Origin of the sequence: Bradyrhizobium vignae (genome assembly GCF_004114425.1) — a bacterium.
Taxonomy (GTDB): domain Bacteria; phylum Pseudomonadota; class Alphaproteobacteria; order Rhizobiales; family Xanthobacteraceae; genus Bradyrhizobium; species Bradyrhizobium vignae.
Window position 1 is genome coordinate 1 of record NZ_RDQF01000027.1, and the last position, 56,926, is coordinate 56,926.

At 62.5% G+C, this 56,926-nt stretch carries 53 protein-coding genes and 1 pseudogene (1 of these 54 cut by a window edge); 16 read left to right on the forward strand and 38 right to left on the reverse strand.

Annotated elements, in window-relative coordinates:
* Positions 1-594, forward strand: a 594-nt coding sequence (locus tag EAV90_RS22195; RefSeq protein WP_129144661.1) for an MFS transporter, incomplete at its 5' end; no start/stop codon positions are given.
* Positions 595-670: 76 nt separating this feature from the next.
* Here the strand turns inward: EAV90_RS22195 and EAV90_RS22200 are convergent.
* The 10 genes from EAV90_RS22200 to EAV90_RS22250 all read right to left on the reverse strand — a co-directional run bounded on the left by EAV90_RS22200 (position 671) and on the right by EAV90_RS22250 (position 13,297).
* Positions 671-1,993: an NAD(P)/FAD-dependent oxidoreductase gene (locus EAV90_RS22200; RefSeq protein ID WP_129144662.1), complete on the reverse strand. Its 1,323-nt coding sequence runs from the start codon at positions 1,991-1,993 to the stop codon at positions 671-673.
* A gap of 338 nt (positions 1,994-2,331) precedes the next feature.
* Complete coding sequence (locus tag EAV90_RS22210; RefSeq protein ID WP_129144663.1) at positions 2,332-3,795, reverse strand: aldehyde dehydrogenase family protein; 1,464 nt, start codon at positions 3,793-3,795, stop codon at positions 2,332-2,334.
* Positions 3,796-3,817: 22 nt separating this feature from the next.
* Complete coding sequence (locus EAV90_RS22215; RefSeq protein WP_129144698.1) at positions 3,818-4,987, reverse strand: alanine racemase; 1,170 nt, start codon at positions 4,985-4,987, stop codon at positions 3,818-3,820.
* 26 nt (positions 4,988-5,013) lie between these two features.
* Positions 5,014-5,883, reverse strand: a complete 870-nt coding sequence (locus tag EAV90_RS22220) for a GNAT family N-acetyltransferase (protein WP_129144664.1) — start codon at positions 5,881-5,883, stop codon at positions 5,014-5,016.
* 308 nt (positions 5,884-6,191) lie between these two features.
* On the reverse strand, positions 6,192-7,640 hold the full coding sequence (gene thrC, locus EAV90_RS22225; RefSeq protein WP_129144665.1) for a threonine synthase: 1,449 nt from the start codon (positions 7,638-7,640) through the stop codon (positions 6,192-6,194).
* A gap of 58 nt (positions 7,641-7,698) precedes the next feature.
* A complete protein-coding gene (locus EAV90_RS22230; RefSeq protein ID WP_430644740.1) occupies positions 7,699-7,869 on the reverse strand; it encodes a hypothetical protein in 171 nt (56 codons plus the stop codon).
* 123 nt (positions 7,870-7,992) lie between these two features.
* The gene (locus tag EAV90_RS22235; protein ID WP_122401753.1) at positions 7,993-8,871 is read right to left on the reverse strand and encodes an ABC transporter permease; all 879 of its coding nucleotides are present in this window, start codon (positions 8,869-8,871) and stop codon (positions 7,993-7,995) included.
* Between the two features lie 34 nt (positions 8,872-8,905).
* Positions 8,906-9,856: an ABC transporter permease gene (locus tag EAV90_RS22240; protein ID WP_122401752.1), complete on the reverse strand. Its 951-nt coding sequence runs from the start codon at positions 9,854-9,856 to the stop codon at positions 8,906-8,908.
* A 78-nt stretch (positions 9,857-9,934) separates the two neighbouring features.
* A complete protein-coding gene (locus EAV90_RS22245; protein ID WP_129144666.1) occupies positions 9,935-11,599 on the reverse strand; it encodes a peptide ABC transporter substrate-binding protein in 1,665 nt (554 codons plus the stop codon).
* Between the two features lie 9 nt (positions 11,600-11,608).
* Entirely contained in the window at positions 11,609-13,297 is a 1,689-nt protein-coding gene (locus EAV90_RS22250; protein WP_129144667.1) for an ABC transporter ATP-binding protein, read from the reverse strand.
* 673 nt (positions 13,298-13,970) lie between these two features.
* Here EAV90_RS22250 and EAV90_RS22255 point away from each other — a divergent pair.
* A complete protein-coding gene (locus tag EAV90_RS22255; protein ID WP_122401749.1) occupies positions 13,971-15,296 on the forward strand; it encodes an NAD(P)/FAD-dependent oxidoreductase in 1,326 nt (441 codons plus the stop codon).
* A gap of 115 nt (positions 15,297-15,411) precedes the next feature.
* Positions 15,412-15,888, forward strand: coding sequence for an Lrp/AsnC family transcriptional regulator (locus EAV90_RS22260; protein WP_122401748.1), 477 nt, complete (start codon positions 15,412-15,414; stop codon positions 15,886-15,888).
* 17 nt (positions 15,889-15,905) lie between these two features.
* On the opposite strand, the gene EAV90_RS22265 is transcribed toward EAV90_RS22260, so the two are convergent.
* On the reverse strand, positions 15,906-17,282 hold the full coding sequence (locus EAV90_RS22265; protein WP_129144668.1) for an aspartate aminotransferase family protein: 1,377 nt from the start codon (positions 17,280-17,282) through the stop codon (positions 15,906-15,908).
* A 342-nt stretch (positions 17,283-17,624) separates the two neighbouring features.
* Here EAV90_RS22265 and EAV90_RS22270 point away from each other — a divergent pair, with 342 nt between their 5' ends.
* Positions 17,625-18,314: a haloacid dehalogenase type II gene (locus tag EAV90_RS22270; RefSeq protein ID WP_122401746.1), complete on the forward strand. Its 690-nt coding sequence runs from the start codon at positions 17,625-17,627 to the stop codon at positions 18,312-18,314.
* Positions 18,315-18,655: 341 nt separating this feature from the next.
* On the opposite strand, the gene EAV90_RS22275 is transcribed toward EAV90_RS22270, so the two are convergent.
* Positions 18,656-19,012 (reverse strand): cupin domain-containing protein, encoded by a 357-nt coding sequence (locus EAV90_RS22275; RefSeq protein WP_122401745.1) that lies wholly within the window; start codon positions 19,010-19,012, stop codon positions 18,656-18,658.
* Positions 19,013-19,025: 13 nt separating this feature from the next.
* Complete coding sequence (locus EAV90_RS22280; RefSeq protein ID WP_122401744.1) at positions 19,026-19,949, reverse strand: 2-hydroxyacid dehydrogenase; 924 nt, start codon at positions 19,947-19,949, stop codon at positions 19,026-19,028.
* A gap of 321 nt (positions 19,950-20,270) precedes the next feature.
* Here EAV90_RS22280 and EAV90_RS22285 point away from each other — a divergent pair, with 321 nt between their 5' ends.
* From EAV90_RS22285 to EAV90_RS22300, 4 genes are all read left to right on the forward strand, one after another.
* On the forward strand, positions 20,271-21,149 hold the full coding sequence (locus EAV90_RS22285) for a GNAT family N-acetyltransferase (protein WP_122401743.1): 879 nt from the start codon (positions 20,271-20,273) through the stop codon (positions 21,147-21,149).
* Positions 21,150-21,668: 519 nt separating this feature from the next.
* Positions 21,669-22,316, forward strand: a complete 648-nt coding sequence (locus tag EAV90_RS22290; protein WP_122401742.1) for a CoA transferase subunit A — start codon at positions 21,669-21,671, stop codon at positions 22,314-22,316.
* Between the two features lie 3 nt (positions 22,317-22,319).
* Positions 22,320-22,970: a 3-oxoacid CoA-transferase subunit B gene (locus tag EAV90_RS22295; RefSeq protein ID WP_129144669.1), complete on the forward strand. Its 651-nt coding sequence runs from the start codon at positions 22,320-22,322 to the stop codon at positions 22,968-22,970.
* A 4-nt stretch (positions 22,971-22,974) separates the two neighbouring features.
* Complete coding sequence (locus EAV90_RS22300; RefSeq protein ID WP_129144670.1) at positions 22,975-23,433, forward strand: MaoC family dehydratase; 459 nt, start codon at positions 22,975-22,977, stop codon at positions 23,431-23,433.
* Between the two features lie 222 nt (positions 23,434-23,655).
* Here EAV90_RS22300 and EAV90_RS22305 read toward each other — a convergent pair whose 3' ends face one another.
* Together EAV90_RS22305 and EAV90_RS22310 are read right to left on the reverse strand one after the other, a co-directional pair.
* The gene (locus tag EAV90_RS22305) at positions 23,656-24,540 is read right to left on the reverse strand and encodes an alpha/beta fold hydrolase (protein WP_122401739.1); all 885 of its coding nucleotides are present in this window, start codon (positions 24,538-24,540) and stop codon (positions 23,656-23,658) included.
* Positions 24,541-24,548: 8 nt separating this feature from the next.
* A complete protein-coding gene (locus EAV90_RS22310; protein WP_129144671.1) occupies positions 24,549-27,056 on the reverse strand; it encodes an alpha/beta hydrolase in 2,508 nt (835 codons plus the stop codon).
* A gap of 130 nt (positions 27,057-27,186) precedes the next feature.
* Here EAV90_RS22310 and EAV90_RS22315 point away from each other — a divergent pair, with 130 nt between their 5' ends.
* Positions 27,187-28,113, forward strand: coding sequence for an alpha/beta fold hydrolase (locus EAV90_RS22315; protein ID WP_129144672.1), 927 nt, complete (start codon positions 27,187-27,189; stop codon positions 28,111-28,113).
* Positions 28,110-28,709 carry a hypothetical protein gene (locus EAV90_RS22320; protein ID WP_122401736.1) on the forward strand — a complete coding sequence of 200 codons (600 nt, stop codon included), beginning with the start codon at positions 28,110-28,112 and terminating at the stop codon, positions 28,707-28,709. Before EAV90_RS22315 ends, EAV90_RS22320 begins: the two co-directional genes overlap by 4 nt.
* 18 nt (positions 28,710-28,727) lie before the next feature.
* On the opposite strand, the gene fabI is transcribed toward EAV90_RS22320, so the two are convergent.
* From fabI to EAV90_RS22340, 4 genes are read right to left on the reverse strand one after another with little or no spacing between them, the layout of a single operon-like run.
* Complete coding sequence (gene fabI / locus EAV90_RS22325; RefSeq protein WP_122401735.1) at positions 28,728-29,516, reverse strand: enoyl-ACP reductase FabI; 789 nt, start codon at positions 29,514-29,516, stop codon at positions 28,728-28,730.
* Positions 29,513-30,727, reverse strand: coding sequence for an acetate/propionate family kinase (locus EAV90_RS22330; protein ID WP_122401734.1), 1,215 nt, complete (start codon positions 30,725-30,727; stop codon positions 29,513-29,515). Before EAV90_RS22330 ends, fabI begins: the two co-directional genes overlap by 4 nt.
* Before the next feature lie 5 nt (positions 30,728-30,732).
* The gene (locus EAV90_RS22335; protein WP_122401733.1) at positions 30,733-31,695 is read right to left on the reverse strand and encodes a phosphate acetyltransferase; all 963 of its coding nucleotides are present in this window, start codon (positions 31,693-31,695) and stop codon (positions 30,733-30,735) included.
* Between the two features lie 29 nt (positions 31,696-31,724).
* The gene (locus EAV90_RS22340; RefSeq protein WP_129144673.1) at positions 31,725-33,953 is read right to left on the reverse strand and encodes a DUF3141 domain-containing protein; all 2,229 of its coding nucleotides are present in this window, start codon (positions 33,951-33,953) and stop codon (positions 31,725-31,727) included.
* 162 nt (positions 33,954-34,115) lie between these two features.
* Between EAV90_RS22340 and EAV90_RS22345 the strand changes: the two genes are divergently transcribed.
* On the forward strand, positions 34,116-34,652 hold the full coding sequence (locus EAV90_RS22345; RefSeq protein WP_122401731.1) for a GNAT family N-acetyltransferase: 537 nt from the start codon (positions 34,116-34,118) through the stop codon (positions 34,650-34,652).
* Positions 34,653-34,655: 3 nt separating this feature from the next.
* Here EAV90_RS22345 and EAV90_RS40700 read toward each other — a convergent pair whose 3' ends face one another.
* The 9 genes and pseudogenes from EAV90_RS40700 to EAV90_RS22385 form a co-directional block, all read right to left on the reverse strand.
* Complete coding sequence (locus EAV90_RS40700) at positions 34,656-34,871, reverse strand: hypothetical protein (RefSeq protein WP_245509579.1); 216 nt, start codon at positions 34,869-34,871, stop codon at positions 34,656-34,658.
* Positions 34,822-35,115: a hypothetical protein gene (locus EAV90_RS40705; protein WP_245509580.1), complete on the reverse strand. Its 294-nt coding sequence runs from the start codon at positions 35,113-35,115 to the stop codon at positions 34,822-34,824. Before EAV90_RS40705 ends, EAV90_RS40700 begins: the two co-directional genes overlap by 50 nt.
* Positions 35,099-36,016, reverse strand: coding sequence for a DUF2950 domain-containing protein (locus tag EAV90_RS22355; RefSeq protein ID WP_129144674.1), 918 nt, complete (start codon positions 36,014-36,016; stop codon positions 35,099-35,101). The genes EAV90_RS40705 and EAV90_RS22355 overlap by 17 nt, the downstream gene beginning before the upstream one ends.
* Positions 36,013-37,680 carry a DUF3300 domain-containing protein gene (locus tag EAV90_RS22360; protein ID WP_129144675.1) on the reverse strand — a complete coding sequence of 556 codons (1,668 nt, stop codon included), beginning with the start codon at positions 37,678-37,680 and terminating at the stop codon, positions 36,013-36,015. The genes EAV90_RS22355 and EAV90_RS22360 overlap by 4 nt, the downstream gene beginning before the upstream one ends.
* Positions 37,681-37,838: 158 nt before the next feature.
* Entirely contained in the window at positions 37,839-39,719 is a 1,881-nt protein-coding gene (locus tag EAV90_RS22365; protein WP_129144699.1) for a sensor histidine kinase, read from the reverse strand.
* A 95-nt stretch (positions 39,720-39,814) separates the two neighbouring features.
* Positions 39,815-40,099 (reverse strand): hypothetical protein, encoded by a 285-nt coding sequence (locus tag EAV90_RS22370; RefSeq protein ID WP_122401727.1) that lies wholly within the window; start codon positions 40,097-40,099, stop codon positions 39,815-39,817.
* Positions 40,096-40,907 (reverse strand): annotated as a pseudogene (locus EAV90_RS22375) (DUF2092 domain-containing protein). The gene EAV90_RS22370 and the pseudogene EAV90_RS22375 overlap by 4 nt, the downstream one beginning before the upstream one ends.
* A 151-nt stretch (positions 40,908-41,058) precedes the next feature.
* On the reverse strand, positions 41,059-42,294 hold the full coding sequence (locus tag EAV90_RS22380) for an HlyD family secretion protein (protein WP_122401726.1): 1,236 nt from the start codon (positions 42,292-42,294) through the stop codon (positions 41,059-41,061).
* Positions 42,287-42,712, reverse strand: coding sequence for a hypothetical protein (locus EAV90_RS22385; RefSeq protein WP_122406479.1), 426 nt, complete (start codon positions 42,710-42,712; stop codon positions 42,287-42,289). The genes EAV90_RS22380 and EAV90_RS22385 overlap by 8 nt, the downstream gene beginning before the upstream one ends.
* A gap of 163 nt (positions 42,713-42,875) precedes the next feature.
* On the opposite strand from EAV90_RS22385, the gene EAV90_RS22390 reads away from it, so the two are divergent.
* Together EAV90_RS22390 and ppk2 are read left to right on the forward strand one after the other, a co-directional pair.
* Positions 42,876-43,328 (forward strand): hypothetical protein, encoded by a 453-nt coding sequence (locus tag EAV90_RS22390; protein WP_025035470.1) that lies wholly within the window; start codon positions 42,876-42,878, stop codon positions 43,326-43,328.
* 16 nt (positions 43,329-43,344) lie between these two features.
* Positions 43,345-44,145: a polyphosphate kinase 2 gene (ppk2, locus tag EAV90_RS22395; RefSeq protein WP_122401725.1), complete on the forward strand. Its 801-nt coding sequence runs from the start codon at positions 43,345-43,347 to the stop codon at positions 44,143-44,145.
* A 42-nt stretch (positions 44,146-44,187) separates the two neighbouring features.
* On the opposite strand, the gene EAV90_RS22400 is transcribed toward ppk2, so the two are convergent.
* The 6 genes from EAV90_RS22400 to EAV90_RS22425 form a co-directional block, all read right to left on the reverse strand.
* A complete protein-coding gene (locus EAV90_RS22400; RefSeq protein WP_122401724.1) occupies positions 44,188-44,637 on the reverse strand; it encodes a hypothetical protein in 450 nt (149 codons plus the stop codon).
* A 189-nt stretch (positions 44,638-44,826) separates the two neighbouring features.
* Positions 44,827-45,267 (reverse strand): hypothetical protein, encoded by a 441-nt coding sequence (locus tag EAV90_RS22405; RefSeq protein ID WP_122401723.1) that lies wholly within the window; start codon positions 45,265-45,267, stop codon positions 44,827-44,829.
* A gap of 17 nt (positions 45,268-45,284) precedes the next feature.
* Positions 45,285-46,985: an aspartate:alanine exchanger family transporter gene (locus EAV90_RS22410; RefSeq protein ID WP_122401722.1), complete on the reverse strand. Its 1,701-nt coding sequence runs from the start codon at positions 46,983-46,985 to the stop codon at positions 45,285-45,287.
* A 17-nt stretch (positions 46,986-47,002) separates the two neighbouring features.
* The gene (locus EAV90_RS22415) at positions 47,003-49,753 is read right to left on the reverse strand and encodes a decarboxylase (protein WP_129144676.1); all 2,751 of its coding nucleotides are present in this window, start codon (positions 49,751-49,753) and stop codon (positions 47,003-47,005) included.
* 133 nt (positions 49,754-49,886) lie between these two features.
* Positions 49,887-51,590, reverse strand: coding sequence for a SulP family inorganic anion transporter (locus tag EAV90_RS22420; RefSeq protein ID WP_129144677.1), 1,704 nt, complete (start codon positions 51,588-51,590; stop codon positions 49,887-49,889).
* A complete protein-coding gene (locus tag EAV90_RS22425; RefSeq protein WP_430644741.1) occupies positions 51,587-52,354 on the reverse strand; it encodes a YoaK family protein in 768 nt (255 codons plus the stop codon). The genes EAV90_RS22420 and EAV90_RS22425 overlap by 4 nt, the downstream gene beginning before the upstream one ends.
* 225 nt (positions 52,355-52,579) lie before the next feature.
* Between EAV90_RS22425 and EAV90_RS22430 the strand changes: the two genes are divergently transcribed.
* A complete protein-coding gene (locus tag EAV90_RS22430; RefSeq protein ID WP_129144678.1) occupies positions 52,580-53,464 on the forward strand; it encodes an alpha/beta hydrolase family protein in 885 nt (294 codons plus the stop codon).
* Between the two features lie 24 nt (positions 53,465-53,488).
* Complete coding sequence (locus EAV90_RS22435) at positions 53,489-54,070, forward strand: invasion associated locus B family protein (RefSeq protein ID WP_122401718.1); 582 nt, start codon at positions 53,489-53,491, stop codon at positions 54,068-54,070.
* Positions 54,071-54,156: 86 nt separating this feature from the next.
* Here the strand turns inward: EAV90_RS22435 and EAV90_RS22440 are convergent, their stop codons facing one another.
* Positions 54,157-54,522 (reverse strand): response regulator, encoded by a 366-nt coding sequence (locus EAV90_RS22440; protein ID WP_347338812.1) that lies wholly within the window; start codon positions 54,520-54,522, stop codon positions 54,157-54,159.
* A 74-nt stretch (positions 54,523-54,596) separates the two neighbouring features.
* Entirely contained in the window at positions 54,597-55,220 is a 624-nt protein-coding gene (locus tag EAV90_RS22445) for a response regulator transcription factor (protein WP_129144679.1), read from the reverse strand.
* A gap of 306 nt (positions 55,221-55,526) precedes the next feature.
* Between EAV90_RS22445 and EAV90_RS22450 the strand changes: the two genes are divergently transcribed.
* Positions 55,527-56,210: a helix-turn-helix domain-containing protein gene (locus EAV90_RS22450; protein WP_122406478.1), complete on the forward strand. Its 684-nt coding sequence runs from the start codon at positions 55,527-55,529 to the stop codon at positions 56,208-56,210.
* A gap of 58 nt (positions 56,211-56,268) precedes the next feature.
* Here EAV90_RS22450 and EAV90_RS22455 read toward each other — a convergent pair whose 3' ends face one another.
* The gene (locus EAV90_RS22455; RefSeq protein ID WP_312016196.1) at positions 56,269-56,589 is read right to left on the reverse strand and encodes a potassium channel family protein; all 321 of its coding nucleotides are present in this window, start codon (positions 56,587-56,589) and stop codon (positions 56,269-56,271) included.
* Positions 56,590-56,831: 242 nt separating this feature from the next.
* Positions 56,832-56,926 carry the 3' end of an AI-2E family transporter gene (locus tag EAV90_RS22460; protein WP_122401715.1) on the reverse strand. It continues 1,030 nt past the right edge of the window, so only the last 95 of its 1,125 coding nucleotides appear in the window; its start codon lies beyond the right edge, outside the window — the gene reads right to left on this strand; its stop codon occupies positions 56,832-56,834.

The window sequence follows — 56,926 nt, forward strand, 5'->3', positions numbered from 1 at the left end:
CTGGGCGAAGCCTTGTCCTCGCCGAAGGTGATCGCGCTCAGCCTGATCTATTTCGGCTTTGTCGGTGCGCTCTATGGCATGCAGTTCTGGCTGCCGCAGATCGTCAAGGCGTTCGGCCTCACCAACGCGCAGACCGGCTTCGTCACCGCGATTCCCTATCTGTTCGGCACCATCGCCATGATCCTGTGGGCGCGGCATTCGGATGCGAGCCGCGAGCGCGTCATGCATGTCGGCGCCCCGCTGCTGCTCACCGCCGTCGCGCTCGGCGTCTCCTCCTATCTCACCGATCCCACCCTCACGACGGTGGTGCTGACGGTGGCCGCGGTCGGCGTGTTCTGCTGCTTCGGCGTGTTCTGGACCCTGCCGACCTCCTGGCTCTCCGGCACGGCGGCGGCCGGCGCCATCGCCCTGATCAACTCGATCGGCAATCTCGCCGGCTTCGGCGGTCCCTATCTGATCGGCTGGGTCAAGGAGGCCACCGGCCAGACCTCGACCGGCCTCCTGGTGCTCGCGGTGCTGCCGTTGATCGCCGGGATCCTCGCCTTCGTCGGCGGCCACGACAGCAAGTACGAGTTCAGCGAACAGAAGCGGTGAGGTCTTTCCGGCCTCGCCCGGGCGCATGCTGAGATTCTGTAGTTGCAGTGATCGAGCGACGGATCCGGCTCGATCTTCAGATGGCGGCGATGTCCAGCTTGGAGCCATCGACCAGACAAGACAGCCGGAACGGTGTGGGATCAACGCAAGGCGTGTCGTTGACGACAAGCTCTGCGGCCAGATAGCCGAGTCCCGGACCCAAACCGAAGCCGTGACCCGAGCAGCCCGCCGCGAGAACCAGGCCTTTCACCCGGTCCACCTGCGATACCACGGGCACGGCGTCCGGCGTGCAATCGACGAAGCCGCCCCAGGCGCTATCGATCTTCATCTCGCCGAGCTGGGGGAATGTTTTCCGGACACTCTCCACCACTTGGCTCACCAGCCATTTCAAGGGTGGAGGATCCAGCACGCGATTCTGTTCGAAGATCCGATCGTCGTTGGTCAGCAGCGCCGGCATCGAATCCGGCCCCGAAACGAACGATCGGCCGACGCCGAGCCTGACGTTCTTCAGGCGCCGCAAGAACTGCGGCATGAATTCCCGGCTGTACCGGATCGCCTGAGGCGTGATTTCGAGGTTCGCCTTGCCGCTGATCGCAAGCGTATAGCTGCCGTCCAGTCGGCGCGTGATCGTGCAGTAGGGTGTGGAGACCGCCTCGCCTATGTTGATTGTCGGGGTAGAACGCAGCACGGTCTGACGGATGCTTGCTTGGGGGAAACTGATCCCGAGCGGCCGAAGGAAGCGCGAGGACCAGGCGCCCGCGGCGCACAGCACCGCGCTGGTCCTGATATAGCCCTTTTCCGTGCGCACGCCCGCGATCTTGCCATTGGCCAGGTCGAGCGCCCGCGCGGCGCATTCCTGGTGGATTGTGGCGCCCAGCACTCTGGCCGCATCGGCGATAGCCGGCGCGGCGAGCGCGGGTTCGGCCTTGCCGTCCCGCTCCGAATAGGTCCCGCCGACCCATTTATCGCGCGCTTCGGGGACGCGCTCGGCCACCTCTGCCCGGCTCAGCACGCGGGTGTCGACGTCGTACTCCCTGGCGACCTCGCGCCACTTTTCCCAGCCGGCGAGCACAGCCTCGTCGTGGGTCGCATAGACGAGACCGCAGCGACGAAATCCGAGGTCCCGATTGATATTGCGCGTGAGCTCGTCCCACAGCCGCATGGAGATCACCGAGAGCGGCAGTTCGCGCCGGTCGCGGTTCTGCTGGCGGCACCAACCCCAGTTTCGGCTCGATTGTTCACAGGCGACGTGGCCCTTCTCGAGGAGCGCCACGAAGAGGCCGCGCTTCGCCAGGTAATAGGCGGCCGTAGAGCCGATGATGCCGCCGCCGACGATGACGACGTCGGCCTCGGCCGGGAGACGCTCATCGCTGTGAATGCGCTCGACGCGGGGCGACATGTTCCAACGAACCTCGGCTGCCAAGAACGCGAAAGCAAAGTTCCGATCAGCCCTTCATCGCACCGTCCGCGCGATACAATGTGCTGAAATCATCCAGGACTTCGCAAGATGTTCGGGTTTTTGAGCGCTTGAGTGATACGAGCTGCTCAAGTGCGATCGGGTCCCAGTTCGGCGGAGCCCCTGTCGGTTTCGATCCTGACGAAAGCCATTACGGGCTCATCTGGACCGGAGAACCCGAACTGTCAGGGACAGCACACCATCTTGCCCAATGGCTGCAAGAGCAGTGCAAGAGCTTCATTTAAAGCGCGATGCCGCAGCTTCTCGGAACCGATATTGAGCTATCGGTAGAATCCGAGAACCGCCTTCGTCTCGAGATACTCCTCCATGCCCTCGATGCCGTATTCGCGACCGTTTCCGGAACGCTTGTATCCGCCAAAGGGAGCATTGGGGTCCCAGTCGGGATGGTTGAGATGAACTTGACCAGACTGGATCTGACGGGCGACTGCGCGCACCATCTCCATGTCGGTGCCCTGCACATGGGCGCCGAGTCCGTAGACGGTGTCGTTGGCGATCGCGATCGCTTCGTCCACGGAGTCGTAGGGAATGATCGACAGCACCGGGCCAAAGATCTCCTCCTGCGCGATCCTCATGTCGCGACGAACGTTCGAGAAGATGGTCGGCCGTACATAGAAGCCAACCTGAAGGTCGCCGGGCCGTCCGGGGCCGCCGATGACGAGCTTGGCGCCTTCATGCAGGCCGACACCGATCATGGTCTGCACACGCTCGAACTGCGGCCGGTTGGCGATCGGGCCATGGGTCGTGCTTTCCGCAAGGGGATCGCCGACCACCAGTTCTGAAGCAGCCGCTGCCGCCAAGGTCTCGACCTCTTCCATGTGTGCGCGAGACACGAGCATGCGCGTCGGTGCGCTGCAGGATTGGCCGAGATTGCGGAAGGCGGCGCCGACGCCGAGCGGAACAGCACGGCCGAGATCGGCGTCCGGCAAGATGATATTCGGCGACTTGCCACCCAGCTCCTGGGCAACGCGCTTGACGGTGGGCGCCGCCACTTGCGCGACGAGAACGCCGGCCCGCGTCGAGCCGGTGATCGAGATCATGTCCACCTTCGGATGCGACGCCAGAGCGGCGCCCACGATTGGACCTGTCCCATTGACGAGGTTGAAGACGCCGGGCGGACAATCGGCATCGTCCATCAGCTCCGCGAACAGCAAGGCGCTCAGCGGCGACAATTCACTCGGCTTCAACACCACCGTGCAGCCAGCTGCTATCGCCGGGCCCACCTTGGCAGTGATCTGATAAAGTGGCCAGTTCCATGGCGTGATGAGGCCGCAGACGCCAATGGCCTCGCGCATGATCGCGGTGCTGCCGCGCGCGGCGACGAATCGATAATTCGCGAGATTGTCGCGGGCGACGCGGATATGTTCGGCGGCCAACGGCACCTGAGCGCGACGTGCGTAGGTGATCGCAGCTCCCATCTCGCACGTAAGCGCCTGCGCGAACAGCTCCAGCCGCTCCAGAAGCAAAGCATGAATCCGGTCGAGCAGCGCCGCTCTCTCAGCAGGCGCTGTCGTGGACCAGCCGCCGAAGGCTCGTCTGGCGGCTGCGATGGCGCAGTCCACGTCATCGTCATCGCCGAGCGCGACCTCGGCGATCGGCTGCTCCGTCGCCGGATTGACGACGGTTGCTGCTGCCGTGACTGATCCGATCGGCTTCCGCCATTCTCCGTCGATGTAGAATTTTCCGAGGAAACCGGCTTCCGTCAGGTGTCGAAGAGGCGAGGTCATTGGAACCGATCCTTTCGACGGCCTACCAGCCGCGCATCCGGGGCCATTGTGCTTCGATCGCGTCGCTGTCGGCGGAGACGACGCTGTACGACTCGTGTTGCGACGCGGTCGCACAGGCGTGATTGGGGAGAATCCTGACCTTCGCGCCGATCGGAAGATTGGGCAAAGCGTGCGCCGAGCCGGGCCTGACGGCGAGGATCCCGTGCTCCTGGCTTGCTTGCGAAACGATCAGGTCGGGATAGATCTTGCCGGCTACGTCGCAGACCAGGCCGTATCCCTGGTCGACCGGCTGCGCCGCGGTGCCGCGGTCGCGCGACAGCGCCATCCACCCCGCATCGACCAAAATCCAGCCCTTCTCGGGTTTCTTGCCGATCACGGTGGCGAGCACCGATATGGCAATGTCGTCGGTCGTGCAGACACCGACGCCGTGCATGACCAGATCGAAGAACATGTAGACGCCGGCACGCATTTCCGTGACGCCGGTCAGGTCTTCGGCGAAATGCGCCGTCGGAGTGGAGCCGACGCTCACGACCGGGCATTCGTGCCCCGTCGCCCGCAACGCCTTCGCTGCGGCGACCGCGACCGTCCTCTCATTCTCCGCGGCGGCGATGAGGGCCTCGGGCGTGAAGAGGCTGTAGGATTCGCCGGCATGGGTCAGGATCCCGGCGAGCTTGACGCCGGCCTCGCCCAGCGCGCCCCCGACTGCAATGAGCTTTGGATCGTCAGCAGTCAGCCCGCCGCGGTGACCATCGCAGTCGATCTCGATGAAAGCGGACGGTATCACACCAGCGGCACGACCGGCCGCGCCAAGCATTCTTGCCTGCTCCGGCGAATCGAGCAGCACCTTAAGATCGACGCCTGCTTTGCGCAGACGCATCGCCCGCGCGGCGGTGTGAGGTGCAAGTCCCACGGCATAGGTGATGTCCCGGAAGCCATGCTGCGCGAAGTACTCCGCCTCCGCCAGGGTTGAGACAGTGATTGGTCCCGCCCCCGACGGATAGGCACGTTGGGCGACGTCAATGGATTTCGCCGTCTTCATATGAGGACGCAGCACGACGCCCTGCTCGGCCATGCGGGAGGACAGACGGGCGAGATTGCGATCGAGCCGATTCTTGTCGAGCAGGAGGGCCGGCGTTGCCAATGCGCCGATCGTTGCGGCCGCCTCGCCGTTCTGGGGATCCGTCCTGTTCATCTCCTCGCGCAGCACGTCGATATCTCCTAGCCGAAAGACTGGTTGGGTATCGCAAAGACACGCGCGGGCCCGCTCGATGGTGCCGGCGTGCCCAAAATCATTGTGGTGGCATCGCCGACCTGCTCCAGGCCGATGCCTTCGAACCAATCCCCGAGTTGCGATGTGGCAGAGGTGTCGATGCGGACAAAAACACTGCCGAGCCGCGCGAGCGCAGCCTCGATCAGCGCCTGTGCATCGGTCGCGGTTTCGGCGACGACAGGACCGATGACCTGCCCGCGGCCGAAAAGCCGGGAGATAGCGTAGCCGCGGGCCATGCCGTCACGCTGCAGGACATAGCCATCACCGCTGTGGAGCAGCTTTTCGAGCATCTGTCGTCTCTCCAAGCCCGTAGCCTCGCGATCGAGTCGCATGGTCGCCTCGAAATCCGAGGCAGCCATTGGCCTGACGAGCCCCGGCGGCGGCTCATGGCGCCCTCTGGGAATTCCCTGATGCTGGTGGATGACCCCGATCGGCACAAAGCCGCGACGCCGGTAAAGTATGGCGCCTTCGGCTGTCGAATTCAGCGCGATGGTCCGCGGGCGCGCGGACGTCAGCAACGCATCCATGAGCCGGGCCCCATAGCCGCGGCCCTGAGCATCCTTCGCGACGATGATCATTCCGGCGGAAGCATATGTGTCGCCGTACGGCCACCAGGCTGCAGTCCCGATCACCGTCCCAGCGCGCTCCAGAACAAAGCCTTGGCCCAACTGCAGCGCGACATTCCAGTCTTCGAGCCGATAAGGCCAGGACATCTCCTGCGAGAGCTTTAAGGCGCCTTCCAGATGTTCCTTGGCGAAAGGAAGCAGGACCACGTCTTCATTGACAAGATCTCCGATTGGATAAGCTGCGGTTGTCATGCTGGGTCGACGTCTCTCGTTGGATTGCCTATCGCTGCACTTGCGATACATGGAGCCTCAGATGATCCTCGCACGTTCCGCAGCGTACCTTCGGCTCGACAGCATTACGCAATCAGATTGGAGCGGAGTTCGGCATAGTATTCCGTTCATGATCCGGCAGAGGGGCCAGTCTGCTGCCGGCCGCTGATCGCCACAGCGCGATCCGGACACTGATCCCGTAGCCCGCAATATTGGTAAGTGTGGATCACGGATTGCGCAGATCGCGGCGACCCATCAACAACTCTGCAGATACCGCCATGCGAAACAGTTCATGATCCGAAAGCGGGCTTTCTGCTGGTCGTACCCTGCATGATCTCGGCGATATAGTTCTTGACCGCCTGTGCATCCGCAGGAAGGACTTTAACCCGGCGCGGCAACTCTTCGATGCCCTCGAAACGTCTCGGACGATCCGGCTCGCGTCCCAACGCTTCCTTGATGGTGGCAGCAAATTTGATTGGCTGAGCAGTTTCGAGCACGATCATCGGCACCTCGGGCGACATGTGCATGCGCGCGACCGTCACGCCATCGGCGGTATGCGGGTCGATTGTGGTGTTGTAGCGCTCCCAAATGTCACGGATCGCCGCCAACCGGTCAGCATGGGTGCTCTTGCCGCTACGAAGGCCGAACCGTGCGGCCGCCTTTGCGAAGTCGGGATCTCCACTCAGGTCGAAGAGGCCTCGCTCGCTGAGCTGATCATCAAATAGCGCCTTCGTCCGGCGTGCATCGCGCCCGAGCAAATCGAATACAAAGCGCTCGAGATTCGATGCCTTGGAAATGTCCATCGAGGGGCTCGATGTTTCACGCGTGTCAGCCCGGCTTCGGACGCGATACACGCCCGTGCGGAAAAACTCGTCAAGCACGTCGTTTTCGTTGGTTGCAAGAACGAGACGAGAGATCGGAAGCCCCATCATGCGCGCAACATGACCGGCGCAGATGTTGCCGAAGTTTCCTGAAGGCACGGCAAAGCTCACGCCTTCGGGCGCTGTTTCGGATGCTTGCAGGTAACCGGAAAAGTAATAGACGACCTGCGCGACCAACCTCGCCCAGTTGATCGAATTGACAGCCCCGATGTTGTACCGTCGCTTGAATTCCAGGTCGCCTGACACGCGCTTGACGATGTCCTGGCAGTCGTCGAACACGCCGTCTATCGCGATGTTGTGGATGTTGTCGTCCTGAAGGCTGAACATCTGAGCTTGTTGAAAGGCGCTCATCCGCCCGCGGGGCGACAACATGAAGACCCGCACCCCTTTCTTTCCGCGCATGGCATATTCCGCCGCGCTCCCGGTGTCGCCACTGGTCGCGCCAAGAACATTCAAGTCCTCGTGCCGGCGCGCCAGCTCGTACTCGAGCAGATTGCCGAGCAACTGCATGGCCATATCCTTGAACGCCAGCGTGGGACCGTTCGATAGACCTTGCAGGTAAAGCCCTGGCTCCAGCCTTCGCAGCGGCGCGATATCAGGACTTCCGAAGACCTCCGAGGTATAGGTCTTTTCACAGATTGCCTTCAGGTCGGCAGGCGGGATGTCGCTGACATAGAGCGACAGGATTTCGAAAGCCAGGCTTGCGTACGGCAAGTTGCGCCACGCCTTCAGCGTAGCGTCGTCCACGCGAGGGTAGCTCTCGGGAACGTAGAGCCCGCCATCTTGCGCGAGCCCCTCGAGCAATATCTCGCAGAACTGCTTGCGGCCCGAATGGCCGCGTGTGGAGACGTAGTACATCGATTCTCTTCTTTCGAGAGGCGGCGGTGCCGCTAATTGGACGCCATGCCGCCAGCCATCAGCGGCTGGCACGCCACAACGCGATCCGATCACGCATGCGATAGGTCTGGATGAAGGCAGGTATGAACCAGGGATTGCCTCGATAGAACGGGATGAAGGACGGCTGCCGGAAGTCAAGGGCGGTGCGCGCCTGCGCGTCATGTCCCATGAGCTTGCGCGCCGCATGCATGCCGCGCGGCTTCCCACCAATAGGGCGTCGCCTTCTCGACAACTCTCGGCGCGTGCATGGGGTTTGCTCTCACGTGTTACGGGTGGCCTGGCCTTGCGCTCGGATCGCATTCAGGTCGAATGATCAGATATGGTCGTTTCGGACGTCGAGCGCGTCGCGCAGGCCGTCGCCGATGAAGTTGAAACTCGTCACCGCTATCGTGATTGCGGCACCGGGAATGATGGCGAGCCATGGAGCGCTCGCCAGATATTGCTGTGCCCCGTTGAGCATGTTGCCCCAGCTGGGCAGCGGCGGCTGGATGCCGTAGCCGAGGAAGCTGATATAGGCTTCAAGAAGGATCGCGCGGGCGACCGCCAGGCTTGCGGCGACGATGATCGGGCCCACCGCATTGGGCAGGACCTCGCGAAACATGATGTGGCCTCTGCGTAAGCCCACCATACGCGCAGCTTGGACAAACTCGCGCTCACGCAGTGAGCGGACCTCGGCTTCCACGATACGCGCAGTCTCCATCCAGCTGGTGACGGCAATGATCACGGTAATCATCACTGGGCTCGGCCGCAGCGTTGCCGCCAGCGCCAGCACGAGAAAGATCGAGGGATAAGAGAGGAAGCCGTCCACCATGCGCATCAGCGCTGCCCCGACCCAGCCGCCGCGATAACCGGCCGTCACGCCGACGAGCGTTCCGATCAGCGTTGACAATAGCATCGCCGAGAATCCCACCAGCAGCGAAACCCGCCCAGCCATTAGCAGTCGCACAGCCAGATCACGCCCCAACGGATCCGTTCCGAAGTAGTGCTGACCGGTGAGAGGCGGAGCAAAGCGGGCACGCAAATCTATGTGCAGCGAGTCGTAAGGCAGAGCATGGGGCCCAATGGCGCACGCCAGCACGAGCAGGGTGATCATTGCGATCCCAACAAGCGCCAGATGATGACGCATGAAGCGGTTTACTGCACGGCTGCGCCACCAGCGAACGGGAGCTGCATGGACGACGATGGCGGTCATATCTGCTGCCTCCTGTTACCGGCCGTCCGCGGACTCAGCCCAGGCGAATGCGCGGGTCGACGGTGGCGATGACGATGTCTGCGATCAGATTGCCCAACACGACCAGGATGGCCGAGAAGATCAACAGCCCCATCACGACCGGATAGTCGCTATAGCCGAGGCTATCGAGAAACAGCCGGCCCATTCCCGGCCAGGTAAACACGGTCTCTGTGACCAATGCGCCGGTCAGAATGCTGGGCAATTGCATCCCTGCCAGAGTGATCATCGGCAACAGCGCATTGCCGACGACATGCTTCAGCAGGATGCGGCGTTCGCTCACGCCCTTGGCGCGGGCCGTCTTGACGAAATCCTGACTGAGCGCATCGAGCGTCGCCGTGCGCATGTAACGACTCCAGATAGCGACATGAACGAGCGACAGCACCAGGCTCGGCAGGATCAGGTGATGCAGATAGTCCAGCACCGAGCCGTCGCCGATCGTGTACATGTTGCCTGCGGGCACCCAGCCGAGCTTCAGGGTGAAGATGTAGATGCCGATCAGGCCGAACCAGAAAGTCGGAACCGACAGCGCGACCATGGCGCCGATCGTCGCGCAATAGTCGAACAGGGAATAGCGATGGGTTGCCCCGCGGATGCCGATCCAGGTGCCGACCGCGATCGCCAAGGCTGTGGACGTGCCCATCAGCAGCAGCGTCGCCAGCAGATGGCGACCGATCACCGCAAGCACGGAAGAGCCATCGCGGAATGAGTGTCCCCAATCGCCCTGGAGCAGCCGCCAGGCCCAATCGAGATACTGAATCCACAGCGGCCGGTTCAACCCGAGCTGCGTTGCGAGTCGCTCCACATCCTTCTGGGTCATGCCCGGATCGAGCCCGAACTGCGCGAGAGGACCACCCGGCATGAGGTTGAGAACCGTGAAGCCGATGATCGAGACGATCACCAGCAGCACGATGCTCTGCGAGAGACGATTGAGCAGGAACCCGGACATTCGAGTCACCATGTTGATGTTGACGTTGCAGCATCACTCCAGCGCCGACCTCGCCACAGGGCCTCGGCCGGCAGCACGTCAGCTCGCCCAATACCAGGCCAGCGCATTCCAGGATTCCGTGCGCGTATTGCCGTTCGGCACGAAACCGTTGATTCCCTTCTTGAGACCTTCGACCGCGTTGCTTTGATACAGCGGCAGGAAAGGCAGGTCGCGACGCACGAGTTCCTGTACCCGGAAGTAGATTGCGCGCCGGGCTTCCGGATCGAAGGTGCGTGCGCCCTTGTCGAGCAAAGCATCAACCTCCGGATTTGCGTATTGTGCATTGTTCGAGCCGCGGCCGCCCTTGGCTGCGATCGAGCGGGAGTGCAGGCGATTGGTGACGTCCGGGTCGGCGCCGATCAGATACGAGCTCCCGACGATTACGGAATCGAACTGCGATTGCATCCAGAACTCGCCCCACATCACGGCGGCAGGCAGGTTCGATATCTTCATCTCGACGCCCAGTTGCGCAAACGTCTGCTGCAGGAACTGCTGTACCTGCTCGCGGAGGGGATCGCCGGACGTGGTCGAATTGGTAAAGGACAGACGAACGCCATTCTTGGTGCGAATGCCGTCCCCGCCCTTTGCCCAGCCGGCCTGATCGAGGATCTTGCCCGCGCGATTCACGTCAAATTGGTGAAGCGGCAGATTGGCGTTGAAGAAGAAGGACTGCCGGGGCATGAAGGTCTCCGTCGGGCTCGGCACGCCGTAATAGAGCCCCTGGATGATCGCCTCCTTGTCGATCGCCGCGTACAGCGCCTCGCGAACCGCCAGCTCCTTGAACTGCGGGCGCTCGAGGTTCAGGTAAAAGGACTCGAACGAGGTCCTTGGAACCAGGGTCACCACCCGGTTGGGCAGCGTCTTGGCTTCCGCATAGTGATCAGGCGTGATGTAGGGTTGACCCACGAGGTCAATGTCGCCGCTCTTGAACTGGGTGTAGAGGACGGTGAGGTCAGGGATGTATTTGAAGACCAGCCTCTCGATATGAGGGCCTTCACCGAAGTAATCGAGGTTCGCCACGAGTTCGAGATGATCGCCGGCGACCCGCTGTCCCCACTTGAACGGCCCGGTGCCGATCGGCGCCTGGTTGAAGGCGGCGCTGTTCGGATTGGCCTCTTTCTCGAGAACGTGCTTGGGCACGATGAAGGTTTCGGTCAGGAACGACAAATATGGCGCAAAGGCCTCTTCCATCCGCCACGAGATCTCCGTGGGCGAGATCACCGTGATGTCGCGCACGAGAGCATGGCCGGCCGTGCGCCAACTGCGGAAGCTGGGATTCATGATGAGTTCGAGAGTGAACTTCACGTCCTCGGCGGTGAAAGGCTTGCCGTCGTGCCAGCGGACATCGTCACGCAAACGAATGCGCCATTTGAGACCGTCCTCCGTAATGCCGCCGTTCTTTTGGTCCGGCACTTCCAGGGCTAGATTGGGTTGAATGACGCCTTGGGGATCGATGCGGAACAGCGCATCGAAAACCGAGAAATGCACACCATCATCGACCTCAATGTGCACCATCAGCGGATTGAAGACGGTCGGCTCTTGACCAAGGCCGACGATCACGCGACCGGTTGGCTTTGCTGGAGAAGTGCGCGCGAGCGCAGGTTTGTCCAGCAGATTTGATCCGGCAAGGCCGGCCGCGCCGGCGATCATCAGCTGGAGTGCGCTACGCCGCGAATAGATCGATGCAGTCTTTGCTTCAGTCATGACCCCTCCTCATTTGTGGCTATGTCCGGCCAGTGTCGATTGGCTTCCAACGGCGCCGGCGCTGCTTTGCTGCTCGCCGGGGATGGCAGCGACGAGTTCTCGCGTGTAGGCGGATTTCGGATTCAGGAAGATCTGCGATGGCGGTCCGTGCTCGACGATCTGCCCTCGATGCATGACCGCGATTTCATCGCAGATCTGGCTGGCCACGCGCAGATCGTGCGTGATGAAGATCATCGATACGCCGGTCTCCCGCTGAATCTGGTCCAGAAGCTTCAAGATCTGCGCCTGGATCGATACGTCGAGCGCGGAGACCGCTTCGTCAGCGATCAGCAGCTTCGGCTTGAACATCAGCGCCCGAGCGATTCCGATGCGCTGACGTTGGCCGCCCGAGAACTCGTGGGGATAACGATCGAAGGTTCCCGCATCCAGGCCGACATGGGCCAACAGCTCTCGCGCCTGCTCACATGCCGCCTTGTGAGGCACTCCGTGCGCGATCGGGCCGACCGTCAGAATTTGGCCGACGGTTGATCGCGGATTGAGCGAGGCAAATGGATCCTGGAAAATCATCTGGATCTTTGGCCGAACCGGCCGAAACTCGGCTTCGGAGAGCCGGGCAACGTCCCGTCCCTCGAACAGGATAGAGCCGCTGTCGCTGTCGAGGAGCTTGATCAACAATCGACCGAGCGAGGATTTGCCGGAGCCGCTTTCTCCAACAACGCCCAAGGTGCGTCCTGGCGAAAGGTCGAACGACACGCCATTGACCGCGGGTACGATCCGGCGCCTACCGAACAGCGCACTGCCGCTGCGGTAGGTCTTGACCAGACATTCGACCTTCAGAATGGAGGCCGCGGCCGCAGCTTCCGCCGGGACGCGGTCCTTGCCCGTCAGATGCGGCACGGCCGCGATCAGGCGGCGCGTATAGAGATGGCTCGGGGACTTCAACACCTGCTCGGCGCTCCCCTGCTCCACGCAATGACCCTTCTCCATCACCACAACGGAATCGGCAATCTCCGCCACGACTCCGAAGTCATGGGTAATGAACATCACGCTCATTCCCTTGCGGCGTTGAATGTCGCGGATCAGTTGCAGAATCTGTGCCTGGGTCGTCACGTCGAGTGCGGTGGTCGGCTCGTCGGCGATCAGGATCGCAGGCTCCAGAGCCAGAGCCATGGCGATCATCACCCGCTGTCGCTGCCCGCCCGAGAGCCGGAACGGATACTGATGATACATGAGCGGCGGATCCGGCAGGCCCACCTCGGTCAGCAGTTCTATGGCGCGGCTACGGCGGGATTTCGGCGTTCCCATGCGGTGCGCCGCCATCACTTCCTCGATCTGCGCGCCCACTGTCATCAGCGGATTGAGAGCGGATAGCGGGTCTTGGAAGATCATGGAGACCACACGGCCACGGAGGTCGCGCAGACTCTCCGGCGAGAGTCCTACGAGGTCCATGCCTTGCAGACGGATTGCTCCGGAGGACACGCGGATCGACTTGGGCAAGAGGCCCATGATCGCGTTGGCCGTGACCGACTTGCCTGATCCGGATTCGCCTATGATGCAGAGGATCTGGCCGCGCTTCAGTTCAAAGGAAACGTTCTCGACGGCGTGCGCCCGCTCCATGCCTGCCGGCAAGCTCACGGTCAGGTCGCGGACCGCGAGCGCCACATCTTCCGAGGCTAGAGGCTGCGGGGCAGAGGCCATCTGAACCTTCTCCCCTTTCAAGCGCGTCCCGTGACGTTGCGGATCGGCTCTTCGGCCACTTTTGCCGCCGCCACGCTCGGACAGGTCAACACCTCGTCGCTCATTCTGCCATTCTCCGCGCGGTGAATACGGCATGATTGAGAGCTGGCTGCCCTACAGGCAAGGCGTCGCTGAGCGCGGGCGAGCGGTCGAATGGATCGCTCGAACGATGAGCGGAGGTCCGAGAGGCTGCCATTGGCGCCTATCGCTTCGGCAAAGGTCTCCTCCCAGACAAGGCCCATCGCGCGTCACTTTTTGAATTCTGCCCGTTGATCGACATTGATCCGGTGTTCATAACTCTGACCGCTTCAACCATCCCGGAGTCGCCGAAACGCGCCAGACAGGCAGCATGAAATTCTAAAAACGAAGCCCGATTTGGCATTTCGGTCTGCGGCTGCCGGCGCACATGTTCGGCTGAGGCTTGCCTGCAAGTCACGAAAACACAGACCTCATTGCAGAGACCACTCGTCATTTTTCACGCCCATGAGATGGCGTGCAATCCAAATATCTTTGCAATAACTGCCTGCACCGCAAGCCGTAAACCGCAGGAAATTCCGCCCAACCACGAAAGTCCGGAGCGCGCCTGCCGCAGCTGCTCGGATACGATACGCCAAGCATCGGAGTCCCCGCCCCCATGAACCCGCCACTCATGCACATCGAATCCAGCCCTTCCCTGCCTCGAGAGGCAGACGTCGTCGTCATCGGCGGCGGGGTGGTCGGCGTGTTCGCGAGCTATTACCTGGCGCGTCGAGGCGTCAAGGTCGCCTTGCTTGAAAAGGGCCGCGTCGCCGCCGAGCAATCCAGCCGCAACTGGGGATGGTGCCGCCAACAGAACCGCGACGCGCGCGAGTTGCCGATTGCAACCAAGAGCCTCGATCTCTGGGAGAAAGTTGCCCATGAGACCGGTGAAGATACCGGCTTCCGCCGCTGCGGCCTGTTGTATTTGTCGAACGACGAAAGCGAGCTTGAGGGCTGGGCCAAGTGGCGTGACTTCGCCAGGACTGTAGGCGTTACGACGCACATGTTGAGTGCGGAAGAAGCCAGCGAGCGAGGCAAGGTCACGGGCCGCAGGTGGAAAGGTGGCGTCTTCTCTCCCACCGACGGGACGGCGGATACTTCAAAGGCCGTGCCCATCGCCGCGCGTGCGATCATGGCGGCGGGTGGCACGGTGCACCAGCAATGCGCGGCGCGCGGCTTGGAGCTCAGTGGCGGCCGGGTCAGCGGGGTCGTGACCGAGGCCGGCACGATCCGGACGAAGACGGCGGTCATGGCAGGAGGCGCGTGGGCATCTTCGTTCTGCAACCAGCTGGGAATTCGTTTCCCACAGGCGTCCGTGCGCCAGTCCATTCTCGCTTTGGCTCCTGGCGCTGCCGGCCTGCCTGATGCCCTTTACACCGGGCTCGTCTCGCTGACCCGGCGTGGCAATGGCGGATACACGCTCGCTATCAGCGGGCGCGCGCGAGTTGACCCCACGCCGCAGCAATTCAGATTCGGCCGCGAATTCCTGCCGATGTTCGCCCGCCGGTGGCGAAGTCTCAGCCCTGGGGCTTTCGAGGGCCTGCGGCAAGGCCATGAATCCCTGGCGAAATGGCGGCTCGACGAGGTGACCCCCATGGAGCTGAACCGAACGCTCGATCCTCGCCCTGACATGAGGCAGATTAGGGCAACGCATCGACGAGCTTGCAAGCTCGTGCCGGAACTTCAGCGCGTCGAAATCTCGAATGTCTGGGGCGGTTACATCGACAGCACGCCCGACGGCATCCCCGCAATCGGCGAAGTTCAGTCGATTCCGGGTTTCATCCTGGCAGCGGGGTTCAGCGGCCACGGCTTTGGAATCGGCCCAGGCGCGGGGCATATGATCGCAGACATCATTACGGGCAGCGCGCCAATCGTCGACCCTCACCCCTACAGGCCGGAGCGGCTGAAAATGAGCGCCTGGGGCAAGGTCAGCGACTTCTAGAATCCAGTTTCCGCCCCGGTTGGGAAAAGATGCTGGTTGATGTTATGACAGTGCGCGTGACGCTGAAGCCTCGGAGCCTTGACGCCGTTGTCTCACCCCATCTCGTGGCATTGCTATGAAGCTCGATAAGATCGACATCCGGATTTTATGCGAACTGCAGAAGAACGGGCGGATTTCCAACGTCGAGCTCGCAGAGCTGATTAACCTATCCCCGAGCCCGTGCCTGATGCGAGTCAAGAGGCTCCAGTCGGAGGGCTTCATTACCGGCTATTCCGCCCAGATCGACGTTGCGAAGCTCGGACAAACTCTGACTGTGTTCGCCGAAATCACCCTCAAGAATCACCGGCAGATCGATTTCGCGCGCTTCCTCACAACGATCGAAAAGGTCGATTCCGTTGTCGAATGCCATCTCGTCTCGGGCGGGTACGACTATCTCGTGAAATTCATCACGGCAGGGATCAGCGAATACCAGGCGATCATGGAGCGCCTGGTCGAGATGGATATCGGTATCGACAAATATTTCAGCTTCGTCGTGCTGAAGTCCCCGATCGTGAAATCCCATCTGCCGCTCGAAAGCATCTTCAACGGCTAGGGGACAGGCGCCGTGGCTTATCCTTTCATCGCTGCGCGGACGTCCTTGTCCTCGAGCGTCTGGTCGAGCGTAGTTCTCGTCCGCTCAATAATGGCATCGATGTCGCCATCCGTGCAGCAGAGCGGTGGCGCATAGCCCAGCACGCCCTGGGCAAAAGCGCGGATGACGAGGCCGTTGTCCCATGCGCGGTCGAAAATGCGGCGCGCCGCGTCGGCTTCCGCCGGCAGAGGCGTCTTGCGCTGCTTATCGGTGACGAGTTCGATTGCCGCCAGCATGCCGCGACCCCTGATATCGCCGACGAGGGGATGATTGGCCAGCGCGCGAAGACCTTCCAGCAGACGTTGCCCGGCCTTGCGGCCGTTCTCGAGCAAGCCGTTTTCGTAGAGGTCAAGGCACGCGAGTCCCACGGCTGCGCTGACGGGATGGGCGGAATAGGTGTAGCCGTGACCCACGGCCGCCTTGCCGGCACCATCGGCAATGGTGTTGTAGACGCGGTCGGACATCAGAACGGCCCCCATCGGCACATAGCCCGAGGTCAGTCCTTTTGCCGTAGTCATGAGATCCGGCACGACATCGTCCTCTTCACACGCGAAGAGCGGACCGACACGGCCAAAGCCGGTGATGACCTCATCGGCAACGAACAGAATGTCTTGCTCCTTGCAGACAGCATGCATGGCCTTCAGCCAGGACGGCGGCGGAACGAGCACGCCTCCGGACCCCTGTATCGGCTCGACATAGAAGGCGGCAACACGATCGGCGCCGAGCTCGGCGATCTTCTCCCGCAAGGCCGCGACCGAGGCGGCAATGATGGCTTGGGGATGAGTCCCGACAGGATTTCGATAGGCATAGTGCGATGGAATCTTGTGTTGCCAGCTATAAGGCACTCCGAAGCCCGCATGAAAGGCAGGCAGCGCCGTCAGGCCAGCCCCTGCCGTCGACGATCCATGATAGCCGGATTCGACGGAAATGAACTGATCCTTCTGTGGCGTACCCTTGGCATGATAATAGTAACGGATGAACCGGATCGTACTATCGACGGCATCGGAGCCACCCAAGGTGAAATAGACATGGTTCAGATCGCCAGGCGCCAATTCAGCCAGCCTTGCGGCCAACCGGATGGCGGGATCCGAGCCCAACCCGAAATAGCCCGTCGCATAAGGCAGTTCGCGGAGCTGCCTCGAAGCCGCTTCAATGATGCTGTCCTGTCCGTAGCCGGCATTGACACACCACAAACCCGCGAAGCCATCGAGCAACTGACGCCCCGAGACATCGGTCAGCGTCGCGCCTTTCGCTGATTTCAGCACGCGGACGCCCGTGGTCTCGTGGCTGCGATAGGATGAGACCGGGTGAATCAGATGCGCACGATCGAGTTCAATCAGCGAGTTGCTCAACATGTCGTCCTCCAGATCAACCGCAACGTCTGTGCGGCCACCGCGATGTCTTCAGGCTCAACGTAGAGTGCCGAAGACAGCAGTTGCTCCCGGGCCGGACATGGACGGAAGGCATTTTGACTTTGATTGACGACCGACTCGACATCTTATGCCGGGATTGAGCGGCGCACGGCAGCGTGGATCAGCGCGGAGAACCTTCTTCCCGCAACTCTCTACCACAGCTCCGATCCGATACGACACAATCTGCTCCCGGCCACCGCGACATCGGCGCTTTGTCTTGCGCGCTGCTCGCTAGGATGCTTCTCGTACCGGCAAGCGGTGCGTGAGGATTGGAGAATTCAAGCCATGGCGACGTTCAGACCCAAATACATCACCTTCGACTGCTACGGGACGCTGACCAACTTCGACATGGCCGGCGCGGCAAGGAGAGTCTATGGCTCCGAGCTCTCGTCGACGGCCATGGAAAAGCTCATCAAGGATTTTTCGGCCTATCGCCTGGACGAGGTTCTCGGCGCGTGGAAGCCCTATCTCGACGTCGTGCACAATGCACTGGAGCGCGCCTGCAAGCGCAACGGCATCGCATTCCGGCCAGAGCATGCCGAGCGCATCTATGACGAGGTGCCGACATGGGGCCCGCATCCCGACGTTCCGGCAGGCTTGGCTCGGGTTGCAAAGGAAATCCCGCTCGTCATCCTGTCAAACTCGATGAAGAACCTCATCATGTCGAACGTCGAAAAGCTCGGCGCTCCCTTCCACATGGTCATCACGGCAGAGGAAACCGGCGCCTACAAGCCGCACATGAAGGGCTTCGAATATATGCTGGACAGGCTGGGCTGCGGGCCGGAAGACATTACGCACGTTTCCTCCTCCTTCCGCTACGACCTGATGACGGCTTACGATTTGGGCATCAAGAGCAAGGTGTGGGTGAACCGCGGCCACGAGCCCGCCAATCCCTTCTATGAATATACCGAGGTCGCTGGCATCGACTGGCTTGCTGCGGCAGTCGGCCTGGAGCCCCTGCGCAAAAGCGCGTGAGCGCAGTTCTTTTCAGGATCTCTCGCGGCACTTCAGTTCTTGGAAAGCTTCGAGAGAGATCTGCGCTGCAAAGGAAAAAGGGGGCGGTTCAGCCGCCCCCTTTCCTTGTTTCAGATGCAGATCCGAATGCAATCATGGGCTTGCTCCTTCTTCGGGCCAGCCCTGCCATCACGGCCTGGATGTGCGATTGGCGAGGCGAAGCCGTCTCATGCGAGCAATACAGGACCGCACGCCGCATTTTTCATTGAGAATGAAGTAACTGGCCGCGTTGAAGCTGGTCAGACGCGGCCTCGCAAGTCGAATATTCTGAGCGCCGCTCAATAGCGGCCCTCAGCATCGTCTCAGTCATAATGGCAGACGTAGATCTTCCGCACGGTTTCGATCGTGCGCCAGACCCCGACGAAGCCAGGTTTCATCACGAAGCTGTCGCCGGCGCGGTACCTCCTGGTCTCGCCACCCTTTTCCTCGATTTCGATCAGGCCCGAGAGGATGTGGCAGAACTCGAAAGTGGTACCCTTGATGGAGTGGGTCTCGCCGGGCGTTGCCTCCCAGACGCCGGTCAGCACCTTCTCGCCCTTCGAGGCATCCTGCGCCCAGGTCTTGAAGGATGGATTGCCAGAAATGAGCCGTTCCGGAGCAGGCAAGGCGTGCTTCGGTGCGAAATCCGGATTGGTGTCGATGGTGACCAGAAGCGACATGGTGTTCTTCCTGTTAGTAGCCGCGTGTTCGATCGACGAGGCCGATCGGGTTTTGTCCAGCGCGGTGGCGCCGGATGTTCTCTATGACCGATTGTGCCGCCGTATGCGGTTGCGTCACGGACGCGATATGCGGCGTGATGATCACCTTCGGATGGGACCAGAGTGGATGACTCTCCGGCAGTGGCTCGGGATCGGTGACGTCGAGCATGGCCGCTGCAAGATGGCCGCTGTCCAGCGACTCGATGAGTGCGCCCTGGTCAAGCTGCGGGCCACGGCCGACGTGCAGCAGCCTTGCTCCCGTCGGCAAGAGCGAGAAAAGCCTCGCATTCAGGATGCCGCTCGTTTCCTTTGTCAGGGGCAGAAGACAGACGAGGATGTCCGTTCCTTTCAGAAAGCTGCCAAGCTGATCGTCGCCGTGAAAGCAGGTGATACCCTCGACCGTTCTTTTGCTGCGGCTCCAGGCGGCAAGCGGAAATCGAAACGGTTTCAGGCGATCGATCGCAGCTTGCGCCAGCATCCCAAGCCCGAGGAAGCCCACGCGCCGATCGGTCGACTGAACACTTGCAAGGGCTTGCCAAAGGCCCCTTCCCTGCTGCTCCCGATAGGCCAGCATCTCCCGATGGAGAGTCAGCACGCCAAGCACCACGTACTCCTGCATCATGCGTATGATGCCGTCCTCGACCATGCGCACGAGCTTCACGCGCTCGGGTATCGTCTCAGGCTTGAATTGATCGACCCCCGCACCGATGGAAAAGAGCACTTCCAGATTTCGAAACCGCGCGACATCATTGGGTACGTTCCAGGTCAGCAGGTAGCGTACCTTTTCCGGATCGACGCATTCACCGGAATGATGGAATTCGAGATCAGGGAGTTCGCGCGCAAAGGCCTGCCGGAAAATTGCCCCCCGAGCAGCATCGGAATTGAAAAGGAACGCCATCGACGGGGTCCTCTCAGGTCCTCACCTGGGATGCTGGGCATTGAGACCGGCCCGGCCGGCCACTGAGGGCTGGAAAGGCGGCGATATTCACTGGGGCTCACCCTGCCTGCTGTTGCCGGATATCGATAGGCCGCAATCAGGAGCTTTCCCTGCTGAATCGAGTTGCGCTTGCGGTGGAACATTCCGAATACCGCCTGCCAAACAGGCGAAACCTGCTGGCCTTCCGCGTTATGCTGCTGCAAAACAGGGCTTGTGCGGCACGAAGCAGAAGGCCGGCGAGGCCCCCAAGGTTTGGGGGCCGCAAAGAAACGGATGAGCTGAATGGGACGAACGGTCCGCGTGAAGTCCTTTGAACTGGTGGCCAAGGACATCAACGACGTTGATGTGAAGCTGCTCCACGCGCTTTCGATCGGTGTCGGCTGGCCGCACCGCCCGAAGGATTGGGATTTCCTGCGCCGCGCCGGCCACGGCATCGTGGCCGTGGATGGCATAGGGCGCGTCTTCGGCAGCGCGATGTGGTTCCCCTATGGCCACGAATTCGCGACGATTGGCCTGGTGATCACATCACCCCGAACCCAGGCACAAGGTACTGGCCGCTGGCTCATGGAGCAGGTTTTCGAGCGGTGTGGCGATCGGAATTTGACCCTCAACTCAACCCATGCCGCCTATCATCTGTATCTGTCGCTGGGGTTTACGAAGGAAGCCACCGTGTATCAGTGGCAAGGAGAGGCCGTCTCACCACCTCCGCCGGTGCCGGCTCTGACCGCTGAATTGAGCTCGCTGTCCACTGCGAACATCGGAGAGATCGCGGCACTGGATGAACGCGCGTTCGGAGCTAACCGGCAGAAGCTGCTCGCATTGCTTTCTGAAGGTGCCGCAATCTCCGTCTTGCGCCGCGGCGGGGAGGCCGTCGGTTTTTCCATGAAGCGCGAATTCGGGCGCGGTCATGTGATCGGCCCGATCGTCGCCAGCAATGATTGTGACGCGATCCATCTCACGGCCGTGCATCTCAGAGATCTCGCGGGGCAATTCGTCCGCGTCGATACGCGGGAGCAGACGGGTCCGTTTGCGGACTTCCTTCAGCAGAGCCGCCTCGGGATAAACGACACCGTCTCGACCATGTCGAAAGGAAAGCGATTTCTGAACCGGAAGGAAAACGAGCCGTGGGTGTACGGGCTAGCCGGTCACGCGTTGAGCTGAGGCCATGAAGCGAAGCTCCGTGGGGGAATGGTGTCAACGGTGCCGATCGCGACCCTGCAGATAATCGGCCATGGCTACGGCGGCTAGCAGAGGGGACGAGCCGCTCGCGACGCCCCAGAGACGGACCCGAGCACACGAAATCGTAGATTGGCGCAGATAACCTTGAACAAAATTCATGCCTGGTTTGGCGGGACAGTCGCGAGCATCACTCTCAGGCAGGCTTGGGAGCTCACGTCCGAGGTTCTGTCCGGCAACGCGTCGACGCGCCGGGTGTTCGAAAAAGTCCGACTTCAGAATTGCGCGAAGTGATGATCCGAAGACGGTGCGGCTGGTTCTCGATCTCGGCTCCGCACATCCCGCGTGAGCCTCATCTCAACGCGATCGTGAACTGACTGAGATTGGTGGCGGCCCGGAACGGAATGATCGGAAGCCTTGACGCAGATCAAAGGAGGATCGTCGCCGGGTCCCATCATCCGTGCACCGCCCTTGTGCCAACGTGGGGCGACCGGGAGTTCAATCATGAAGGCCGTTTCGGTCGAAGAAGCCGTTGCGATGATCCCGGCGGGCGCCAGCGTGATGGTTGGCGGCTTCATGGGCGTCGGCACTCCGGAGCGGCTGCTCGATGAAGTCGTGCGCCAGAACAAGACAGACCTGAGGCTGATTTCGAACGACGCAGCGACACCGGGCAAGGGCGTCGGCAAGCTGTTCGACAAGACGCTGGTCTCGAAGCTGACGGCAACCCATATCGGCCTCAATCCGAAAGCCCAGCAGCAGATGCTGGCGAACCAGATCGCCGTCGACCTGGTGCCGCAAGGCACCTTCGTCGAGCGCATCCGCGCCGGCGGGTGCGGTCTCGGCGGCGTCCTGACGCCGACCGGGGTCGGGACGCTCGTCGCCGAAGGCAAGCGTCAGATCGAAGTCGACGGCCGGCCATTCCTGCTGGAAACGGCGCTGCGCGCCCAGTTCGCCCTCGTCCATGCCTTCCTCGCCGACTACCTCGGCAACCTGGCCTACGCCCTCACTTCGCGCAATTTCAATCCGGTCATGGCAATGGCGGCGGACACCGTCATTGTGACGGCGGAGCATATCGTGCCGGTCGGCGTGATCGCGCCGGATCATGTCGTCACGCCCGCGCCGCTCGTCGACTATCTCATTACCAACGGGTGAGCCATGGATCCGCAGATCGTCATCGCCCGGCGCGTTGCCCAGGAATTGAAGAGCGGCAACCTCGTCAACCTTGGCATCGGAATTCCGACGCTGGTGGCCAACTACGTCCCATCCGAGCTCAAGGTCTTCTTCCAGTCGGAGAACGGCCTGATCGGCACCGGCCCGATTCCCGAGCAGGGCATGGCGCATCCGACGCTCACCGATGCCGGTGGCCGCCCGATCAGCGCGCTGCCGGGCGCCTCGACTTTCGACAGCGCGATTTCGTTCGGCCTGATCCGCGGCGGTCATGTCGACGTCACCGTGCTTGGCGGCCTCCAGGTCGACGCGCACGGTCATCTCGCCAACTGGATGATTCCCGGCAAGATGGTGCCGGGCATGGGTGGCGCGATGGATCTCGTCAGCGGCGCCAAACGGGTCATCGTCGCCATGCAGCACGCGGCCAAGGGCAAGTCGAAGATCGTGGCCAAATGCTCGCTGCCGCTGACCTCGGCGCGTCCTGTCAATCTGGTCGTCACCGACCTGGCCGTGATCGGCTTCCCCGAGGGCAAGGCGACGCTGCTGGAGACCGCGCCCGGCGTCAGCGTCGGCGAGGTCCTGGCGCTGACGGAGGCCGAGCTCGCCATACCCGACAATGTTCCGGAGATGAGGCTCTGAGCCCATGCGGATATTCAGCGACTTCGACGAGATCAAATCAGCCGTCGGCTCCGAGATCGGTGCCAGCGACTGGATCGAGATCACGCAGGATCGCATCAATCAGTTCGCCGAGGCGACCTGCGACGAGCAATGGATCCATGTCGACCAGGAGCGCGCGAGCAAGGAGATGCCCGGCGGCAAGACCATCGCTCACGGGCTGCTCTCGCTTGCCCTGGCGCCCCTGTTCATCCGCTCGGTTATCGGCCTGAAGGGCCTGCGCAACACGCTCAACTATGGCGCCGACCGCATCCGCTATCTGGCGCCGGTTCCGGCGGGCTCGAAGCTGCGCGGCCGCGTCACGGTGGCCGAAGCCGAGGACGTGCCGCCCAACGGATTGCGCGTCAACTATCACCTCGTGATCGAGATCGAGGGCGGCAAGAAGCCCGCCTGCGTCGCCGAATTGATCGCGCTGCACTATCGCTGACTCAAAGAGTCGAAAAACAACCCCATGCACAGTAGCCATGGGGCTGAATTGACTGAGGTTTCTTGTTCACTCCGGATTCGCTCCGAAGCCGTTGCGCCGTCGGGCAAAACACTGGCAATATGTCACCATCGGCCCATGGGTCGCCGGACCGCTCAGCGTGGCGGCGCGCCGATCAATCGATGACGTGACGGCCGCCGTCGACATCGAGGATACCGCCGGTCGTCAGCCTGGCGCCGTTGACTGTGACGCGGCAAGTCCTCCGAACCAGGCACCAAAATAGCCCGCATAAAGCGCCGGCGATTCGAGGTTCATCGAATGCCCAATGCCCGGCACGATGACCAGCCGGCAATCCGGCATCGCTTCGGCCATGGCACGGAGATCGGCCGGGGCGATCCAGCCGTCCCGCTCGCCCCACAACACGAGGTGCGGATGCCGGATCTCCGGCATGCGCCGCTCCAGCTCGCCGCTCTCCCTCTCGTGTGTCAAGTTGACCGGCGTTCCGATCCAGATCCCCTCGGAGACGACGAAGGTCTGCTCGATGATCCGATCGAACAGCGCCTGGATCTCGCCGAGCCCCTCGCGAAAGCGCGGCACCATGTTCGGCGCAAGGCTCTCCGGGACGAACAACGAAGAGGCGGCGGTCGCCATGACGGACCGCGTCAGCTCCTTGCTCGCCATCATCGCCCTGAACAGCCCAATCTGATCGGCATTGAAGGCCATGCCGAGCGGCGTCACCGGGTCCAGCGCGAACACACGGCCAAACCGCCGCGGTTGCATCAACAGCATCCGCGCAGCAATGATGCCGCCGGTCGAATGGGTCGCAAGATGGCAGTATCGGATGCCCAGCGCATCGAGCGCCACCAGCATGTCCTGCGCATGCTGCTGCATGGAGTAGTTGGCGTAGTTGGTCGCCGGCTTCGGCCGGGCGCTGTCGCCGCAGCCGCGCCAGTCAATGGCAATGACGCGGAGTCCACTTGGAAACATCGGTGCGGCGAGCTCGATCCAGTCCTTGCTGGCGAGATTGCCGTGGATGAAGACGACGGTCACGTCGCCTTGTCCCCACTCCCGCCAGCCAAGCTGGACTTCGCCCGCCTGCACTTTCGGCATAGCGCACCCTATTTGTTGAGACCGGCCGTCGGCGCCGCACCGGGCGGCGTCGGCGCCACCGGCAAGGCCGACACCACCGCGCCCTTGATCATGCGGTCGGTGCCGAGCGGCGACGAGGTGTCGACCGTTCCCTTGGTCACGAAGTCCGCGACATCGGCGGCATATTCGACAGGATTGTCGGTATGGATGAAGTGACCGGTCTCCGGATAGACCTTGAGCATCGGCCGATTGCCGGCATTCGTCATCCTCGTCATGAACGGCGTAATGACATCGCGGCCGAGGTCAGTCAGCCCGTTGAAGGCAGGTGTAGGGATGAAAGGCTCCTTGTCGCCGAACGCAAGGAAGATCGGCGCCTTGATCTGGATAACCCGCTCATAGAGATTCTTCGGATCATCCTGCTGGAGTTCGGCACCGATGGTGTAGATGTCGAAGATGAAGACGTTGCACCATTGATCGAGCTCCTTGGGGTTGCCTTTGGTGAGTCCAACGCGCTGCTCGGTGTGGAAGCGGGCATACTCGCTGTCACTGAAGAAGTAGCCGCTTTTGGCTGCCGAGACCACGCCAGTGTCGGGGTCCCGCTTCTTGAAATAGAAGAAGTCGCGGATGTTTTGCTCGTCGCGCGCCTTCTCCGCTGCGAGAATGCCGGTCTGATCCCAGATCTGTTTCCACTTATCGAAGTCGCGGCCGAGGGTCGGATCGAACAGCGGCGCCTTCTTGTCCTTGGCGATGGTGATCTCGCGCGGATATTCCTCGAGACCGGACGGCGCTTCCAGGGCTAGGCCTTGCACCGCATCCGGCCAGGTCAGCGCGTAGCCCATCACGAACTGACCGCCGAGCGAATGGCCGAGATAATAGGCCTTCTTGACGCCGAGCTGGTTGACGACGAGGTCGTAGATCACCTCACGCATGTCCTGCATTGTCCGCGCCGGGCTCTTGTCGAGATTGCCGGGCCCGGACATGCCGTAATGCGGCAGGTCCGGCACGATGACGCGAAGACCGCTGCGCAGGGCGTACTGCATGATGTTGCCGTAATGGCCGCCGAATGCGCCCTTGCCATGGATGATGACGAGCACCTTCGGGTCCTTGTCGGTCCCAGCATACTCGTCCATGTAGCCGATTTCCCAGGAGTTGCCGCGCTTGTCCTTGGCGTCGGCGAATTTGACCGGATAGGGATAGGTCACATACGCCTTCCAGAACGACTTCTTCGGATCGATATTGTCGGCAACATTGGGCGCACGATAATTTTTGTCGACGAATTTCTGAGCGCGATCGAGTGCCGCCACGTCGTCCATGAAGGCGACGAACTTCGGGTCGTTCTTGCGCTGATTGATGATCGGGAACACGCCGTAATGGGCGACCGGGCTTTCCTGTGCGATCAGGTCCGCGCCCGGCACGCGGTCGACGGCCTTCTGCGCCAGCTTGAAATTCAGCCAGAGATCATTGGTGATGTGCATCACCAGCGTGCGGGCCTGGATACGACCGAGATAAGCATTGATGTTGTGTGTCTCGCCGACTCGATTGCGCCAGACGAGGTCGACCGCATCATAAAGCTTGGCGCGGTTGGTGACGTTCAAGCCTGCCTTCTCGTTCGGCGGGTCCCAGTAGAAAATCTCGGGCTGCACCGCGGACCAGTTCTGACTCGTGCGGAAGGCAAAATCGTAACCCGTCATTCCGAGGATCGACCAGCCGAACGCAAGGCCCGGCACCGGGTGCTTCTCCTTGGGCAGTTTATAGTAATCGCCGTTGGTGGACTGCCAGACGGGATCGGATTGGATTGCCGCCGTCATCATCTGGAAGGTCCAGTTGCCGACGGGGTCCTCGCCATCCGACTGCGTGGTGCCGCCGATCGGCATCAGGGCGTTGATATATTCCGGGTGCATCACGCCCCAGACGTAAGTCTGCGTGCCGCCCATGGAGACGCCGGTGACCAGCGCGACGCGCGCAACCTTGAGCTCGTCGCGCAGCAGGCGGTAATTGGCCTGCACCATGTCGTAGTAGCTGTACTGCGGAAACCTGATTCCGAGACCATCCGACGGCTTGCTCGCTCCCCAGGTGCCGAGCGGATCGACCATGATCACGTAATAGCGGTCGGTGTCGATGGGGCGGCCGGGTCCGATGATCGGCACGCCGCCTGATAGCGCCGCGCCCTTGACCCATTGCTCGTACATATCAGTGGAATCGCCAGAGTAGTAGGAGTTGATAACGATGGCATTGGTGATCTCGCCGGCTGCATTGCGCCGGGCGTTTCCGATGGCGATATAGGCCGTGTGCAGCTTGCCCGCGCCCAACGACTCAAGGGTGACGCCCCCCTCGCCGCCGTTCTCCCATTTCGAGGGATCGGACAGGTCGTACTTGCCGCCGAGGCGGAAGTTGGCAAGCTCGTAGGTTTTCTTCAACCCGTCATGCTGCACCTGCGACGAACGTCGCGTGAAGGGTTGTGCGACTGCGAGCGCAGTGCCGACCAGCAGCAGGACCAGACTGATCAAGCTGCGCTTGACGATATCCCTCGCGGTCATGGCGGAGTCCTCCCTGGCGTATTTTGGCGACACGCTAGGCAGGACGACCGGGCGAGCTTTGATCTAACTCAACGGAATGTGCTTGCCGACGTTGAGGATCGCGCGATCGAAATCGCCGCCGGCCAGCGTAATGCCTTTCCTCAGTCATGGGTCATACCGGGTCCGCTATGAGCTCGACGGGCCGGCGGGCGCGCCGGCCTATGTCCTGGTGAACGGGCTGACGCAATATTCCGAGCTTTGGGGCGCATACCGCGAGGCCCTGCTGGCGCGCGGCTTTCGCGTTGCCACCTTCGACCTGCTCGGCCAGGGTGCCTCCGACAAGCCGACGCTGTTCATCAGCCAGGACGACCAGGTCGCCGCGCTGGGCCTCCTGATCGGCGAGCTCGGCAACGGCCCAATCTTCCTGAGCGGCATCAGCTTCGGCGGCCTGATTGCACTGCGCTATGCTATCGCGCATGGCGAACGGCTGTCCGGCCTGGTGCCGATGAGCTGCTTCGCCGAGCTCACGCCGCAGCTTCTGCTGCTCGGCAATGCGCTGCGGACCGGGCTGATCCTTGGCGGCACAAGTTACCTCCAGGACCTGCTGCTGCCGATGAATCTGTCCGACCAATGGCTGAAGCCGCTGCTGGACAAGCTCGACAGCGTCAAGCGGCAGGGCTGGCTGGTCAATGATGTCTACGCGCTCCAGAACCTGATGGAGTCCTTCCTGGATTTCCAGCCGCTCACGCCGCGCCTGTCCGCGATCTCGGTTCCGACCATGATCCTGAATGGCGAGTTCGACTTTCTGACCCCGCGCGCTCTGCACGACACCTTGCGTGTCGAGATTCCGGACAGTTCATTGGTGATCATTCCCAAGGCCTACCACGCCTTCACGCTGGAGAAGGGCGCGCTCACGGCCGATCTGCTGGCGCGCTTTGCCGAGGAGGTGCTGGCCGGCCGCTGGCAAGGCAATCAGGCGGTCTGGGTGGCGCCGGACCAGCCCGGCGGCGAGCTCACGCCGTTTCCGGCCGGCTACGATCATCTGCGCGCCATCCCGGTCAAGCGAGCGCTGCCATGAGCGACTTCCTCGGTCCCGTCGAGCCGGACGGCCGCATTCCACCGTACCAGCAGACGCGGGTCGCAGCATTCCTGATCTCGGCGCACGGCGCCCTCGCGCGGCAATTCGCCTTCACGCTGCCGGCGCGGCTCGACGCGGCATGGCAGACCGAGTTGAACGCGCAATTCTATCGCGAGGCCGAGATCGTCTCACTGCTGCTGCGCGCCACATCCTGGGGGCTGGATCTATCCCTGGGCTACATGGTCGCGTCCTGGGAGACGGCCTGGGCGCCTGCGCCGATCGACGGGATCGCAGACCCTCACCTTAACCAGGCGGTACACCTCGCAACGCTAGCCCACGCCGTGCATGCCGGCATCCGGCCGGCTGCGCTGCTACCGCTCGAGGCCAATGCGCAGGATCCCTTTGTCATGGCGCTGCGCCGGATCGAATTCGAGAGCGGCCGGCTGTTGCAGGCCCAGATTCTGTTTCTCAAGGGCACAGATCTTGCGCAGCATCGCGATGCGGTAAGTGCGGCGCTCGAGCAGCGTCACGCCGGCGTCCGCAAGCTCTGGCGCGAATTGCTCGAGAGCATCGGCATCGGCGCACCAGCGGCGTGACAACGCGCGATTGCGCGATCAATCGATGATATGGTAGCCGCCGTCGATATAGAGCACGCCGCCGGTGATCAGCTTGGCGCCGTCGAGCGCGAGGAAGGCGGTGGCGTTCCCGACATCGTCGATGCTCACGAGGCTGCGCGAAGGCGCCTTGGACTGCGCCTTGTCCATCAGTTCGTCGAACTCCGGAATGCCTGAAGCCGCGCGGGTTGCAAGCGGTCCCGGCGAGATCGCGTGCACGCGGATCCCCTTCGGACCCAGTTCGGCGGCAGCGTAGCGAACCGAGGCTTCGAGCGCGGCCTTGGCGACACCCATGATGTTGTAGTTCTCCACCACCATCTGACTGCCGTAATAGGTCATCGTGAACAGCGCGCCCCCGTTCTTCATCAGCGGCTCGGCGAGATGCGCCATGCGCAGGAACGACCAGCAGGAGACGTCCATGGTCTTGAGGAAGCCGTCACGGCCGACATCGACGACCCGGCCGTGCAACGCCTCCTTGGGCGAGAACGCAATGGAATGAAGCAGGAAATCGAGCTGGCCCCACTCCGACTTGATGCGCTCGAACACCGCTTCGGTCTGGCCTTCGACCATGACGTCGAGCGGCATGAATATCGGTGCTTCCAGCGCCTGCGCCAGCGGCTCGACGTGCTTCTTGGCGCGGTCGTTCAGATAGGTGACGGCGAGATCGGCGCCGAGCGCCCGGAATGCCCTGGCGCAGCCCCAGGCGATCGACTGGTCGTTGGCGATGCCGACAACGAGCCCCTTCTTCCCCTTCAGGGCGACCTTGCTGTCCGGAAATGCTGGGATCATGACACCCTCTCATGTCTGGAGTTTGGCGAGTGGCCGTTCATCAGAAGCGCCAGCGTATGCTGCGCGATCATCAGCTCCTCGTCGGTCGGCACGACGTAGACGGGGATACGACTTGTCGCCGCCGAGATCAGCCGCGCATGGCGCGCATTCTCGGCCGTATCGAGCATCACGCCGAGCCAGCCGAGCTGCTCCGCCACGCAGCCACGGATACTGCTCGAATTCTCGCCGATACCGGCGGTGAAAACAAAGGCGTCGAGACCCTGGAGTGCCGCGGCGAGCATGCCGGCATTGAGGCCGATGCGATAGACGAAATAGTCCAGCGCCAGCTTGGCTTGCGGGTCGGTGCTTGCCTCCAGCTCGCGCATGTCGTTGCTAACGCCGGAGAGTCCTTTCAAGCCGCAGTCGCGATAGAGCAAATCCTGCACCTTGGAAGCCGTCATCCCCTTCTCGGAGATCAGGTACAGCACGACGCCGGGATCGAGCTGGCCTGGACGCGTGCCCATCGGCAGTCCGTCGAGCGCGGTGAATCCCATGGTGCTCTCGACACTCAGTCCGTCCTTCATGGCGCACATCGAGGCGCCGCTGCCGAGATGGGCGACGATCACCCTGCGCTTTGCGATGTCTGGCGCGATCTGCAGCAGGGTCCTGGAGATGTACTCATAGGACAGGCCGTGAAAGCCGTAGCGCCGCACGCCTTCGGCGTGGAGCTGGTGGGGGATGGCGTAATGATCGGCCAGCGAACCGTGCGCGCGGTGAAACGCGGTGTCGAAGCACGCGACCTGCGGCACCGCGGGGAAATTGGTCAGGATCGAGCGGATCGGCGCGAGATTGTGCGGCTGATGCAGCGGAGCCAGCGCGATGAAGCGCTCCAGCCGCGCCACTACGCCATGATCGACCAGGACCGGTCGTTCATAATCCGGCCCGCCATGGACGACGCGATGCCCGACCGCCATCGGATGGATGCGCACCTCGTTCCGCAGCCATTCGCCCGCAACGTTCATTGCTGCTGGAACGTCTGGGATCGTTTCGATCGGATAGGCTCGGTCTGCAATGGGGTCGTTGCCCGCCCTGCTCGCCCGCAAGCGCGGCCGGCTGCCGATGCCATCCACCTGTCCCTTGATCAGGCGGCGCAGCATGCCCTCACCCTCGACCGCAAAGACCTGGAACTTGACGCTCGACGAGCCGGCGTTGACGACAAGGATGCTGTCCATGGCGGTCACGCCGAAACTGCCGGCGCCTTCTGGCGCCGGGCATGAGCATAGAGCGCAGCGACGGCGCAGGACGCCATCCGCGCCCGCGGAGTGTCGGCGCGCGAGGTCAAGACAACAGGCACGCGCGCGCCGAGCACGATGCCAGCGCCGTCGGCCTTGGCGAAATAAGCAAGATTCTTGGCGAGCATGTTGCCCGCCTCGAGGTCCGGCACGACCAGTATCTGAGCGCGGCCGGCGACCTCGGACTTGATGCCCTTGATCCGCGCCGATTCGAGGTCGATCGCGTTGTCGAACGCCAGCGGCCCGTCGAGCACGCCCCCGGTGATCTGGCCGCGATCCGCCATCTTGCAGAGCGCCGCGGCCTCGATCGTGGACGGAATTTTCGACGTGACCGTTTCAACTGCGGAAAGGATGGCCACCCGCGGCGACTTGCCGAAGCCCGCCTGATTGTAGAGGTCGATCGCGTTCTGAATGATGTCCCGCTTGGCGTCCAGATCGGGGAAGATGTTGATGGCGGCGTCAGTGACGAAGATCGTCTCGGCGTAGGCCGGTACATCCATGACGAAAACGTGGCTGATGCGCCGATCGGTCCGCAATCCCCCAACCTTGGCCGTGACAGCTCGCATCAGCTCGTCGGTGTGAAGGCTGCCCTTCATGAGCAATTCGCCGCGCGCGGCATGGATCAATTCGACGCCCTTCGCGGCGGCATCGTCACTGTGTGCGGCATCCACGATCTCATAACCCGAGATGTCCAGGCCGAACCTGGCAGCCGTATCCCTGATCTTGCGCTCCGATCCGACCAGGAGCGGCCGGATGATGCCGGCAGACGCGCTGTCGACGGCACCTCGCAAGGATGTCTCATCGCAGGGATGCACCACGACAGTCGGCGTCGGCGGGATTGCCTTGGCCGCGGCGATCAGGCGATCATACTTGCTGGGAGACTGCGTTGCCGTCGCATCTGCTGACATGATGTCGCTCCCGATCCTTACAACTCGCGTTACGACGCCTTCGCCTTGGGATCGAAAGGAGCGACGTTCGACGCCCTTTCGGAACCTTCCGCGGTGTCGAGGCCAAACAGGCCGGCGATCTGCCGCAGCCGGTTTGCGCGCTCGCCCGTGACATCCGCACTGGCCGAAAGCACCTGCTCGATCGCTTCAAATGCTGCACGACGAACGTGCATGTCTTCAGGCAGCAATTTCGGTATTGCGGCGAGCGCCCATTCTCGATCGAGCAACAGCATAAAGAACTGCTCGCGTACCAGCATCTTGAACTCGGCAAGAGACATGCGTGCGCCGCCATGATCCCGGCGGATCTGGCGCAGAGCCTCAATGCTGCGTTCGTCCACCATTCCCCGTGCCGACCCGACGTAGAGCAAAGCGCGCAGCGCCGCTTCACGGAGGCCGCCCTCACCGATCCGCGACTTCAGATCGGCAATGCGCTTCTCGAGCATGGTGCGATGCTCGGCGGACATCTCACGCCGACGCGACGGCGTGGACGTCGGATCGATCCCGACGGCCGCCTGGAGCGTCGGGGACCCGTAGACGCTGAGGAACATCGCTTCGCTGAGCGCTTCCTGTGAATCGCGCCAGCTGTCGAGGGCGTGAACGACCTGCTTCGAGATCTGCTCCTGGAACGCCAGGAACGGATTGTCCGCAGCGACCGGCTTGCGCTCCTCGGCGGCCTTCTCGGCCAATAATTTTACCGTCGCCATGTAAGGATTCTGGCTGCTGAACAGCTCGTATTGCAGCCGCAGCGGATGCATGTTGTGAGCCCATTCCGCCATCTGCGGCGTCACCACGCGCTTGAGCCATGGCTGGACGAATTTCTGGTAAGCCGCCAGATTGATTTCCGAGATCCGCTTGGCTGTGGCAAAGCGTCGCTCGTCTTCGGGCGAATTGCCGCCCATGGCGCGGATGTCGTCGAGCGTCCGCGCTTCGCAGCGCATCACCCACTGGCCGACGACCAGATCCGAACTTGCGGTTTCCTCATCCTTCGCCTCGAATGTTGCTTCATAGAGCCCGGGCGGCAGAACGTCGATGAGGTCGATGTTGCTTGAAAATTCCGCGTGCTCCTTCTTGGCGACGCCGCCGGAGACGAAGATGCCGAGATGGCCGATACTCTTGTGCACGGTGTAGACGATGGTCTGGCCATAGGCCCTGATCTCATCGACATCGGCATAGCAATCGAGGATCCAGTGCAGCGCCTGCTGCGGCGGCGTGATGTTGTCGCCCTCGGAGCAGAACACCACGATCGGGGATCTGATGTTGCGGAGATCAACCTTCCGGCCATCGGACATTTCGATGTTGCCGGCGGCGAGATTGTTGCCGACGAACAGCTCATCGACGATGAACTGAATCTCCTCGGCGTTCAGGTTGACGTGGCCGCCCCACCAACGCTCGAATTCAAGGTACCGCTCTGCCTCGGTGTCGACCTTGGAATAGACGTTGTACTGCTTGGTCCAGAGCGTATTCGAGGGGTTCTGGTTCTCGAAGTTCTGCACCAGCCATGCACCATCGAACTTACCGGCGCCGAGATCAGAGATCAGGGCCGTTAGCCAGCTTCCGCCCAAGAGCCCGCCCGAGTAGCGCATCGGATATTTTCCGTGCACGCCGGCCCAATAAGCCAGCGGCGCGCCGGCGATGATCAGCGGGCCGAACAGTTCGGGACGCAGCGAGGCCAGGATCATGACGGCCCATCCGGCCTGGCAATTGCCGATCACGCAGGGCTTGCCGTCGGCATCTGGGTGAAGGCTCATGACCTTTTCGATAAAGATGGCTTCGGCACGCGCGATGCGCTCGATGGTCTGACCGGGCATGGGGTCAGGCAGGAATCCGATGAAGTAGCAGGGATGACCTGCCTTCATCGCCACCCCGATCTCGCTATCCGCCTTGAAGCCGCCGATGCCGGGGCCGTGGCCCGCACGCGGATCGACCACGACGAACGGCCGCCGCTCCATATCGATCTCGACGTTGTCAGGCGGAACGATGCGCACCAGCGCGTAATTGACAGGTTCGGCGAGCTGGCGCCCGTCCATGATCAATTCGGCCGCGTATTGCAGAACATGCGGGGCGGTTTTCGCGACATGCTCCCTGTACTGATCCCCGCGCCGGCGCATGATATCCAGGAATAGGACACTGCGCTGTCCCGCATCGACCAGGTATTCGACTGCCGAGGCGATCAGCCCCGACATGGGACCTCCCGGAAATTGTACCTTGTCCATGGACATGTCCTCGACCTCTCCGTCGCTTTCGCCAATTGACGGCGCTGTGCGAGGACGAACGTTGATCTAGGTCAAGATGATCTGCTCGCTTGGGAGGCGTTTATCCTGCATTATAAGGCGTGAGACGCGTCTGGTTTGAGCCGACGGCTTCGGACGAATGACATCGGCATGTCACAAGTAGCAACTTACAGCGTGAAAACCGTCCTGAAGGACGGCACTTCGATCCAGATCCGCGCGCTTCGCGGCAGCGACGAGGCGGATATGCTCGCTGCCATCGCGCGTACCGGGCCGCAGTCGCTGCAGAGCCGATTCTTCATTTTGAAACGGCATTTCTCGGAGAAGGAGCGCACCTTCTTCATGGACGTGGATTTCAGCAATCACGTTGCGCTGGCCGCTCTCGTCGAAGAACAGGGGCGAGACACAGTTATCGGCGGCGGCCGGTACGTTATCGTCGAGCCCGGTCGGGCCGAGATGGCCTTCATGGTGGTGGATGCCTGGCAAGGCCGCGGGGTGGGCTCCCTGTTGCTGAGGCACCTGACAGACATCGCGCGCGAGCAAGGCGTACGAGAGCTCACGGCCGAGGTTCTGTCCGACAACAGGCCCATGCGCAGCGTATTCGCGAAGGCGGGCTTCAAGCTTGCGCGGAGTGACGATCCGACAACGGTGCACCTGTCGCTCTCGCTTGGGTCCGCGCCGCCGGACTGAGCCTCACCTCAAAGCGATCGTGATCTGACTGATATTGGCCGCCAGCTCAAATCCCGCCTTGGGGCCTTGCAGCACCATCGTGACGCCCTTTTCGTTGCGGAGGTGCACACCGTTGGCACCGCCGACCAGCGCAAAGCCGCCGCCAACGGAACTGTAGGTGCCGGCGAAATCACTGATCTCCCGGATACCGGATGCCCAGCCGACGGCCGACCGTTGCACCGATCGTGATGCCGAAGCTCAGGCCGCTGATCTTGAAGGGATAGGTCTTGCCCCGGTACGTCAACACGCCGCTGCCGGCGCCACCGCCGACCAGGAGGCCTGCCTTGACGATCTTCACTCTGACCTGACCGGCTGCTTGCGCGAAGGACGGCGTCGCCGGCATGGTCAGCCCGAACGCGAGCAGGAGCAGCGCGATCAGGCGAAATGCGCGCCCGCGCACGCGCGGCTCAGGGTTTTGCGGCATCGACCTTCTTCCAGGTCTGGTCGGGATCGAACAGCGTGATGCGCTGCGCGATAGACTCGGTGCGCTTGCCGAGATCCTTCTGATAGACGACGCCGTCATGATTGACGAGGAAGGTCATGACGCCCGAATTGCCGTATTCCGCCGGCCAGGCGATCAGGCCGAAGCCGCCGATCATCTTGCCTTTGACAACGTAGTTGAGCGCACCGCCTCGCGCATCCGGGCCCTGCCCCTTCAGGATGTGGAAATAGTAGCCGTGATACGGCGCAGGCCCGACATCGGCTGCGTTGTAGCCTTCCCGTGACGCCTCGGCCGCCAGCGCGCCGAGCGGGCTCGGATCGCTGTCGTCGCGCCAGAACAGGCCGTCCTTCTTGCCGGGCGAGGAGACGATGCGCTGCGCGTAGACGCCCGCGCCCTCGCCGCGGTCCTTGTCGGCATATTCGTTTTGCGCATCGACATAGGCGAGCATGGTCTGGATCGCGTCGAGCTCGTTGCGGCCGATACGGCGACGCAGCACCTCGATCCGTCCTTCGTCGGTGTCGAACGCCCAGCCCGTCCTGGTGTTGACCAGCGGAATTGGGAACGGGAAGTCGTCCGGCCCGAGCATCAGGATCGCAGTCTTGTTGCCTTCTGTCTTGATGACGTGCTTGGTATCATACATGGAGCTGAAGCGCGCCCGAATGTCGTTGTCGGCGACCTCGTCGCCGGACGACACGATGTCCTCCGCGTTCCTGCCCAGCACTTTCAAGATGTCTTTCGGGCCGCTCTTCACCGCGGCCGCAAGCGCAGAGGCGGCCTCTTCCGGTGTCTTGTAGGATTCCTGCGCGAGAGAGGGCGATCCGAGCAGCGCGAGCGCGACGACGCCGGGCAGTAGCGCATGGTTAAACGATTTCAGACCGGTCATGGCATCACCTCCGCTGGAATCTTCGCGCCGCCGGCGAGCCAGTCGCGATAGGTGCGGAACGTCAGTCCGAGTTTTTCGTAATGGACGCGCAGATAGCCGTCGCTGCCGTGGGTCACTGCATCGGGCATGACCTGCTCGACCTCCTGCGCCATCACGCCGACATAAGCCTTGTGGCTGCCGATATAGCTGAACCGATAATAGCCAAGGCCATTCGAGAGGTGACCGAGCAGGACGAGATCATGCTTCAGCGCAATGTCGGAACGCCGGCCGCCGCCGCCGCCGCGGAAGCCGCCTCCTCCACCGCCGCCACGCATCGCCATTCCGCCACCGCCGCCGCGGCCGGCAAAGCTTGGTCCGCCGCCGCCACCGCGCGGCATGCTCGCCATGCTGGCGCGGCCGCGCGCGGATGCTGCGGCAGCCGAACGGCCGGAGGAAACGTTCATGGCGCCGCCGCGATTGCCGCCGCCACGGTTGGCCGCACCGCCGCCGGCGCGGTTCGCAGCCTTGGCGCGATCGCCGCTGCCCTTGGTCGCACCCTTGGCACGATCACCAGCCCCGGCACGATCGCCGCCGCCGGGCCGGTCGCGCGTAGCTGCGCTGGGGCGATCACCTGCGCCCGGACGGTCGCCGCGATTGCCGGCGCGATCACCTTGGCCGCCGCGATCCCCCGCACGATCTCCCGCCCGGTCCCCGGCACCCTGATCGGGGCGCAGCACCTGGTTGCCGTCGCGGCCGCGGAAATCCATCCGGTCCGACACGCCGGCCTTCAGATTGTTGTTGCCGAAGCGCTGCTGAACATTGCTATTGTTGTAGCGTACACCGCCGCGATGCGCCGGATTGTGCTGCCAGCCGTTGGCGATGTTCGTGGTGCGATGGTTGACATAGACGTTGCGGTTGCCCCAGTTGCAGCCGCCGCCCCAGTAATTGCCCCAGCGTCCGATCGCCCAGGCCGTGCCGAAGGCGATACCGGCGGCGACCATGCCGGCGCCGATATAGGATGGGTAGCCCCAATAATACGGCGGATACTCCGCATAGGGCCAGCTGCCGTAGACCGTCGCCGGGTCGTAATACGGCACGTACATCGCCGCGGGATCGGCCTGCTGGATGACGACGACCTGCTTGCCCTCCTGAGACTGGACGCTGACCTTCTGCTGCTTGGTGGTGACGAGCTTCTTGTTGTCATAGGCTTTGGTGCGCAGACGCTGGATCGCGTCCATCACGTCGGGCTGCTGCGCGAGGAAGGCATCGCCCAGCTTCTTGGTCCAGTCGAGCTGGTCGCTCATCATTGCGAGGACGTCGGCGGTGCTGGCCAGCGCCTTGACGCTGTCGTCCCAGCCCTGCTTCTCCACTTCCGTCTTCAGCGCATCGCCCTTCAGGCTCTTGCGATCCTTCAGCCAACGATCGGCCTGCACAACTTCCAGCGGATAGGTCGATGCAGCCAGTACATTGGCGAGGAGCTCGTCCGGATAAAGCGCAATCGGCGCAACCAGGGCCTCAAGCTGCTCGGGCTTCAGGAGCTCGGCCGTGGGCATCGGCGGGCTCGCGGGCTGCGCCTGCGGCGCTGGCGCTGGCGCTGCAGGTGTCGTTGTGGTCTGCGCCGTTGCAGCGACCGAAGTCGCCATCACAAGCACTAGCGCCATCAGGGTGTTGCCGCAACGAAACATCACATCCTCCCTCCGGACTTCCAGTGTGGGAGGATCGAGCCGGGGCGCAGGCGTTTGTTGATCGAGATCAACGAAACGAGGCCGTCGAGGCTGCCGCAGCGCACGGACGCACGACCATTCGACGAGGATTTTGGCCGTGACAGCCCGCGGATCATCTCTCAGCGCGCGACCGGGAGCCGGATCGTGAACAGTGCGCCTCCCGCCGGCTGGTTCGCCGCGGCGATCGTGCCGTGATGGGCTTCGATGATGGTTCTGGCGATCGCAAGCCCCATGCCCATGCCATGCGGTTTGGTCGTGAAGAACGGATCGAACAGGCTTGCGAGGTCGGAGGCGGGTATTCCAGGCCCGGTGTCGGCAATCCTGATTTCGGCCTGATTGCCGGCACGCAGGGTCGCGACGCTGACCTCCCGCTTTCCGGTGTCGGCGTCGGAGATCGCATCCATCGCGTTGATGATCAGGTTGAGCATGACCTGCTGAAGCTGGACCGGATCGCCCTTGACGTGAAGGGCGGCCATGACCGGAAGATAACTCAATGTGATCCGGCGCCCCTGGGCGAGCGCCTTCACGAGACCGATTGCTTCGCGCACCGTATCGTTGAGTTCGATGTTCTTGACCTCGAACGGGGTCTTTTTCAGAATGCTGCGCAGCCTGCGGATCACCTCGCTCGCCCGTTGGTCGTCCCTTCTGATGTCAGCGAGGATCTGCTGGATCTCGACCAGATCAGGCTGGGCAGCCCTGAGCATGAGCTCTGCCGTTTCGGCATTGGTCAGAATCGATCCGAGTGGCTGGTTCAATTCATGCGCGATCGAGGTCGTCAGCTCGCCAACGGCCGAGTACCGGTTCACGTGGGCGAGCTCCGTCAGCCGCTGACGCGATTCGACTTCCGCAACCCGCCGGCGGCGACGCTCGTGCAGAAGCCCGCTGATGAGTCCGGCCTGGACCAGGAACACGGCCGAGATCATCAGCATCTGCCAGCGATAGCGCTGCCAGATAGTCGGCTCGCGAAACAGAATGGTGCTTCCCGGAGGCAGGCGACTCTCGCTGATGCCCCAGCGCTGCAACTCCCGCCAATCGTATTTAGGAGGGGCATATTCGATCGGTTCAATTCTGACGTTTGCAGGCTCTTCGCCGCCCAGAATTCGGAGTGCCGCATCGGCGGTCTTTTGGCCGAGTTCAGGAATTGAATGCATCGGACCGCCGACAATGTCGCGTCCGAAAAACGACTCCTCAAAGCAGAAGATTGGGGCGTTCGCGACGGCATGAAGGCGATGCAGGGCAAACTTTCCATCATGAATGACACCCGCCGCGTCGACCGACATCAACCCCCAGAACAGAACCGTGTGCGGTGGAAGCGTCGACGCCCGTTTCAGGATCTCCTCGAACGACAGATCCCCGTACCAAACGAACGAAACTCGGTCTTCGAGCGGCTTGACGTCCCTCTTAACCTCTTCGAGCCAGAATTTTTCCAACGCAGACGCGCCGATGACAAGGGCTATCGTCTGCGTGTCCGGCAGCACCTGCAGAACGTTGCGGAAGGCCGTGACAAATTCGTTACGGACTGACACTACCGCGTCATTCCTGGTCAGGCGTGCGCGGTCGACCAATCGTTCCTCGACTGTCGTGAGGACCATTGGCGCCTTCGGAAACAGCCTCTCGCGATGCCTTTGCACGAATCCCGCCGCCGGTCCGCCAATGCTCATCACGATATCAGGTGGCCGCCCTTCGTACAGCGAGCCAAGATATTCGACGAAGGGCCCGTCAGGGCCTGGCGCGATGAACCTGGCAGCAAGAAGCGTATGCTCCTGGATATCGAGCGGCCAAGGAGAGCGCTCCTCGAGATTGGTCTTGATGCTGCGTGCGTACTCGCTCCAGGGCAAGAAATCACGCCCGAAGGAATGCAGCATCAACACACGCTTGGGCTCGCTGCGCGTTGCCGTGGCCGATTGCGCGCGCGCAGGGCCGCATAGCGTGCACGCGGCGAGCAAGAGGCCGAGACAAAGCCACGCAGCCGTAACCGGCCTGACCGCATCTGTGGACATGCGCCCGCTCAGCTCCACTCCCCGCAGCTTTCGCCGACTGCGACCTCCGACAATTTTAGCCGGGATCGCACCAAACGGACAGCCCCCGGGAAGCCTCAGCAGCGCGTGACGACGCGGCCATAGGCGTCCACGACCTGCGCGCAGGAGGGCGCATAATAGGCGCCGGCGGCTCCCGCCGCGGCGCCAACCGCAACCGCTCGGCGTGTTGTTCGACGCGCGACGCCGGCATAGCTCATGGGCGTGAGCGGGCGTCCAACCCTCGCCTGCGCTTCCGAAAGGAAGCTGCTCTCGCCGATGCCAGGTGCACCATTCCAGGACAGTCCGGCGGCAAAGGCGACCATCGCGGCCGCGCCGATCAAAGTCTTTCGCAGCATGATCATTTCTTGGCTCCTGTCGGTGTGCCCGGGGGAAGTTCGTCGAATTCCGCCATCGCGACCGAGTTGATGTCGATCCTGGTGGCGCCGGCCGGTGGCTTGAACACGAAGGTGTCCTCGGCAAATGCGTCGGTCTTCCAGTCCCTGATCCGCAACGTGTACTGCGGTGCGCCCGTCACCGTCTTGCTGGTGATCACGTATTTGCGCGGCACCGGCTTGGCGCCCGTCTCGATCCAGATCTGCCAATCGGTGTCGGGCGTGCGAAATGCGAGATGCTCGCACTCGACGCCGTCGACCACCCCTGCCCGATATGCTTCCCGTCGGTGGCCGTACCCATCAGTTCCTCGAATGCGTTGGTGAGCAGCAGATCGGTGCCGGGCATGCCGAGCCCGGAATGGGCCTGCATCTCGCCGATCATCTGGTCCACCGTGCCCGCCATCTCGGCCTGCATGTAGGATTTGGCGTCGTTGCCGTAGAGCGAGAGCGTCTTGCCGTCATAAACCAGCTCGACATCCGCATAGCCGCCGGTGCGCCTGACGCGGAGCTTGTCGGGCCTGCCCAGCTTGACCTGTCCGGAGCTCGCGAACTGGATCTTCTGAAGTTCGGGCGTGATGATCTCGATGTCGCTGTCGAACGAGGCGGACAGGGTGTTCTGGCTGGTCAGATAGTCCGTCATCGATTTCAGGATCTTGGCCGGATCATCGGCGTGCGCGGGCGAGGCCGCCGCCAGCAACAGAGCCGTGCCGAAGCCAGACAATGTGGTACGAAGGGTTGGTGTTGATCTCATCTCATATCCTCCTCGGATGAAGGACATTGAGATGCGCCGGCGATCGTCTTGCTTGACATGCGTCAATGCTTGCACACTCGCCGCGAGAATTCCGACCGCGCGGACCAGCGCAGGCGACCGAAACGGCAGGCGAGGACGAATTTCGGCGAACTCGCCTTGTCCGTCCTCCTCTTGCGATTCAATGGCCGCCGCTCAGCACGAGTGTCTGGATCGGCAGCAACAAGGCCTGAATGCGCAGCAGCAGCGCATGGACGAGGCCGACGGCGTCCACGACGTGCAGCGCGATCTTCCGGCTGGTCGGGGTGTCCTTGGCCGAGATCTCCTCGTGGTTGCTGGTGTAGGCATTGACGATGCAGCTCGAGCCCGGTGTGACACCGTCGAGGCCGCCTTTGTAAAGCGGCTCCAGAAAGACCAGGATCGTGCCGGGGCGGACGACATTCTGCGGATCGATTAGTTGCTCGCCGGAGCGAAACTGCCCCGCCGCGATGTAGTCCTGCACCGTCGTGATCACCATCGGGATGATCACCCAGGGCTTCGAGATGCAGGTCGCTTCCGCTATCATGCCCTCCTTCATGACCTGCGCCTCGATCTGGCCGAAACCGGCCTGAAGCGCCTTGCGGCCCGCTCCCTCCGGAACGAGAACGCCGGCGGGGCGCATCAGCTGGTTGACGACGTCGCCGGGGCGAACCAGGAACTGCTCGACCCGGCCATCGACGCCGGCACGCACAAACGTCTTGTCGAGCTCGACCTGTGCCTGGTCGAGCGCGGCTTCGGCGCTGGCCTTTTGGGCCGGCAGCAGAACTGAGACCTGCAGGGAGGCCGACTGCTTCGCCGCCGTCGCGGCGTCGATGCCGGACTGTCGCTGATCGACCAGCACCTGGAGCTTGTCGATGTCACGCTGCGGAACAATGCCGGGGTTGCGACGCTGGAGCTCGGTCTTGACCTCGAGCTCGTCCTTGGCCTGCTGGTGGTTCGCTTTCGCCTCCCCGAGCTGCGCCTCGGCCTTGACCACGTCAGCCTGCGCGGTCTGCATGGCGGCATCGACCTCCGCGACTTTGCGCTTGGCCGTTTCGACGGCGGCCTGCTGCTTGGAGCTGTCGAGCGTGAACAGCACGTCGCCCTTCTTGACCGGCGCGCTGAAGCCGATCTTTACCTCGGCGACACGGCCCGAGCCTTCAGGCAGAATCGGCACTGTGCGGAAGTACAGCGTCGCCGACGACGTCGCCGGATGGAAGTAGAAGATCATGGTGATGAGCGAGACCGTCAGCATCAGGCAGGCGGTGATGCCCCAGCGCAGCTCGTACCAGACTGAAAAGAAGGTGATTTCCTTGCCGAAGCGCTTGCCCTGAGCGTAGCGACGGTAGAGGTAGTCCGGGAGGATCGTGACCAGGGAGCAGATCAGCAGCTCAAGCATGACTGTGCTCCCTCTCCTTGGCAGGTCCCGGCTTGTCAGAAGGAGATGGCGCGGCTGCTGCCTCTGGCTGGATTTCTCTCGCATCGGCGGACGGCGTGGCGTCGGCGATCTTCTCGACGGATCCGGCGATGCTGCGCAGCGGCGTGCCAAAATCCGGAAGATCGATCAGCGCGAGGAGCAGGCCGGCGACCCAGAAGATGTGCATGTGCGTGAACAGCGAGATCAGGCCGAGCACCGCAACGAGCTCGAACTGCAATTTCTGCGATTTGTGCGCCATCCGCTCGGGCAGGCTGTGCAGTTTCCAATAGAGCGTGCCGACCCAGAGCACGGCCCCGATCAGGAATACGCCCATCACCACCATCAGCGTATCGGTCCCGCTCCCCGGTGCGAGATAGAACGGCAGATGATGAGGTGCCATCGGATGAAGCTGCTCGCTCAAAGGTCTCTCCCGGTCAAAACGTGCATGTGCAGCACTGTGTTCGGGTATGTTCGCGTTTGTTTGATTTGAGTCAAGGGAGCGCGTTTGGGGCGACCTAGCGTCTGCTGCATGCCGATCGCATAATCATGAGGAGCCGCCCGCCATGCCCGGCCTAGACGATCTCATCCCCAGCGCCGCCCAGATTCGTAAGGAAGCAGCCCTCAAGGAGGCCGAAAAGGCGGATGAATATGTGCGCCTTGCCGCTGCGGCCGAGGCCGAGAAGCGCGCCCTGATCGAGCGCTTGAGCAAGCCGTCGGGCAAGACCGAGGAGGAGAAGATCAAGCTCGCCTCGACCATTATCCAGCGCGCGGTGCGCAACGGCCTCACGGAAGTGCTGGTCTATCGCTTCCCGAATTCGCTGTGCACTGACAAGGGCCGCGCCATCAATCAGATGGAGAAGGGCTGGGAGAACACCCTGACCGGCATCCCCAAGGAAATCTTCCAGCTCTGGACCGATTACCTGAAACCGCGCGGCTATCGCATCGCCTATCAGATCATCGATTTTCCCGGCGGCGTGCCCGGCGACATCGGGGTGACCATATCCTGGGACGATTAGCAACGGAAGGATCGGGATGGCCAAGGACGCAGCTGCGGAGCGGATGAAGCGGAAGGATTACGAGAAGGAGCTCGAGAAGCTTCAGGTCGAACTGTGCCACCTCCAGGACTACGTGCGGGAAAACAAGCTCCGGGTCATCATCCTGTTCGAGGGCCGGGACGCCGCCGGCAAGGGCGGGACCATCAAGGCGATCACCGAGAAGGTCAGCCCGCGCGTGTTCCGGGTCGTCGCCCTCCCTGCGCCATCCGACCGCGAGAAGACGCAATTGTTCTTCCAGCGCTATATGGAGCGATTTCCGGCCGGCGGCGAGATCGTGATCTTCGACCGGAGCTGGTACAACCGCGCCGGCGTCGAATACGTCATGGGCTTCTGCACCCCTGCCGAGCACGAGCGCTTCCTCAACCTGTGCCCGCAGATGGAGAAATACGTCATCGACGGCGGCATCATCCTGATCAAGATCTGGCTCGAGGTCGGGATGGACGAGCAGGAGCGCCGCTTCAAGGCCCGCATCGACGACCCGGTCCGGCAGTGGAAGCTCAGTCCGATGGACCTGGAATCCTTCCGCCGATGGTACGACTATTCGCGCGCGCGCGACCTGATGCTGAAGAAGACCAGCACGAAGGATGCGCCCTGGTACATCGTCCGCTCTGACGACAAACGAAGGGCGCGGCTGAACTGCATCGCCCACCTTCTCGGCGCCATCCCCTACAAGCGCATCAAGAAGGACAAGATCAAGCTGCCGAACCGCTCCGACAAGGGACGCTACAACGACCAGGTCAGCCTCAAGGAAATGAATTTCGTCGCGCAGCGCTATTGAGCAGCATCAGGCCGCTAGGGGCCTGATGCTGCAGCCGATCGCTCAATAGCGATACGGGTTTTGGTGCGGGCAGACCCAATTGCCGTAGGTGTCCTGATAACAGCCATTGTTGTAGTAGCCGTAAGCGCCGTAAGCGCCCGCTGCTGCGGCCCCAACCGCGGCGGCGCCATAGGCCGCGCGGCCCCAGCCGTAACCAGGACGATATCCCGGATAACCGGCGACGGGACGGCCCGGGCGACCTGCGACTGGATAGCGGCCGGGACGACCGGCTATCGGATGAGCAGGGCGCGCACCTCTGGCGACGCGATGCCCGCCATGGATGCGGCCAGCATGAACAGCACCACCGCGGAAACCTCCGCCATGAAAGCCGCCTGCACGCGCTCCGCCGCCATGAAAGCCGCCACCACCGCGACGAGCGAAAGCATCGTCGGGAACGAGGCTGACGGTGAGCAGGACAAAGACCGCAAGAGCAGCCAGAAGATAACGAAGCATGGCATCTCCTCCTATGATCGGGGTGCCATCACTCGGTCTTGGATGATGCCGCCGCACGACCGCGATAGGCACCCGATGGTAAGGTCGGGTACCGATCCGAATTTGAGCTTGACTTAAATCAACAAGACGACGGCTTTGTGAGGTGGGCTCCTGCAGCGCGCGCGTGAACACGCGCGCTGCGTGGCCCCTTCAACTCGATTTCAGGCGGATTGTGACGCCGCCGACGGCAGCCGATACTTCCGCGCCGACCCGCGGGCCGCTGAGCTGGAGGATCACGCCATTGCTGTTCTGCAACTGAACCGCGCCAGCACCTGCGGCGACTGCCCCACCTGCTCCTCCCACGGCATAAGTGCCTTCAATGGATGCCGGCCCCTTCAAATTGAGGGCGCGGCCGACGAACTTCGTGGTCGACGCCCCGATGGTGAGGCCTACGCTCATGCCAGACACCGTGAACGGATATTTCTTGCCCCGGTAGAGCAGAACGCCCTCTCCGCCACCGGCGCCGATGATGAAGCCACCCTTGGTGAAGACGACCGCAACCTGGCCGGTATCGGCACGGGCCGGCGTGTTGAAGCCGGCAACGGTTGCGAGCGAGGCGACCAGGACGGCGCCGAAGGTCAGTTTTCTCATGACGTGTCTTCCCCTTATTATTGAGCCAGGATCATCGCGAAGTAACCGAAGATGGTGAGAAGGATGCCCGAAACGGCATAGCCGACCGGGAATCCGATCCAGGGCACGGAGCTCTGGATCTCGACCGCAGCCTCGCGGCACGGGCCGGAATGCGAGCGCGCGCCGGCAACGCCGCCCATCAGCACCGCCGGATTGATCTTGAAGACGTGGAATCCGATCGCCCAGACGATGAACGGCGGGATCGTGCACGCGATGAAGCCGACGATGAAGATCTTCAGGGCGACCGCGCCGGTGAGCTGGGCCAACAGGCCTGCGCCGGCATTGACGCCGACGATCGCGACGAACACGACGAGGCCGAGATCCTCGAGTACGTTTCGCGCCGCATTCGGCGTATTGCCGAAGAAGCGCAGACGCGACACGATCGAGGACACGATCACGCCGGACAGCAAGAGGCCGCCGGCATTGCCGAGGCCGACCTTGGCCCCGAACGCGGGGAATTCGACCATGCCGATCAGGAAGCCAAGGATCATGCCGACAGACAGAGTCAGCAGGTCGGTCGAGGTGTTGGCGCGCGCGATGCGCCCCCACATCTCGCCGAGCTCGTTGACCGCCGACTTCAGGCCGACCACCGAGACGATGTCCATGCGTTCCAGCTTGGTCTTGAGACCGGCCGGGATCTGCACGCCGCCCCGTTCGACCTTGGTGACCTGCAGCTGGCCGGCGATAGCCGTGTCGCGGAAGGATTCGAAGGTACGCCCGACGACGTCCTTGTTGAAGACGACGATTTCAGCCTGGTCCATGGGTATACCGAGCGTCTTGGCATCGACGACTTCCGGACCAATCAGGCCCATCTTCTCGGTCAGATGCTCGGTCGATCCGCCCAGCGCGACGATATCGCCCTTCTGCAGCACGAGATCAGGATCAGCGCCCTGCGGCTCGCCCTTACGCCCCACATTGACGATCCGGTATTCCGGATTCATTGCGCGGAATTTGGCAATGCTCAACCCCACCGTCGCTGGATTCTCCAGCCGGTAGGCGCGCAGACCGAACTGACGGTAGCCGGTCAGGGCGCCGCCTTCGAGATCCTTGACGCCGAACTCCTGCTCGTACTTCTTCGCAGCGGCCTTGGCATCGACGCCCCACCAGCGCGGCAAATATTTGCAGATCAGGATGATGCCGACGGTGCCCCAGATATAGGTGATGCCGTAGGACAGAGCGATCATGCCGGACGCTTCCTCGGGCTTCATACCCTCAGGCAGCTTGACGACACCTGAGGTTACCGCCTGCTCGGCCGAGCCGATCGCCGCCGACATGGTCTGCGACCCCGCCAGCATGCCGCCGGCCGCACCGGGCGGCAACGCGAAGAGCTTCGCACCAAGCACGACCAGTGTCAGGCCCAGAATGCTGGACACGACCGCGAGGAACAGGAACTTGACGCCATCTCCCCTGAGGCTGTTGATGAAGGACGGACCGACGCGCAGACCTACACCGTACATGAAGAGATAGTAAAAGAGGCTCTTGGCGAAATTGTTCAGCTCCAGCTTCACGCCATAGCTGGATGCCCAGACCGAGATGCCCGCGCCGACCACGATGGCGCCAGCGACCATGCCGAGACCATAACCCTTGATGCTGGCCCGGCCGATATAGACGGCGAGACCGACCACGAAGAACAGCAGCAAATACGGGTACTGCTGCAAGAACTGAAAAAATGCCTGCATGTTCGTCCCCTCCCGCCCTATGACGCGGCCTTGAGCTTCGGCTGCGCGCTGGGCTTCGGCCTGCCGAGCTTGGCCAAGGCTTCCGTCCGTACGAGTTTCAGCCCTTCCTTGGCGTCGTAGCCATGGATCTCCTTCACATCGAGCTTGCGCATGAAGTCGATGGTCTCCTGGGTGATGACCTGGCCGGGCACCATGATCGGGAAGCCCGGCGGATACGGGATCACGAAGTTGGCCGAGACGAGCTCGGGACCGGCCTTCAGCCGCCGGTCGATCTCGGGGTCGTTGAGGCGAATGTGCTCGCAGCCGGCGACGTCATAGGCCGCGTAGAAGCCGCTGCGGATATCGCCTTCATTGGTCCTGGTGCCGGCATCGCCGCGGAAGCTCGGGTGGAAATGCGAGAAGTTCGGCAGGTCGGGCACGTCCTTCATGAGGCTCGTCACCCGTGCCTCGAAGGTCTTCCGCGCATTGGCGCCGCTGGCGAGGCCGCGGTCGATCTCGCCCGCGATCTCGGCGAGCACGCGGACGAGATGCGCGACATCGCTGCGGGTGTTGTTGATGTTGGACTGGACCAGGACCGAGTTGCGTGAGGTCTTGTTGACCTGGATGTTGTACTCGTTGGCGAGAATGCCCTTGAACTGCGTGCCGTCATAGCCGGCCATGCCGCACACCAGCGTCATGCGGGTCGGGTCGAGGCAGAACTCGTCCTCGTCCAGACTCCTCAGCGCATTCGCCCAATTGACGCCGGGGGCGAGGAAGTCGGTGAAGCCGCTCTGGCGGTACTGCGCCGGCACCATGGCGTCGGCGCCAAGGATGCGGAAATATTTCGAGATCAGCGGATTGTTGTTGACCGCCTGGCGGATCGCGAACGCGATCTCGATCGCGTTGGCGACGAGGCCATAGCCCTCCAACTCCATCTGCCGCCGCGAGATGTCGAGGCTGGCGATGAGCTGCTGGTTCGGACTGGTCGAGGCATGGGTGAACACCGCCTCCTTGAACTGCTGCTCGACGGTGTGGAATTCGACGTCCTTGACCGAAAGCATCGAGCCCTGGCGGATCGCCGACATCGACTTGTGGGTCGAGTTGGTCTGGTAGACGCGCAGCCGGATCTGTCTGGGGTCCGGGATCAGCCGGGTCTTGAGCAGCACCTCGTCGGACGGGTTCTTGCCGAGCTCGGCCTGCTGCTTCTCATAGACCGCGACCGACCTGGGATCGCGCATCCATGCCTCGATCTCGTTGGCGGCGCCAAGTCCGGTCCGGCGGCGCAGGAACGGCGAGAAGCGCGCGAAGCCGAACCAGGCTTCATCCCAGAGAAAGATCAGATCGGGCTTGATGGCGAGGCATTCCTCCATCACCCGTCTAGTGTTGTAGATATGGCCGTCGAAGGTACAGTTCGTCAGGTCGACCATCTTGACGCGGTCGAGCCGGCCGTCGGCCTTGGCGCCCAGCAGCGCCTGCTTGATCGTCTTCAGCGGCACCGCGCCATACATCGAATATTCCGTCATCGGGAAGGCTTCGACATAGAGCGGCTGCGCACCGGCAAGCACCATGCCGTAGTGATGCGACTTGTGGCAATTGCGATCGACGATCGCGATGTCGCCGGGCGCGAGCAGGGCCTGCACCGCCATCTTGTTCGACGTCGAGGTGCCGTTGGTGACGAAGAAGACGCGGTCGGCGCCGAGCGCCCTCGCCGCCTTCTCCTGCGCCTTCTTGATGGTGCCGGTCGGCTCCAGCATGCTGTCGAGGCCGCCGGTGGTGGCGCTGCTCTCGGCCAGGAACAGGTTCGGGCCGTAGAACTCGCCCATGTCCCGGATCCAGTCGGACTTGAAGATCGACTTGCCTCGGGCGATCGGCAGCGCGTGGAACGTGCCGATCGGACGCTGCGCATATTTCTTGAGATTGTCGAAGAACGGCGTGTCGTAGCGATCCTGGATGCCTTCGAGGATCGACAGATGCAGTTCCAGCAGTTCTTCAACGGAATAGAAGATGCGGCGGACCACATCCGCCTCGGGATTGCCTGCCAACTCTTCCACGTCCCGGTTCGAGATCATGTAAAGGTCGAGCTCGGGCCTGACGCGCTTGATGATCTGGGCGAGCCGGAGCGCCGAGGTGTCGGTTTCGTCGATGAGACCGGCCGAGGCCATGATCGAGCGCAACACCGGCGCATCGTGGCGCGAGCGCAGGCCGAAGCCCTCGTTGATGATGACTGCTCCGATGTTCGGATTGAGCATCGTCGCGCAGAAGGCGTCCTCCAGGCTGCCGACGATGACAGGTTCGTAGACGAAGGCATCGACCGGGCGCCGCAGCTTGCGCCATTCGGCGGCCAGGGCCGGCCACTGGCTCGATGATGCGCCGGTGACGATCAGGGTCTCGAAATACGGCCTACGCGCGCTGTGCGCGCCAAAGGCCGGCGGCACCAGCTCCGGCGCGTCAGCATTGCCGTCGTCCTTGGCGTTCCAGTCGCCGGCATGCTGGCGGAAGGATCGCGTCGCCAGCGCCTGGGCAATTCGCGTCGCAAGGGCGAACGATGACGCACCGTCGCCGGCGGCCGCAGCTTCCCGCAGCGCCGCCATGAGGTGCGGACCGGGATAGCCGTGAAATTCCTCGGTGATCGAAAGATCGGCCAGTGCCGCATCATAGGCCGCGCGATTGCCCACGCGCGCCCAGGTCTTTGCTGCCTCCACAAGGTCGCGCCAGTCGTCTGCCCGCGCGCCCGGGCCGGAAAAGAACTGGTCGATACGCTTCTGTGCGGGCTTGGTGTCTTTGGACATCTCTCTCTCCCGATCCTTTACCGAAGGTGATGCGGATCGTGGGAGCGGCGCGGGTCGTGCCATTGATCCAAGTCAACGGTCGCGTGCATTATGCGAGCCGATGCCGTGCCGTTCGCAGCGCAACACGAAGACATCAGGCCGTTCGTTGTGCGACGTTCGCCTGATCATCGCCGAGCAGGCTATCGAGCGACCGCAGCCACTGGGCGCTGTCGGTCTTATCCGCGAGCCCTTCGGCACGCAGAAGATCGCGGAGCTGCGCGTGCGCGCCGACGATGCAGAAGGTCACCCTGCGTGACGCAAGTTCGTCACGCAGCTCGTGCAGCATGCGTGCGCCCGCCAGATCGATATAGGGCGAGGCCGAGAGGTCGCAGGCCACCAGCCGGACGCCGGGCGACCTCCGGAGCGCGGTCAGGACGGTTTCCAGGATCGTCTCGGCATTGATGTAGAGCAGCGACGCTTCGGGCCGGAAAGCGATGATCCCGACCAGCGGCTCGATGCCCTCATGTCTCGCGCTATCCGAATAACGGCCGCTGCCGGGCAAGCGGCCGAGGAACGCGACATTGGGCTGCGAGGCCCGCGCCAGCAGCAGGAAGATCGAGGCGATCGACGCCAGCAGAACGCCCTGGAGGATGCCGAGCAACAAAACGGAGATCAGCGCAATCGCCGCCGCGTAGAAATCGATGCGGCTGACCTGCCACATTCGCAGCGGCGCTCGAACGTCGACCAGCCTGTAGACGGCAGCGATGACGATCGCCGCGAGCACCGCCTTCGGCAGGTTGGTCAGCAGCCCCGTGAAGAACAGCAGGCACAGCCCGAGCGCCACCGAGCAGATCATCAGCGCCAGCGGCGTCCGCGCACCGGCATTGTCGTTGACGGCCGATTGCGACAGGCCCCCCGCGACGGGATAGCCATGGCCAAAGGCAGCGGCGAGGTTCGCCGCGCCCAGTCCCAGGAACTCTTGGCGGACATCGAGCGGATAGCCATGCCTGGCGGCAAAGCTGCGGGCCGCCGATACGCCTTCGATATAGGCCAGCAGCACACAGCCTGCGGCGAGCGGGAACAGGTCGTCGAATTCCAGCAGGCCGAATGTCGGGATCGCCAGTGCCGGCAGCCCTTCCGGTATCTTCCCGGTGACGGGCACGCCGAGGGCTGGCAAGCCCAGGAGCGTTGCCAGAGCGATCGCGAGTGCCACGACGGTGATGCCAACGGGTTTTCCCGGCAAAAGCCGTTCGCCGAGCAGAAGCAACAGGAGCGCGACCGCGCCGATGCCCAGCACAAGCAGATCGATGCCGCCGAGCTGCCCGGACAGCTTGATGACGCGATCGAAGAAATTGTGCCCGCCCCCGGCGATGCCGAGCAGGCTCGGCAACTGACTCATGATGATAGTGAGCCCTGCCCCGGCCTTGAAGCCGACCAGGATGCTGTCGCTGACAAGGCGAACCAACACGCTGAGCTTGAACAGCCAGGCGATGAAGCACAACACCGCCACCGCAAAGGCCGCAAGGCTTGCGACCTGCGCATAGCGGACCGCATCGCCCCCGTCGAGGGCGCCGACGGTCCCGGCGATCATCAGGGAGATTGCCGAGGTCGGACCTATCGCGAGTTGGCGCGACGTTCCGAGCAAGGCATAACCGATGCCTCCGAGCATGTAACCATAGACGCCGATCTGCGGCGGCAAGCCGGCGAGCGCGGCATAGGCGAGCGAGACCGGGATGGCGTAGGCGGCGAGCGTGATGCCGGCGATCGCGTCGGATGGCAGCCATTCGCGTCGATAGGCCGCAAGCCATTCGGCCGGTGGAAAGAATCGCGTCCAGGTCGGAGCGGGTGGCCGGTTCATCGACGGTCCTCCGAACGGGACGCTTCGCAGCGCAGCAACACAATCAACAGCGCGACCACGGGCAGGCCCAACGCGAGATCGGGAATGTTCTTGGCGGCAAAAGCGCCGGCCGCGGCACCGAAGCCGAACACGGCACACAATGCGAAGAAAATGCCCGAGCGGCGCAGCGTTCCCAGTGGGGCGCTCCCTGCCGCGACCGCGAAGACGTTCTCGATGGCCTGACGCATATTGCCGGTGATCATCACCGTGCTGCATACCGTGCCTTCGACCTTGATGAACATTGTAGCCTGCATCGCCGCCACGACGGAAATACCGAGCGTTCCGGCCAGATCGGGCAACCGATTGTGCAGGATGCCGATCGCTACCAAGAGCAGGATCTCGATCAGCGTGCTGATCGCGCTGGCCCGCTCGCCCGCCACGCGGCGCAGCCAGGCCGCGATCACGATTCCGATCGCGAAAGCCAGGATTGGCGGCACGAACTGCAAGGCCTTAGCCCAGTTGCCGGCCATCCCATAGACCCAGAGGAAGATCAGATTGGCGGTCTGGGCATTCGCCATCACACCGTGGATGATCCAGGTATAGGCGTCGATGTAGCCGCCCGCGAAGGCGAGCAGCAAGACGATCCCGACCGTCTCGTCGCGGCGGATCGCGCCGGCTGCGACGTCCAAGGTACTCATGTCGGCAATACGGGCTGTCGCAAACATTTCATCGCGCCATAGGCATCGCCTCATCCCCGCTGAGGCTTGATCTGGATCAAGCAACATCCCGCCGTCGGCAATCAAATCACGCCAAAGCGCCGGGGAAATGCCATGGAAACCGTCGGGTGGATCATCGCCACCGCACCGGAAATTTTCCTGCACCGGCGCCTGCGACGTGGCCGAGAGTCAGACGCCGGTGCTCGCCGTGCCCTATGCGGTCGGCAATGTCGTGCTGACGGTGCTCGGTCCGATCGTGGTCGCCGCAACTTTTGAAGGTTGAGGGAGGTTGCGATGCGTTGTTTGCCTGCGATCCTCCGCTCTTTCGCGACCACCCTCCTCATCCTTCTTGTCTTCGCATCGTCTGCCCGCACGGAGGTCGAGGTTCGCATTCAGGAGGAGATCTGGGCCCTCCCGCTGCCGCTGCCCATGTTCGCCTATCTGGTACGCCCGGTCGGCGATGGTCCCTTCCCGCTCGTCATCATGAATCATGGCGTCTCGCTCAAGCCGACCGATCGGAGCTTCTTTCCCTTGGTCGAATTCCGCGATGCCGCCAAATGGTTCGCGACACGGGGCTACCTCGTGGTGGCTCCAGTCGGCACCGGCTATGGCGCAGCCGCAATCGACATTCCCGAGCGCGCACTGTTTGGCCCGTTCTTCTCCAAAGTCGGCAAGTGCACCAATCCGAACTTTCATGATGCGGGCCTTGCGGTCGCCCAGGTCGATCTTTGGATCATCGACTTTTTGGCCGCCGAAAAGCGGATCATCCCAAAGGACGTAATCGTGGTCGGGCAGTCCGCCGGCGGCTGGGCTTCCATCGCCTTATCGAGCGTGAACCCGCCGCAGGTGAAGGCGATCATCACGTTTGCTGCCGGCCGCGGCGGCCGTGTCGGAGGCAAGCCGAACAACAATTGCGCGCCCCACAAGCTGATCGAGGCCACCGCGGATTTCGGCCGCACATCGCGACTGCCGATGCTGTGGATCTACATCGAGAATGACACGTTCTTCGGACCCGATCTGTCGAAGCGCATGCATGCCGCCTTCACCGCCGCCGGCGGCCGGGCCGAGTATCATCTGATGCCGCCCTTCGGCAATGAGGGACATTTCTTCATCGGTTCGCCGGACGCGATTCCGCTCTGGTCACCCCTGGTTACGAAATTCCTCGATGCGCAGAAATGAGCTCATATCTCGGAGACCGCGACGATGCCTCGCCCTCTTGATTGCCTCTCTGGGCTGTTGATGATTGCAGTCGGGACCGCCACAAGCTCAACCCTGGCCGCGCCGGAGGCATCGCGAGCCGACAGGCCTGCCGAGGTCGCAACGCGCGGCCAGCGCGAAGCAAAGGATATCCGCTATGGCGACTGGCAGAAACTCTGCTTCAAGGCCGGCGGTGCGTCCACCCTGTGCCGAACCTCGATCACCGGCCAATTCGCAACCGGACAGACGGCCGTGCGCCTCGATCTGATCGAGCGGGAGGACGCTCCCACGGCCCGCCTGCAAATTTTCGTACCTGTGGGGATGTACTTGCAACAGCCGCCGAAATTGAGCGTCGACCATGGCGACGCCTTCCGCGTGCCCTATACTTGGTGTCTCACCAATCTATGCGTCGCCGCCGACGTAGCGGCGCCCCAAGTTATCAAAGAGATGGAAACCGGAAAGGCGCTTGTGCTCGAACTCATCGATTCGAATCTTCTTGCCGTTACGACTTCGATTCCGTTGGCGCAATTCGGCTCCGTCCACAAAGGTGCACCAACCAGAACGCTCGAGCAGTATATCGACGAATGATGACCAGAGTGGAGTTACGAAATACGGGCGCGCTCGACGGATTCGATCAACGACTGCGCCGCAAAGGGTTTGATCAAGTAGGCAATTCAGCCGGACGCAAGCGCAGCGGCACGGTTCGCAACGCAATCATTACCGGTTACATAGATTACGGGCGCGATGACGCCTTTCTCAGCCAGTCTTCGCCGCAGCTCGAGGCCGGACTTTGCGCCAAGATTGATGTCGAGAATGATGCAAATCGCGGTGTAGAACTTGCCATGTTCGAGCAAGGCACTCGCAGTGTCGAACAGCGTGGTGTCGAAACCGTGTCCTCGCAGAAGTCCGTCCATGCTGGCGCGCATGGACGCATCGTCGTCGACGACAAAGATGGACTCGCGTAAAGGCAAGGAGATCTGCCTTTCCCTAAGATTCGAAACTATTACGAGGGTGGGATACTGGATACGATTGCTCCGCATTTCCGGGCGGACATGGCCTCAGCATTATCCTTTGGGGCAGTCACAACGGGAACCGCACCGCTGTGACGATGCGGCTACTGGTCGTTCGGGTCGAGTATTCCGAGTCGCTCTGCAATCGAAACGAGTTCCGCCAGCGAATGAACCTGCATCTTCTCCATCACTTGATGGCGGTGCGCCTTCACTGTGCGTTCGGTGGTTCCGAGTTCACGTGCAATCTGCTTGTTGATCCGGCCGCGCACGATGAGATCAAACACCTGCCGCTCGCGCTGCGTCAGCGTGGCGAGATGACCCCGAAACGCATCAAGCCTGCTGCGTTCGGCGCGGGCCATTTTCTGGCGGGCCAACGCGCGCTCGATCGCGTCGAGCAGCTGCTCGGAGGAAATCGGTTTGGTCAGGAAGTCTTCCGCACCCGCCTTGATCGCGCGGACGGTGGTTGGCGTGTCGGCATGACCCGTCAGGAAGATGATGGGCAGCATCGAACCGGACGCGATCAAGCGGGCCTGCAGGTCCGGACCGCTCAGCCCCGGGATCCGGACGTCGAGCAGGATACAACCCGCCTGCTCGTCATCCGGCGCCGAATCCAGGAGTTCCAGTGCCGAGGCATAGGTCACGACCTCATATCCCGCGAGCTTCAGCCGGCGCTCAATCGCGGTCCGAAAGGACTTGTCGTCGTCAACAACGTGAACGAGGCCTGGCACCTTTTACCTGTTACCGAACTATTGATAGGCAGCGCTCGAACGGCGCTCTCATTCTCAAAATCATTTCACGTTCGAAAATGGGAAAGTCTGCTTCGCAATATGCCGCACCTTTCATCGCGGCAAGCTTCTCATCCCGCGCAGCAATCGCCAGTGCTGTCCTTTGGTACAATGCACCTTGGGACAATGGATTGAACTACCAACTTGATCGAAAATCAACCGTGGCGGGAGTGGGATAGCGCGGCGCATTTCCGGCTGAGATATTTTCATCCGACCGACCAATTCGGCGACAAGCTGAGGAGTTGGCCTATGTTTGTTCGCATCACAACGGATTCCGCCCTGCGCCCCAACACCCTCCGCGACCTCGGCATGACCGGCCATTCAAATGCGCTGGTCAATTTAAGCGAATTCTCCTACCGCAAGGGATCTGAGATTTACGGCGAGAAAGAGCCGGCCGAGTATGTTTACCAGGTCAAGTCCGGCGCGGTACGAAGTTACAAGCTGCTGTCGGATGGCCGCAGGCAGATCGGGGCATTTCACCTCGTTGGTGACATTTTCGGGCTTGAGAACGGCTGCGAGCACCGGTTCACGACCGAAGCGATCGTCGACACAACGGTGCGGCTGATCAAGCGACAAAGCCTTGAAACCGTGGCCGAGAGCGATGCCATGGTAGCCAGAAACCTGCTCAGCATGACCACGAGCAACCTCCAGCATGCGGAAGACCACATGCTGCTCCTCGGCCGCAAGACCTCCCTGGAGCGCGTCGCCGCATTCCTGATCGAAATGGACAAGCGCCTGACAGCCGCCGGCGTCATGGCGCTTCCAATGTCGCGGCGCGACATCGCCGATTATCTCGGCCTGACGCTGGAGACCGTCTCGCGCGCTCTGTCGCGGCTCCATGAACTCGGCGTTCTCGGCTTTGTCGGCAACACCCAACGCCAGATCATGCTGCTCGACCGACACCGGCTCGCCAGCCTCGATCTGCAGGCGTGAACCGGCGAAAGGCCGCTTTTCACCATCCACATGGTCGCGCTTGACGGAGGCGACAGCATCAGTTGCGTGGTAGACGCGGGCCAGGTGTTTCCGCGAGCCCGAGATGTTCGAGCGTCTTGAGCAAGACTTCGAACAGAATGGCGGCGGACCAGCCGAACAGAAGCACACCATTCATGGCGGTCAACGGGCCGATCAGCCGCCATTCGCGCACCGGCGTGATATCGCCGTAGCCAAGCGTGGTGTAGTTGACGAAAGCAAAGTAGAGCACGTCGCCGTCGGCGGCAGCGACCCCGACGACGAGATAGGTCGCCGCCCACACCAGAATTTCGAGCATGTGGGCGAACTTCAACACGACGGCAATCGCGATCATGACGCTCATGAGGTGCAGCCTCGGCCAAATGGTATGGCGCGGGACGGCACTGCGGGCAACGGCCACTGCAACCACTGTCACAAGCGCGTGGATCCCGGTATTGATCAAGCTGACCAACGTGCCGACAAGGAATTGGAGCATCATCGGAGTGAATCAAACCTCATTTCGATGGCCTCAGCCCCTTATGATCGACGACGCGGCACGCATGGACGGCAGTGATGTCGCGTCAATCGCCGCAGTTGACGGTTGATCTAGGTCACCCGTGCCTCGACGCCTTCTTTTGCCACAATCATCGCCTGATCAACCCGCGCTGACGCAGCGCGGTCAATCCCCATCCATGCCGTGG

Coding starts and splice junctions, on each gene's coding strand:
- EAV90_RS22200 (WP_129144662.1), bottom strand. CDS start 1,993: ATGTCGCCCCGCGTCGAGCGCATTCACAGCGATGAGCGTCTCCCGGCC.
- EAV90_RS22210 (WP_129144663.1), bottom strand. CDS start 3,795: ATGACCTCGCCTCTTCGACACCTGACGGAAGCCGGTTTCCTCGGAAAA.
- EAV90_RS22215 (WP_129144698.1), bottom strand. CDS start 4,987: ATGAACAGGACGGATCCCCAGAACGGCGAGGCGGCCGCAACGATCGGC.
- EAV90_RS22220 (WP_129144664.1), bottom strand. CDS start 5,883: ATGACAACCGCAGCTTATCCAATCGGAGATCTTGTCAATGAAGACGTG.
- thrC (WP_129144665.1), bottom strand. CDS start 7,640: ATGTACTACGTCTCCACACGCGGCCATTCGGGCCGCAAGCAGTTCTGC.
- EAV90_RS22230 (WP_430644740.1), bottom strand. CDS start 7,869: ATGCATGCGGCGCGCAAGCTCATGGGACATGACGCGCAGGCGCGCACC.
- EAV90_RS22235 (WP_122401753.1), bottom strand. CDS start 8,871: ATGACCGCCATCGTCGTCCATGCAGCTCCCGTTCGCTGGTGGCGCAGC.
- EAV90_RS22240 (WP_122401752.1), bottom strand. CDS start 9,856: ATGTCCGGGTTCCTGCTCAATCGTCTCTCGCAGAGCATCGTGCTGCTG.
- EAV90_RS22245 (WP_129144666.1), bottom strand. CDS start 11,599: ATGACTGAAGCAAAGACTGCATCGATCTATTCGCGGCGTAGCGCACTC.
- EAV90_RS22250 (WP_129144667.1), bottom strand. CDS start 13,297: ATGGCCTCTGCCCCGCAGCCTCTAGCCTCGGAAGATGTGGCGCTCGCG.
- EAV90_RS22255 (WP_122401749.1), top strand. CDS start 13,971: ATGAACCCGCCACTCATGCACATCGAATCCAGCCCTTCCCTGCCTCGA.
- EAV90_RS22260 (WP_122401748.1), top strand. CDS start 15,412: ATGAAGCTCGATAAGATCGACATCCGGATTTTATGCGAACTGCAGAAG.
- EAV90_RS22265 (WP_129144668.1), bottom strand. CDS start 17,282: ATGTTGAGCAACTCGCTGATTGAACTCGATCGTGCGCATCTGATTCAC.
- EAV90_RS22270 (WP_122401746.1), top strand. CDS start 17,625: ATGGCGACGTTCAGACCCAAATACATCACCTTCGACTGCTACGGGACG.
- EAV90_RS22275 (WP_122401745.1), bottom strand. CDS start 19,012: ATGTCGCTTCTGGTCACCATCGACACCAATCCGGATTTCGCACCGAAG.
- EAV90_RS22280 (WP_122401744.1), bottom strand. CDS start 19,949: ATGGCGTTCCTTTTCAATTCCGATGCTGCTCGGGGGGCAATTTTCCGG.
- EAV90_RS22285 (WP_122401743.1), top strand. CDS start 20,271: ATGGGACGAACGGTCCGCGTGAAGTCCTTTGAACTGGTGGCCAAGGAC.
- EAV90_RS22290 (WP_122401742.1), top strand. CDS start 21,669: ATGAAGGCCGTTTCGGTCGAAGAAGCCGTTGCGATGATCCCGGCGGGC.
- EAV90_RS22295 (WP_129144669.1), top strand. CDS start 22,320: ATGGATCCGCAGATCGTCATCGCCCGGCGCGTTGCCCAGGAATTGAAG.
- EAV90_RS22300 (WP_129144670.1), top strand. CDS start 22,975: ATGCGGATATTCAGCGACTTCGACGAGATCAAATCAGCCGTCGGCTCC.
- EAV90_RS22305 (WP_122401739.1), bottom strand. CDS start 24,540: ATGCCGAAAGTGCAGGCGGGCGAAGTCCAGCTTGGCTGGCGGGAGTGG.
- EAV90_RS22310 (WP_129144671.1), bottom strand. CDS start 27,056: ATGACCGCGAGGGATATCGTCAAGCGCAGCTTGATCAGTCTGGTCCTG.
- EAV90_RS22315 (WP_129144672.1), top strand. CDS start 27,187: ATGCCTTTCCTCAGTCATGGGTCATACCGGGTCCGCTATGAGCTCGAC.
- EAV90_RS22320 (WP_122401736.1), top strand. CDS start 28,110: ATGAGCGACTTCCTCGGTCCCGTCGAGCCGGACGGCCGCATTCCACCG.
- fabI (WP_122401735.1), bottom strand. CDS start 29,516: ATGATCCCAGCATTTCCGGACAGCAAGGTCGCCCTGAAGGGGAAGAAG.
- EAV90_RS22330 (WP_122401734.1), bottom strand. CDS start 30,727: ATGGACAGCATCCTTGTCGTCAACGCCGGCTCGTCGAGCGTCAAGTTC.
- EAV90_RS22335 (WP_122401733.1), bottom strand. CDS start 31,695: ATGTCAGCAGATGCGACGGCAACGCAGTCTCCCAGCAAGTATGATCGC.
- EAV90_RS22340 (WP_129144673.1), bottom strand. CDS start 33,953: ATGTCCATGGACAAGGTACAATTTCCGGGAGGTCCCATGTCGGGGCTG.
- EAV90_RS22345 (WP_122401731.1), top strand. CDS start 34,116: ATGTCACAAGTAGCAACTTACAGCGTGAAAACCGTCCTGAAGGACGGC.
- EAV90_RS40705 (WP_245509580.1), bottom strand. CDS start 35,115: ATGCCGCAAAACCCTGAGCCGCGCGTGCGCGGGCGCGCATTTCGCCTG.
- EAV90_RS22355 (WP_129144674.1), bottom strand. CDS start 36,016: ATGACCGGTCTGAAATCGTTTAACCATGCGCTACTGCCCGGCGTCGTC.
- EAV90_RS22360 (WP_129144675.1), bottom strand. CDS start 37,680: ATGTTTCGTTGCGGCAACACCCTGATGGCGCTAGTGCTTGTGATGGCG.
- EAV90_RS22365 (WP_129144699.1), bottom strand. CDS start 39,719: ATGTCCACAGATGCGGTCAGGCCGGTTACGGCTGCGTGGCTTTGTCTC.
- EAV90_RS22370 (WP_122401727.1), bottom strand. CDS start 40,099: ATGATCATGCTGCGAAAGACTTTGATCGGCGCGGCCGCGATGGTCGCC.
- EAV90_RS22380 (WP_122401726.1), bottom strand. CDS start 42,294: ATGCTTGAGCTGCTGATCTGCTCCCTGGTCACGATCCTCCCGGACTAC.
- EAV90_RS22385 (WP_122406479.1), bottom strand. CDS start 42,712: ATGGCACCTCATCATCTGCCGTTCTATCTCGCACCGGGGAGCGGGACC.
- EAV90_RS22390 (WP_025035470.1), top strand. CDS start 42,876: ATGCCCGGCCTAGACGATCTCATCCCCAGCGCCGCCCAGATTCGTAAG.
- ppk2 (WP_122401725.1), top strand. CDS start 43,345: ATGGCCAAGGACGCAGCTGCGGAGCGGATGAAGCGGAAGGATTACGAG.
- EAV90_RS22400 (WP_122401724.1), bottom strand. CDS start 44,637: ATGCTTCGTTATCTTCTGGCTGCTCTTGCGGTCTTTGTCCTGCTCACC.
- EAV90_RS22405 (WP_122401723.1), bottom strand. CDS start 45,267: ATGAGAAAACTGACCTTCGGCGCCGTCCTGGTCGCCTCGCTCGCAACC.
- EAV90_RS22410 (WP_122401722.1), bottom strand. CDS start 46,985: ATGCAGGCATTTTTTCAGTTCTTGCAGCAGTACCCGTATTTGCTGCTG.
- EAV90_RS22415 (WP_129144676.1), bottom strand. CDS start 49,753: ATGTCCAAAGACACCAAGCCCGCACAGAAGCGTATCGACCAGTTCTTT.
- EAV90_RS22420 (WP_129144677.1), bottom strand. CDS start 51,590: ATGAACCGGCCACCCGCTCCGACCTGGACGCGATTCTTTCCACCGGCC.
- EAV90_RS22425 (WP_430644741.1), bottom strand. CDS start 52,354: ATGTTGCTTGATCCAGATCAAGCCTCAGCGGGGATGAGGCGATGCCTA.
- EAV90_RS22430 (WP_129144678.1), top strand. CDS start 52,580: ATGCGTTGTTTGCCTGCGATCCTCCGCTCTTTCGCGACCACCCTCCTC.
- EAV90_RS22435 (WP_122401718.1), top strand. CDS start 53,489: ATGCCTCGCCCTCTTGATTGCCTCTCTGGGCTGTTGATGATTGCAGTC.
- EAV90_RS22440 (WP_347338812.1), bottom strand. CDS start 54,522: ATGCGGAGCAATCGTATCCAGTATCCCACCCTCGTAATAGTTTCGAAT.
- EAV90_RS22450 (WP_122406478.1), top strand. CDS start 55,527: ATGTTTGTTCGCATCACAACGGATTCCGCCCTGCGCCCCAACACCCTC.
- EAV90_RS22455 (WP_312016196.1), bottom strand. CDS start 56,589: ATGAGCGTCATGATCGCGATTGCCGTCGTGTTGAAGTTCGCCCACATG.